Genomic DNA, 57,671 nt, shown 5'->3' on the forward strand with positions numbered 1-57,671 from the left:
CGTCTCGCACCTGGTCTCCGACATTGGCGACCAGCTTGAAGACCGCGCCAGGCATCTGAGCGGTAACGTCGATTTTGGCGCTCGGCGTTTCTGAGGCCGGCGACGCACTGCCGCTCGAACGTGGCCGCATTTCGACTCGATAGACCTTGCCATCGACCGTTGCCGTGTTTCCCTCGAACGCCATGAACACTTCTTTGCCGTTGACGGTCACAGTGTATTCAGCCGGAGTATCAGCCGAACGAGCAGACTCGGCCGCGCTGGCTGCTTCTTTTTCAACCGACTTGTCGATCTTGCGGACTCCGATTTCAGCTTCACCCTTCAAGAACTTGATGCCTTTCTCTTTGCACGCCGCCGCGATGAAGATGTTCTCGTCAGTGGTCGGCAAACCTTCGGCTTTCAAGACTTTCTTCGTCGCTTCAATTCCCTTGGTTGGGTCAGCATCATTGAGTTCGAGCACCGGACGATCGGTGGGTTCCAATTTCAGCTGGCTCTTCGCCAACTCGATGACGTCGGCGTCCGGGGGGACGGGCGTTTTTCCAAAATAGCCGAGCACCATTTTTCCGTACGGTTCGGCGATCTTCTTCCAAGGGCCAAACATGACATTGTTGAACGCCTGCTGAAAATAGAACTGCGACACGGGCGTGACCGACGTTCCGTAACCGCCTTTGCGAACGACGTCGCCCATCGCCAAAATGATCTCGGGATATTTTTCCATGATCCCATTATCACGCAACATTTGCGTGTTGGCCGTCAACGCGCCACCCGGCATCGGACTCCATGGGATCAACGGCTCGACCGCCGTCGCTTCGGGCGGAAGGAAATAATCTTTCATGCAATCCTTGAAGACCTCTTCGGCCTCGCGAACCTTTTCGACATCAATGTCCAACTCGTACTCGGTTCCTCGCAGCGCATGCCACATCACCAAAATGTCCGGCTGGCAAGTTCCGCCGCTGCACGGCGCCATCGACAAATCGATCGCGTCGGCGCCGGCATCGATTGCGGCCTTGTTGGCCAGCACGGACACGCCGGCGGTCTCGTGAGTGTGAAAGTGAATGAAGGTTCCGGCCGGCAACATTTTGCGCGCGGCACGGATTGTTTCGTAAACCTTCGATGGCACCGCCGTTCCCGAAGCATCTTTGAAACAGACTGCATCGAACGGAATCTCTGCGTCCAAAATCTGCTGCAACGTGCTTGCATAGAACGCTGCGTCATGAGCGCCGGTACATCCCGGCGGCAACTCCATCAACGTCACGCAAACCTGGTGCTTCAATCCAGCGTCAACGATGCACTGACCGCTGTAGACCAAGTTGTTGACGTCATTGAGCGCATCGAAGTTGCGGATCGTCGTCATGCCGTGTTTCTTGAACAGATCGGCATGCAGTTTGACGATATCGCTGGACTGTGAATCCAAACCGACAACGTTGACGCCGCGAGCGAGCGTTTGCAAGTTTGCATCTGGCCCTGCGGTTGCTCGAAACGCGTCCATCATGTCGAACGCGTCTTCGTTGCAATAGAAATACAACGATTGAAACCGAGCACCACCGCCGGCTTCTAGCCAGTCGATCCCCGCATCCCGAGCAGCTTCGACCGCCGGCAGAAAGTCTTTCGTAAACACGCGGGCACCGTAAACGGATTGAAATCCGTCACGAAACGCGGTGCACATGAAGCGAATCTTTTTCATGGAGAGTCGGCTTGAGCGATTGGGTTTAAGGATTTGATTGAAAACAACTCCGGCATTCACAAGCACAAAATCACCCGCCCGCCCCGCGGGAGGGTGAAATTCCGAACTCATTTCCATACAAGGTTTAAGCGAACAAGTTTCAACATCTATTTCAGGACCGACCACAGCACACCGGCCGCGATCGCACTACCGACGACGCCGGCAACATTAGGGGCCATCGCGTGCATCAGCAAAAAGTTTTGCGGATCTTCTTTTTGGCCGACCATGTGGACCACGCGAGCAGAGTCGGGGACCGCCGAGACGCCGGCGGCACCGATCAGCGGATTGATTTTGTCAGTCAAAAACAGGTTCATGAACTTCGCGAACAACACGCCGCCCGCGGTCGCAACAGCGAACGATGCAGCACCAAGTCCAAAGATCAACAGCGACTGAGGATTCAGAAACGTATCCGCCTGAGTACTGGCGCCGACGGTAAAGCCCAACAAGATTGTGATGATGTCGATCAGCGCGGTTCGAGCCGTGTTCGCCAATCGTTCGGTAACCGTGCTTTCTTTTAGCAAGTTGCCGAAGAACAGCATCCCAAGCAAAACGATCGCACCGGGCGCGATCAAGGTCGTGATCAAAAACGCAACGACAGGGAACAGCATTCGTTCGCGCCGCGATACTTGACGTGGCGGCGCCATTCGAATCAAACGTTCTTTGCGAGTCGTCAACAGCTTCATGATCGGCGGCTGAATCACCGGCACCAAGGCCATGTACGAATAAGCGGCGATCGCAATCGCGCCCAATAAATGCGGCGCCAAGATCGACGACAAGAAAATCGCGGTCGGTCCGTCGGCACCACCGATGATGCCAATCGCGCCGGCCTCTTGAACGGTGAAGTCCAAAAACAGCGCGCCAAAAAAAGTCAGAAACACTCCGATCTGAGCCGCCGCGCCCAATAACACCAACTTTGGATTCGACAACATGGTCGAAAAATCGGTCATCGCACCGATACCCAAGAAGATAAGCGGCGGATAAAGCCCCTGCTTCACGCCAAAGTACAGATAGCTAAGCACACTGCCTGGCACGTATTTGACTTCATTGCCTTCTAGGATCCATCTCGCTTCGTCATACACGCTAAGCGACATGCCTTCGATCATCGGAATGTTGCCCACGATCGCTCCCATCCCAATCGGCACCAACAACAGCGGCTCGTAGTCCTTGCGGATCGCCAGGGTGACGAAGCCGATGCCGATCAAAATCATGATCGCGTTGCCAAGCGTCATCGACGCGAAGCCGGTCGTTTTCAAGAACTCGATCAGAATGTCCATCAGCTCGACGTCTTGTTCTTGGATTCGCGAATGTTTTTTTCGTACTCGTGATGCAACACAAACCCGATCGCGGCCAAAACGGGTCCGTCATCGGGAACTTGGCTTTCCGGGTGCACCGACGGCGATCGCGAATGATCATGAGCCGGGAAATAACGGTCTAGAATCGAGGTTAGCCACGGCATCGCCGAGATGAACAGGGTCAGCACGAAAAGGGCAAAGAACACGATCGCCAGCCCAGCGACTGCGATCGCAAAACCTTGGTCGTAAACCGACTCGGCGACCAGAACGAAATTCGGCATGCCTCTATCTACCCAAGCGTACGAAAGGCGGCTTGACTCACAAAAAAAGCCATGGGAGGGAGGAATGTATACCAACACCACGGCTGGAACATCCCCAGGGACTCCTCAAATGGTCCCGATTTTTTGTTCGAACATTCAGCGTTTGCGGTCCACGGTTTTCAGTTAACGTAGGAGGAAACCGCGTGACGCGCGGTGCACTCAATTTCTCAGCCGTCAAGTTTTCAGTTCACGTTTTAAAACCCAAAAACATGTTGCAGCCACGCGCGCTATCGATCGCTCTGATGTTCCTCGTTGGCATGTCGATTTCTACACCCATGTTCGGCCCCAGCCCAGCCAATGCTGATGAAACGAGGAAGCCGAACGTGATCTTTATCCTCTGTGACGATCTTGGGTTTGGCGATTACGGTGTCTTTTTCCAAAATCTAAGACGTCAAAACGCCAACCGTGCTGAGCCTTGGCATTTGACGCCGCAGATGGATTTGATGGCGGCCCAAGGCATTCAACTGCCGCACCACTATTGCCCAGCGCCAGTCTGCGCTCCATCGCGTGCGTCGCTGATGTTGGGTGTTCACCAAGGGCACAGCAACATTCGCGACAACCAATTCGACAAAGAATTGGCCAACAATCACACGCTCGGCACCGTGATGCAGGGTGCGGGCTATCACACCGCTGCCGTCGGTAAGTGGGGACTGCAAGGCAACTCGGCGGCCAGCGAAAAGACGCCGAACAAGCAAGCTAAACAATCCAAACCGAAAGATGAAGGCAGTCCCAAGTCGTGGCCCGGCTATCCCACGAATCGCGGTTTCGATGACTACTTTGGCTACGTCCGTCACCGCGACGGTCACGCCCACTATCCCAAGGAAGATGGCAAACAAATCTGGGCGAATGACGAAGAAGTCGCCGACGAATTAGCCGGCTGCTACACGGCTGACTTGTTCACCGCGCGATCCAAGAAATGGATCGTCGATCACCACTCGGCGAGTCCCGACCAACCCTTCTTTCTGTACCTCGCCTTTGATACTCCGCACGCCGTCTTGCAGTTGCCGTCCGCACCGTATCCGGCGGACGGTGGACTCGATGGCGGTATCCAGTGGACCGGGACGCCGGGCCAGATGATCAACACGGCCGGCGGCAAACCAGATTCGTACATGCACCCGGACTATGCGGACCAGACCTGGGACCATGATCAAGATCCAAGCACTGCCGAACAAGCTTGGCCCGATGTTCAGAAACGATACGCCACCGATGTCCGCCGCATCGATGACTGTGTTGGCGACCTGTTGAATTTGCTGGCCGACTTGGCGATCGACGACAATACGCTGGTCGTATTCACGACCGACAACGGCCCAAGTCGGGAATCTTATTTACCAGAGAAGTATGAACCCGATTTTTTCAATTCGTTCGGCCCCTTTGACGGTATCAAACGCGATCTTTGGGAAGGCGGCATTCGTGTCGGAGCAATTGCCCGCTGGCCCGGCGGCGTGGCAGGCAATCGGATCAGCCAATCGCCAAGCCAATTCCACGACTGGATGCCTACCTTCACGGAACTTGCTGGCGTCGCTGCACCGGCTCGATGCGACGGAACTTCGTTGGTTCCGACGCTAACGGGAAAAGGCGAACAGACGCCATCGCAGATTTACGTCGAGTATTTCAACGGACAAAAGACGCCGGATTATCCGGAGTTCAAAAAGTCTCGTCGCGGCCAAGTTCGCAAACAAATGCAAGCGATTCAAATCGGTGACCTGGTCGGAGTTCGATACAACGTGAAATCGCACAACGATCCGTTCGAGATTTACAACGTCGATGACGATCCCCAACAGATGAAGAACCTAGCCGCACGGTTCCCGGACGTTCAGCGGCAAATGCACGACAAAGTGTTGCGGATGCGTTACCCCGACAAATCGGCGCCGCGGCCATACGATGACGAGCTGATTCCCGGAATCGGGGACTCCGATTCAGCGGCAGGCGTCAAGTGGCAGACCTACGCCAACGACACACCCTGGCTAGGTCGACTTGACGACCTCGTTGCGGACGAGAGTGGCGAAGCCAAAACGGTCGAGTCGTGCCCGAAAACGAGCGTCTCGAAATCGTTACTCGTCAGTGGGATAATCGACATCCCCGCCAACGGACGATACACGTTCGCGGTTCCGGATAACGCGACGGCCGTCCTGCGGATCCACGATGCAACCGTGATCGACGCTGGATTCGAAGCTGGCAGTAATCCAAGAACGGGAACTGTGATGCTGGCCGCTGGAAAACACCCGTTTCGGTTGTACTGGAAAGGGTCAACCGTTGCACCGGAGTTAGCCGTCGAAGGACCAGCGATCGACCGCCAAAAGTTGCGATCGAGCATGCTGTTTCAGCCGACGCAGGATTAAGGGTCTGCCGAAATCTCAGCAAGATTTCTTTGCCCGTGGCTAACCGGGCAATAAAATAATTGAAACTGGCATAAAAAACAGGCGTTGGCGGGTGACACAGCGACAACGACGCTTCAGTTTGGCATAAGCTAAACCGGCTTGTCAGTTCTTTTCTTTTACACCGAGCCCGCCTGTGAAGACGCCTTCATTTGAACCGGTCCAGCAAAGCCGGATGCTGCCGCGAGTTTCGTTTCGGTGGATGTTTGGGTTGATGACGCTGGGTGCGGTGCTTGCGGCAATCGCAAAAGCGGCCGGCAGCGGTGCGGCGGTCGCGATGGCGGTGATGATGGCGTTGGGTTTCATCGTCGCCTGCTTTGCCATGTTTGCGATCCTGTTTTTGATTTCGTGGTGCATTTCATCGCTGTGGTATCAACCGAAAGACGACACGTTGCAAGGCAGCCCGTTTTCGGCGGACCAGTTGCCGCCGCAAATTCTGCCGCCGCGGGAGAATCGATCGTGAATCGTCGCTTAATCGTGTTGGTATTCTCGACGTTGATTGCGTTGACGTTTGGCGTCATCGCAACCACCGCTGATGCGTCCGCCGCGGACACTGTCGTAGGCAGCCAGCTACCGACGATCTCGTTGCCCAATGCGGGCGGCAAGGGCGCTGGTTTCCGGTGCGACATTGTCATTGGCGAAGTCCAAGGCGCAGGTTATGTGCCGTTTGAAATTGCCCTGCGCAGTTTCAACACGTTCTCGGCAGATCGCAATTTCATCCTCCGCGTCGTCACCGAAAAAACGGGCCAAGCGCCACCACGAAACGGGTTCTCGATCGACTTGCCCATTACGGCTCAGCAGGGCAACAAGGTTGCCCTGTTCAAACGCTACTTGCCCAAGTGGGCAGCCGGTTATTCGGCAAAAATATCGATCATCGAGGACGGCCGCGCGTTACCTGATTATGAAGCGATTGTGGGCAAGCCCTTGCCACCCAACGGATATCGGTTCAAGCAATTGGACCTCGGCGAACAACAACTCAATTGGATCTTCATCAGCGATCAGGCCACCGTCGATCCGGCCACGATGCCTGACATTCGTCCAGTCGTGACCAACAGTAACAATTTCTTATTGTGGGAAGCCAACGGGTTCCCGAGCCAAGAAGCGAACCCCCAGTTCTGGAAGGAGATGATCGACCAAAACTGGTTTTCCGCGATCGGCCAATCGGAATTACCGACCGACTGGCGTGCCTACAACCAGCACGACGCGGTTGTGATTGGGCCGCAATCGCTAGAGAAATTGCGAAAGAACGCAGACGCCTTTGCTGCGTTGCGGGACTGGCTGTTGGTAGGCGGAACGATTGTCATTTACGAAGCGACGACGCCAACCGAAACGATGAAGTTGATCGATACGGCGTGGACGGCGGACGAGGAAACCAAGAAGCAAGTTGCCCGCTACGTTGAAAGTGGGATCGCAGAAAACAAACAACTGCTGAACGAGAATCGTTTGTCGATCTTGGCAATTGACGCCTACATCAAAACTCTAAAATCCAAACCCACTGCATCATCCCCCGAGTCTGGCCAAATCGTTAACGATCCAACCAGCATGGGTATGGGGATGGGCATGGGGATGGGGATGATCCCGAACAGCATGTTCAGTTTCAGGGGCCAAGACTATTACTTTCCCACCGACATCAAGGACGCCCAACTTGATCGCACCGCGATGAAGAAATTGGTCGATCAACACATCGACATTAAGTCGCCAAGAATTTCAGGGACGAATCCAGACCTCTTTGCTCAGCCGGTTGGCGCTGGCATGGTGATTGGGATCACTGCATCCCCAGACGATCGTCTGAATTCGATTGCTTGGAGTGCGGTGCGTTCGCTGTTTGTGTTTCGTATTTCGCCGATGCTGCGTCGGGGCGTTGACCCGATGCTTGGTGATCGACGATTCGACCGCTGGTTGATTCCCGGCGTTGCCCAGCCACCGGTTTACACGTTCATGGGATTGCTGGTCGGGTTCGTGATTCTGGTCGGCCCGATCGCGTATCGAAAGACATCGAAGGCCGGTCGCAGCTATTTGATGTTCGGGATCGCGCCGGCATTGGCGATGTTGACGACGATCGCAATGTTTACCTACGGCATCGTGTCGGACGGTTTCGGAACGATGACGCGGATTCGCCAGTTGACGTTCATCGACGGAACGTCGGGCGATGCCGGCGAACGGTACCGAGCCACTTACTTTGCCGGCGTGCGACCGAGCGGCGGGATCAAGTTTCCGGCCGAGGCCGAGGTGATGCAGTATCCCGAAGGCGGCGACGAATCCTGGCAAGAGCACTATTTCAAACAGCCCGCGATCATGGGCAACATCACCATTGACGATCAATCACAACGATTTGACTCGTCATTTTTGCCCTCACGGACTCAGCGTCAGTTCGTTGTCCATCTGCCGCGGCGTGGCATCGGACGAGTCAACCTAGTGCCGGCCACTGATACCGAACTGGCCAAGGTCGAGAGCACGCTGGCGTTTCCGCTGCTCTCGATCGTGCTGCGAGACCACGATGGTGATTACTGGACGACCGACGATTTGGCAGCCAACGGTTCGTCCACGGTGACGGAGGTTAAGACAACAACGCTGCCGAAAATGATTGGCAAAATGTACAACGATTTCAGGCCGGTCTCAGCAATTGGTCGTGCCAATTCATCCGGGCGATCAAACCGAAACTATTCGAATCAAGCGTACGACTTGATCAACGAAACGGCTGAAGGAATCTCTGGCATCAACCTGTTCAGCGAAGGCACGTTCGAACAGATTTTGCAGCAACAATTACAATCCAACGGCGAACTTCCTAATGGTTACTTCATCGCGACAGCAACTCCCAGCTCGGACGTGATGGCGGTCGAAACGGCTGAGGTGATCGACAGCGTTCGGTATTTGTACGGGACGCTTCCCAAACCAGAAACAAGTTCCGCATCGAAAGCATTGGACTCGGCCCCATGAACTCGATTCCCAACGATTTAGCAGTCCCCCGAATGAATGTACCGGCGGTCCACGGTGCGGATGACGACTGCATCGAACTGCGCCGTCTGCACCGGTTCTTTGGCAAAACCAAAGCGGTCACCGACATTTCGTTCACTGTCCGGCGCGGGCATGTGTTCGGTTACATCGGTCCCAACGGAGCTGGAAAAACAACGTCGATGCGGATCTTGGCAACCTTGGATTTGCCGAGCTATGGCGACGCTTTCGTCGATGGTTTTTCGGTCGTCAACGATCCGGAACTGGTCCGCCGCCGCTTGGGATTCATGCCGGACTCGTTTGGTACGTACCGCGACGTGAACTGCAAAGAGTATCTGGACTTTTTTGCTCGCGCGTACGGGCTTGTCGGTCGCGAGCGCACCAAGCGACTCGATTGGGTGCTGAACTTTACGGGCACCGAAGGCATGGCAGAAAAGCCGATCCGCGGCCTGAGCAAAGGAATGAAACAGCGAGTGTGTTTGGGCCGAGCACTGATTCACGACCCGGCCGTCATGATCTTGGACGAACCGGCGGCGGGACTCGATCCGCGTGCGCGGATTCAATTGCGAAAGATGATTCGCGAGCTCGCAGACCGCGGAAAGACGGTACTGATCAGCAGCCATATTTTGACCGAGTTGGCCGAAATGTGTGACAGCGTCGGTATCATCGAACAAGGCAAATTGTTGGCGACAGGCAGCGTCGAACAGATCCAACATCAACGCGAAACGCATCGCGAGTTGAAGATCCGAGTTCTGCAAAACACCGAGGCGGCGGGCGAGAGCCTCCGCTCGATCGAGACGGTGTCGAATCTGGTTGTTGATGGCGAGTTGCTGAAATTCGAGTTCGCCGGCAACATCGACGCTCAAGCCGGCTTGGTCGCCCACTTAGTGAATGACGGCTACGCGGTCGCGGAAGTCGAATCGCACAAGAAAAGTTTGGAAGACGTGTTCCTGCAGGTCACCGAAGGTCTCGTGCAGTAATGTTCAGTTTCGCTTCGCTTTTAGCACGCCAGCCAATTTGTCACCATTTTTGGCTGGAGCGGTCGCGTCGATTGTGCCGATTATTCCGGTCGGAGGGCAATTCGATTGCTCTCTTAGCATAGCTCTAAGATTGCAAACGCGAACGACGGATTGAACCATGCGCTTACCGATCACTCGGATTCTAACCGCGGCCGCCATGCTGGCATTCGGCACGGCAGCACTCTCAAGCGCACAGGCTCAACAGATTCCTCGCGGTGCTCGCCCGGTGGTTCCCGGCACCGGTAGCGAGATCGTGGGGGTGGCTGACGACTTCGAGGATCCAAGCTGGGACTATATCCCACGCGATCCAAAGAGCACCGAGGACATCGACGAAAACCAACGTGCCCCGATGGGGCGCAGTACGAACGGTCGATGGTACGAGGGCATCAAACGCGGCCACCCCGACATCGTCAAACGCGTCGCCACACCGAGCGGCGGATTGCCCGGCAGCACCGGTGCACTGTTGCTAAAGAGCATGCAGACCGGCATTCCCGGCCAGCCGTCCAACACGATGCACCAAGACGACTTCATCGCCAACGTCCAGTACAAACTGAAACGGACGCTGAGCGTTTCCGAAGCACCGAACGTGACAACTCGCGTCTATTTGCCAGCCGTCGATACCTGGGAAAACCGCAGCGGACCTCACTTTGGCTTCCGTTTGGCCCTGGAAACGACCGCGATGGTCGATAAGGAAGTTGGCTTCGGAATCTTCAAACGAACCAAGGAAGAAATGGGCAACGAGGTCTATTGGCCTGGGATGTTCGTCGAGTTCGAAAGCAAAAGCGATTCGGGCAAGGACTCGGACTTTGCGTACCTGCGAATTCGCAGCAATTCGCGAGGCGGCGATTTCCGCGGTCCTCAAATCACCACCACCGGCTGGTGGACGATGGGCATCAGCGTGACGCCAGACGGAATGGTCCACTACTACGCGTCACCCGGCGTGGATGAGTTGACCGAAGAGGACTACATCACCAGCCAATATCCGTACGATTACCGGTGCGAACGGTTCCGCACGTTCTTTTATAACGTGTGCAGTGCGGACGACGGACGGCGTTGGAGCACGGCGTTCATCGTGGACGATCCCAAGGTGTACGTGCTGCGTCCGCAAGGACAAATGGCGACCCGAAACACCCGTTCACAGCGTTAAACGAGCCAGCGATTTTAGATCGGCTAGTTGAAGTTAGCCGAGCGCGGCCTCGATGGCGTCTTGGTATTCGGCGTCCGTCATGCCCAGCAGCTCTTGCATTTTTGCGAGCGTTTTGACCTTCTTGTCGGTCATTTCGCCTTCGGCCGTGGCGGCCAAGAACATCGCTTGCAATGCCTGCCGTTTCTGTTTTTGGTTCCACCGGATTGAGACCGTTAGAACGTAGTTGACGGCTTCGATCTTGTTTTGCTGAGCGATACTGCAGAGATGCCCGATTTCGTCGCGATCGACGTCTCGATCTTGCATGTACGAAGCAATCTCAATCAGCGACTGAATCTCGGGTTCGCTGATCGTACCATCGACCAGCGTGACCAGAATGGCCGCCCGCAGCGCTTCGTCCAAGAATTTGACTGCCTCGGCAGCCTCATGTGTTTCTTGGTCCATGTCCAGCACCGTCGGGTCCCAGGTCTGCTTGCACTGGTCGCATTGGACGAAGACTTCTGCGTTGCCGATCGGAATGGTGGGGATGAAATACAACGTCAACCACGGGCGGCGAGCTCGCAGCCGATGGGTCTGGGGGACTCGGCATCCCGGACAGTAAAAGTTACCCCGCTCGCGAGTCCGAGTCAGGTTCATGGTGCCAATCAAAATCATGCATCCATGATAAGTGGGTCCGTCACGTCGTGGCAGACCCAGTTTTTATGAATATCCAGGATGGTGAGCGTCGATTAACTCGATATGCCACTTCTGCCAATCTCGACGACGCGTACCAGCACGCCACTGACAACTCAGCGATTGTTGTTCCAATTGAATAACGATCAACTGGCGATCCAGCGGCAATACGACCAGCTAAGTACCGGCCAACGGGTGCTTCGACTTGGCGACGACCCGGCGGCGGCGAACCGCGCCATTACGTTGCACCGTGGTATTGACCAAGACAACCAATTAGTTCGTAACGCCAATAGTACGGCCAGTTTTTACTCCGCCGCGGACGACGCACTTGCTCGCATCGACGACGCACTGATCCAAGCTCGCGGCGTCGCCGTTCAAGGTGCTCAAAACGTGATCTCGGACGACGAACGAGCTGCGCTCGCCGCCACTCTCGATCAGTCAATCAGTGCCGTCTTTGCCGCCGGTAACTCAATGTTTCGCGATCACGAACTACTGGGAGGATTCCTGAATCCCGGTAATTCGTTCAACTTTGACGGTAACGACATTGTCTTCAGCGGCAAGACGGCCGTCGGGCGAACCGAGATCGGTGCCGGTCGCCCCGTCGACATCAACGTCAATGCAGCAGACTCGTTAGGTGCCAATTCGATCATCGTCGAAGGCAAATCGCTCAACGCGTCACTGGACCGTGAAACTCGGCTCGTCGACCTGCGAAAAGGACTTGGCGTGACGCCCGGCCAAATTCGATTGTCAGGCGGCGGTAACTTCGTTGATCTCGACATGCGATCAGCCTCGACCATTGGTGACGTTGCCGACCTGATTTCCGATGTGAAATTGGAAGGCCGGCCAATTGTTGCCACCATCACCGACGACGGAATTCGCATCGAGTACCTCGACGGATTAGCAGGTAACCTGGCGATCGACGATGGCATCGGCAGCACCATGGCGGAAGAACTATCGATTCTGAATCCGGGCGGGATCATCGCACCACCGGTCATTGGCGACCGCCTTTCACCTCGCGTCACCCACGCGACCAAACTTGAAGACTTGGCCGCCGGCGCCGGCGTTAACTTGACGGGCGGAATCCGGATTGAACAGGGCGATCAAGTCTATGACATCACCTTCGACGGCGCCGAAGACCTCAGCGATGTGGTGATTGCGATCAATCGCAGCGACGCTGACGTGAAAGCCGAACTGGACGAATCGGGCGGCCGGATCGTGCTGCGATCGCTGCGCAGCGGCGTAGACTACTCAATTGGCGAGAACGGTGGCAACGCCGCAGCGGCACTTGGCATTCGCTCAGCCGATGCCGACACCAACTTGTCGACACTGGGACGCAACCGTGGTCTGACCACGAACACCGGCGGAACCGACCTGACCATCACTCGGCCGGACGGACGCGACATCGCCATTGACGTTGATGGTGCCGAAACGATCAATGACATCATCGACTTGATCCGCAATCACCCGCAAAACCAGGACACTCGGCGGGTTTTGGTTAGCTTGAACGATGTCGGCAATGGGCTGCAATTGAAGGCGCCACCGGGGGCCGGGACGCTGACCGTGACTCAGTCCGGCGTGTCCAATGTGGGCAATCGGTTGGGACTGATTCCGGATGGCCAGCACACCAATTCCGGTGGCGTGGTTGGCTCGGTCGACACAATCATTGGCACCGACTATGCCACGCGCGACGCCGGCGGAACGCTGGACACCCTTCTGCGAATGCGGGACGCCGTGGCGAGTGGCGATGGTGAGGAAATCGAGCGATTGCAGGCAAAATTGGACGTCGATTTGGACCGTGCCAGCCGCACGCGAGGCAAGGTTGGCGTTTGGACGCAAAACCTAGATTCGCTCAAAGCTGCGTCCGAACAGCGGGTCATCCAATTGAAAAGCCAGTTGTCGGACGAGGTCGATGCCGACCTAACCACCGTGATCAGCGACCTGAGCCAACGCCAAATTGCCCTCGAAGCGTCGATGCGAGTCATCGGACAAGCGTCTCAAATGACGGTCCTGAACTACTTGTAACGATTTTGTCGATTCTGCGTCCCAACCCGCCGATGAAAGAAGTACTGAAGTGTCATCACTTCGGTTTTTCGAGCGAGTCCGTTAACAGACGATTGGGAAAAGACCATGCGGATCGACACGCAGCGTTTCGGCACATTGCGACTCAACGCGAATCAACTGTTCCTGTTTCCGCAGGGATTAATTGGCATGGAAACCCTTCGTCAGTGGGCGTTACTGCCTGATCCTCAGAACGAGTCCGTGGCGTGGTTGCAAAGTGCGTCGCGCGGCGACCGAGCCATTGCACTGGTCAGCCCGCGAGCGTTCTTCGAAGACTACCGCGTTCACGTCACTCGCCGCGAACTTGCATGCTTGCATATGCAACCCGGAGCCGAGATGTACGTAATGACGACCGTCTCGGGACACGTCGGTAAATTAACCACCAACTTACGGTCACCGTTGCTCTTGAACCTTAGCCGTCGACTCGGTTGCCAGGTCATCACCAGCGACGATCAACCGATCCAACGCCCACTGCCGCTGGCAAGCCAAGCCGCAGCATCGATGGCCGAAGTCCTGCGGGCAGCGTAAGTTCACAGTGAACTGCGGCAAACACACGGATACACTCACTCTCCCGCTCGCGGGAGAGTGACAATCTGAAATTGCTTCCGTACGATCCCCACGTTCCCGTCTAGTCCGCTGAACCCCATCTGAGGTCGCGGCGTGCGACTAATTGGAACGTAGGCTAGTCCGCACGACCGACACCAGCGGACTTTGGCACGCGTGGTTCAATTTAGCACAGTAGGTGGTCGATGAATCCCTTGTCGAGACGTTGCTGCTCTTGCCTCTAAAGCGGATGCGAGCCTGCGGTCGAAAACAACCATCATTCTCGGGGCGATTGTCCGCTTCCCGAACTAGACCCCATCCCCACATAGATCACCACGAGGACAACATGCTCGTCCTTTCCAGGCACCGCGACGAAAGCATCATGATTGGCGACGATGTCGTGGTGACCATCGTTGACATTCGAGGCGACAAAGTTCGTCTCGGTATCGAAGCACCACAATCGATCCCCGTACACCGTCAAGAAGTGTATGACGCGATCCAGCGTGAAAACCGCCGGGCCACTCAAACTGGCACCGGCGCCACAAAGGACGTTCAACCGCCAAAGAACTAACGTTCACGACGGTTCCAGACGTTACGCATAGCGAAACTCGCAGGCAATCTTTTGTTGCGCCGCCAGCAACTAAAAGCCTCTGCGACTTTCGCTATCGTTTTAGGTGGACAGAACTTCGCGTCGGTCCCACAACTTGGGGCGGCCGCGATTCGTTGGCATCCGCAACCATCGCCACTTTGTGGGATTTGCGAAACTGACAGAATCGAAAGGAATGTCCGTCGCTTTCTTTTCCGTATCGATACGGCAATCTCGTTTCGTAAGATTGCAATTCCATCGGTGCGTGCCCGATTTGCAAGCGGGCGTCTGCGGTGTAATCCGCAGACTCAAAGATCAACAGCACGATTCCAGATTCTACGGCTTCTTGTAGCCGTGAATCCGTTTTCAGATCGGCGATGGTAGCCACGGGCGTGTTGCCGACGTGGGCTTTTAAGTTGCCCGCAAACCGCACGTTCGTCGCCACAATCAACTGCGGTGCATCCGGAAGCGCCGCAACCTGGTCTGCCACACGATCAAATGGCATGTTCAACCACGAATAGTCGCCACGCACCGACGCTGACATCGTGCGTCCGACCAGAACGGTCAAGACCGACGCCGCAAAAATCCCAGCCGTGGTCAGAATCCTCGCACCACCGATCTGCGAAACGACACTACGGTTTGAATCGCCAATTCGCGTATCACCAAACGGTGTCAATCGCAGCACCAGGTAGGCTGGCAACAAGAATAAAAACGGTTGCAGCCAGTGGTTTTTTGTTTCAACGGCGTTACCCGACATCACCAACATCAACAGAACCGCAGCGATACCGATCATCGACCGCTCGACGAGTTTCGTAGTGGCCAACAATTCTTTGGACACCAAGGCGTTTGGTTTAGTGGTCGATGCCGGCTTCCACACCCACTTCAACCAATGATCACGAAACGCAATTGCAAAGACCGCGATCGTCACGCTGCAACACGAAAAGGTCGAACCGGCCAGTCGTATCAATCCGGTGCTGACACGGTCACCCAGCGTCATTGCTTCGCGAGGCAACAATTGGGTCAGTGCTTTCGACGATGCCGTATCCAAGTTCTGGATTGCCCACCAAAAATGGGGACCAACCAAAACCGCCGCGATCACGATGCTGAACAGAATTCGCGGATCGAGAATGCGTTTGCGAAAGTCTTCGATCGACAGTGCAGCAGCAATGAAAGCAACCAAAACGATGGCAAAGTTGTACTTAAACAACAATCCTGCCGCGGTTGCCAATCCGATCACGGCGTAGTTCGCCAGCGTTGGCCGTTTGTAAACGTTGACGATCGCCAACATCAACCATGACGCGGCAAACAGTGCGGCAACCGTGTGCGAGAGATCGCGATGACTTTCCCAAGCGATCTGCGGCATCGTCAACATTGCAGCGGACGCGACAATACCGGCGAACCGATTCGCTGTGGCGCGAGCGATGGAAAAGTAAACGCAAACGTAAGTCAGAAGCAGAAAAAAGTTTTTCAACAGCGGCAGCGCGAACGAAGCTTTTCCGACGATCGTCAGCAATGGGATTTGCAGCCACGTGTACAGCGGCGGTTGACCGTTGTAGCCGATCTGCCAGCCTTGTGACAAATAGACCTGTTCGGCCTCGTCATACGTCAGCGACGATGACAACATCCCGCGCACGATCACGTGCATTGCAAAATAGACGATCAATACAAGCGGAAAACGGATATCGTTTTCGGCGAGCCAGCGCAATGGTTTCATGCTGCGTTTCTACGTGGCGTATCAATGTCGGTTGACGTGAAAATTTTGGGCGACGAGTTACGGCTGACTGCACCGCTTTGCTGAGACTGATGAATCACATAGTTACCTTGGCCCGGCAGTTCCATGTAGATCCGAGACACCATTTCGGCCAAGATGCCAATCGCAATCAACTGCACCGCCGTGCATAACGCAAAGGCACCCACGATCAACATTGGTCGGTTGCCAATGTCTTGGCCCAAGCCAAACTTCGCAAATCCAACGATCGACAACATCGCCGTTCCGATCGCAGCCAGCACCAAACCAATCGAGCCGAAAAAGTGGCCGGGTCGCGCTCGGTAACGCATGAAAAACAGCACCGACAACAAGTCCAACACGACGCGAAACGTGCGTGAGATGCCGTACTTTGATTGACCGAACTGACGTGCGTGATGTCGAACGCCGATCTCACCAATGCGATCCGGCGATGTGATCTTGGCAACCCAGGCGGGGATGAACCGATGCATCTCGCCGACAAGCTTGACGTCGCGAATGACTTCGCCGCGATAGACTTTGAGGCTGCATCCGTAATCGTGAATCTTGACGCCGGTCACATGACCGATCAAACGGTTGGCAATCCAAGACGGAATCTTACGAAGGATGAATGCGTCCTGGCGTCGCTCGCGACGACCGCACAATAGATCCAAGTCGTTGTCTTTCAGATGACGAACCATCCGAGGAATATCGGCGGGGTCGTTTTGCAGGTCACCGTCGATTGTGGCAACAAATCGGCCGCGTGACGCGTCAATGCCGGCTTGCATGGCGGCAGTCTGACCGAAATTTCGCCGCAATGAGATGACGTTTGTGGGGATGGATGACGTCTGGCACGCCTTCACTGCGGCGGCGTAAGTCCCATCCAAGCTGCCATCATCGACCAATACGATCTCGCATGTTTCAGCAGCGTACGGTTCACCAGCGGACTTTTCAGCAGCATTCTGGACGCCGACAAGAGCCGATTCGATTTGCGCAACCAACGGTCCAACAGATTCGGATTCGTTGTACAGCGGGACGACAATCGACAGTTCGACGCACCCCGGATCGGAGTTCGACATTCGCAAGGCTCGGGCGCGAGGGAGAAACTAAAAGCTTTCGCACCCGCGTCGTTAACAAATCTTCACTGCAACCAGCAATAGGAATCAAAAAATCGCCAATCCCCAAAAACGGTTAGCGAGGAAACAGCGGCGAGACTTCCTGGCCAAGGTCTTTGATGTCGGTGTCTCCGATGAAGATGTAGCCCGCATTGGGGCACGCATCACAATCGGCGGGCGAGAAATTTTCTACTGCCGTGGTGATCACCAACTTCAACTGGCCTTCGAAGGGCATCAGGGCAGGACAGGTGTTCTGAGGCGACCCGGGGGTTTGCCAAGTGCAACGAAGTTCGCCGGAATTCAGATCGTACAACCGAGTCTGACCGAACGGGGCAACGCCAGGATGGAACATTGCCACGATGATGCCAGTCCCGTCGGGCGTCACGATCATGCCATCGGGAACGGCCGGGTCACCTTCGAAATCGATCACGGTGGTGGGGTCGCCCAACGTACCAGCGGCAATATCCAAATCGTAACGGACAATTTTGCGAGTGGGCGAGTCGATATCCAGCAGTGATAGCTTGCCGTCTTCGCCTTTTAGGATCGCCTTGCCGTTGCTGCAGATCTGGTCATCACGCAACCGGATCAGCTTTTCGTCACTGCCGCGATACAGATACAGGCCGGCCTTTTTAGTCGCAAATTCCAGGTCTTTGGTTCCAAAGATCAAATTGTCTTCGTAAACCAAACCGTCATTGATAATCGTGTTGGTAACATCGGCGTCGATGCCTTCGCAAAACGGTTGCCACTGACCGGTGTAGGTTTGAAAAATCCCAAGCGTTCGTTCACAACCGACGACAAATGCGCCAGCGGTTTGACATTCGAACGCGAATCCCGGGCGACCGGGCAACTGGAACGACTGGTTCTTTTTTGCGCCCACATCGTAAATGTTAATGCTGCCGACGGTGGAATCGCTGCCGTGCTGAATTCCAACCCAACTGAATTGCCCCTCGCCCATCGCAATCGGTCCCTCGGGCAAGAATCTTAGAGCGTCGGAGTCAGGAATCCGCAAGGAACGGGCTTGGCGTGTTTCAGTCATGAGATCGATGGTTCGCGAGAGGAACTTGAAAGGGATCAGCCAAAGTTTTAGAACGTCAGGCAGTCGAGAGGTAGCCGCTATGATACGGTTCCTTACGATTCCACTCTCGATTTCTCGTTCGATCACTCGTTCGGATCAAGTGTTGGAAGTTTCAATTTCGGATGTCCACGTTTCGCACTCCTGTATTTAGGTTCGCTGCTCGATGTCGTCACTTTCCATCATGCGTCGGTTCAGTTTCTGTGCCGGGCACCGTTTGGTCGGCCACGAAGGCAAATGCCAAAACCTTCATGGCCACAACTATGTGGTCGAGATCTACGTCACTGGCCAAGAACAAGACTCGGTTGGCCGAATTCTGGACTTCAAGCAGTTGAAGGTTTCGGTCAACGGTTGGTTGGATGACAATTGGGACCATGCGTTCATCCTGTGGGACCAAGACGAAAACGGCTTGGCCGCGATCCGTTCGTCAAAGCCTCATCGAATTTACGAACTCGACTGCAACCCGACAGCCGAAAACATGGCGTTGCATCTGCTGAACGTCGTATGTCCCCAAGTGCTTGAGGGAAGCGGCGCGACGGCGTTCAAGGTTCGATTGTGGGAGAGCGAAGAAACCTGTGCCGAGGTAACAAATTCAGACCGATGAAAGTTTGCCAACTCAACCATGTCGCTTTGCATGTGGCAGATGTCGCGCGAAGTGCAGAATTTTACCGAGACACGCTGAACCTGCCTGTCATGCCTCGGCCGGCATTCGACTTTCCCGGCGCCTGGTTCCGGTTGGGCGTTGACCAGGAATTGCACCTGATCGGCGACCGAGACCAACCGGTTCACTCGCATCACCGGGGCGGGCACTTGGCATTGATCGTTGATGACCTGGACCAATGGGAATCGCACCTCGACCAGCGAGGTGCGACACGCTTGCCTCGCAAGACGCGGCCAGATGGCGCCCTGCAAACGTTCGTCCAGGACCCGGACGGTCACTGGATCGAACTCTGCGTGCCACCGGCGGGTTAGAAGATTAACCGCTACTCGCCACTCGCCGCCTACTTGTGTGGCGTGTGACAAGCTTTGCAGTTGGCGGCTTTGGTCAGTTGCTCGCCAGCGTTTTCTTTGCCGTCGATGACAGCTTGGCTTGATTTGACTAGAGCTGCGGTCAGTTTGTCCCAGCTCTCTTTCTCGCCTTTTTCAGGTGTGTTTTTCGCAAGCGCGACCATCATCGCGTGAAGTTCCTTCTTCTCTTCTTCGGAAGCTTCGCCACCGGCGACCTTCTTCAGCAGCGGTCCCTTCATCGCCTTCTTCATGATTTCTTTGGTCTTGTACTTCGGCGCAGCGTCATCGGCGTCTTCGGCTCGGCTTGGCATCGCAGTGGTTGTGGCCAACATGCCAGCAACGGTCATCAGGGTCCAGAACTTTTTTGACATCAACATGCTCTTTCAAATGGTGGGGAAACAAGAAAAACAGTAGTGATCAAATCGGCGCCGCAGCTCGCCATTGGCCGCTTCGCCAGATAGCGAGTTTCGAAAGCTAGTTTTCGATCCAGGATCGCAATAGGTTCAAATCCGACTTCATGGCGGCCAGATGCTTTGGCACCAACGCGGGATCCTTGTGATCAATGTACTCTTCGTGCAAAGAGACTGGGCCGTCAAATGTGTTCAAACGCAACGCACCGACCTCTTCTTTGCCGACGCGTCCTTCACCCAGTGGCACGTTGACCAAACGGTTGCCATCCCAGCGGAAATCTTTCACGTAGATCGCTCCAATCTTGGGGCGAATCAGATTTAGTGCGACCGGCCACGACATGCCACCTTCGGCGATTGCGTGACGAATGTCGTAGGCGACGCTAATGTCGGCCGTGTCAATTCCATCAAGGCCAATGTGCAGGTCCCAAATCGACGAACCAAAGTATTTATTGCCGGCGTGATTCTGGTAGAGACCTTGGACGCCGAAGTCGTGGTTCATCGCGGCCAGGTCGCGAAGCTGAGGACGCCACGCTTCGATCTGCGCGGCGATATCGCGGTTCAATTCGTATTTCAAGTACTGCATTCGATACTTGGTGATCCCCAGCGTTGCGGCCGTTCGCAGCACTCGCTCAGTCAGCGGGTCCGACGCGTCGTTGATGTCCGAGGTCAACACCATTACCGTCAAATCACGTTTGCCGAGCGCTTCGACCAGTCGCGGCAGGTCTTCTTCGACAGATTCGGGTTCGACGTTACCGCCTTCGCGAACCGGCGCTTCGATGCCATCGAAACCCGCTTCCGCCATTGAATCGGCCAATTCGTCAAACGAGAGAGAATTCAGCGGCTTTGTGAAAACGCCAATTCGAGGTTTTCGCGCTGCCGACGACTCGCTCGGATCTTGGGCCGCGGCCGGCGGAAGGACGAGAGGTCCCGCAACCAGCGATCCGATTGCCGATGCACAGGCCGCGCAACCAGACGTTGCGATAAAGTTACGACGGTTCGTTTTCACAGGGACAACTACCAAAGGAAAATTGGGTGACACAGAACCAATGGGCGACACGGAACCGATACGACGCAAATCAAGGTTGTGCATGATAGCGATCTTGGAGAGCGTTTTGGAATCGAAACGAAAATCTTAATCAGCCCAAGGTTGCCGGGTGGTTCAATAACCCCACCCGGCGAGGCTCGCTGAATGAGAATTTGAAGTCTTCTTTAAGAACTCCGCTCGCGTTTTGACGTCCCCCCCCGAAGGCGAGCCAACTTGAGGAAAAAATCTCATGATTGGATTCTTTTAGGGAACTTTTATCCACCAAAGCCGTTCCTAATAATCCGATAGACTGACACAACCGACATTATTTCCACTCACCCGGGGGGGTAAAGCGAATGCCAAATTGGCAAAAAGCGTTTTTGCTAGACCGGGCGTTCGTTTGGTTAACTCAGTTTGCGTTTCTTTTGCGGGCCGCATTTTCCCCCGCATTGGCCTCGTCCGGCTCGACTGCTGGGCAACGAACAGAGGGCGAAATCCCCCTAATTTCGGGATACTTGGCCGATCCGACTTTTGCTTTTTGGGGGCAGGGGAATTACCCTCGGACCCTGGTGAACGTCCAGACCTGCGCCGCTATGGGGCTGGCTCTTCTCACGTTTACGTCTTTCCTTATTTTCATCCTGCAGAGCATCCTCACCCATGGTCCAACCTCGACCAACCGCGAAAACGCGGCGCCAGCTTCGTACCGAAAAACGACGTTTGCAGTTGGAGTCACTTGAGCGGCGTGAGCTGCTAGCTGCCGAATTATTGGGAACCGTCACTGCGGAACCACATGCAATATTCGCGCCAGGTACGCCTCAGGACTACATCGACCAATGGGAACAGGACCACGACGATTCACCGTCGCCAGCGCCTGGCGATTCGAGCAGCCCGATCAATTTGTCGGCATCGCGTTGGGTCAACACCAGCGTCGGCACAAGCCCGAACATGGGCGATGGATCGACGATCTCGTGGAGTTTTGTGCCGGACTCGACCGATGTCGCGGGCAGTGCATCGCCTGCTCAAAGCAATTTGATCGCGTTCTTGGACGGACTGTACGGTGGTAGTGGTGCCACAATCCAGTCGCGACCGTGGTTCCCATTGTTCCAGAATGCATTTGACGAGTGGGAACAGAACTCTGGCTTGACGTTTGTCTACGAACCAAATGACGACGGAGTCGCACAAGGCGGCCAGGGCGGCGGCGTGACCGGCACGCGCGGTGACATTCGCATCGGCGGTGCCAATATCGACGGCAACTTTGGCGTTCTTGCCTATGCGTTCATTCCGACCGGCAACGGCAACAACGGTGTCGATGGTGACGTCGTCTTCGACACGGCCGACGTCTTTTACCAAAACAATTCGAACGGCGCAAATGGCGAGAACCGTGCTCTGCACAATGTGCTGATGCACGAGATCGGCCACGGGCTTGGTCTGCTGCATGTCGCACCAGTCAACCAGTCCAAATTGATGGAACCAACGGTTTCGCTCGCCTACCATGGGGCTCAGCACGATGATTTGTTGGCAATCAACAGCCTTTACGGCGACCGATTCACCAACAATGACACCAGTGCGACCGCGGCCGATCTGGGCGTGCTCGACGAGACGCCGATCCAGTTGTCAAATGTTTCGATCGACAGCAATTCGGATATCGACTGGTACAGCTTTGACATCGAAGCAGGCCAGTTGCTGACACTGGCGGTGGCGCCCGACGGACAACAATACATCGTCGGTCCCGATGACGACAACAACGCGACGAACGTCAACCGCAACACAAAACGAAACAGCGACCTGAGTTTCGAACTGTACGACGAAAGCGGCACGTTGTTGTTGTCGCGCGACGTTAACGGCTTAGGCGGAAACGAAGTTGCTGCGGCAACCGTGATCACTCAGTCCGGCAAATACAAAATTGCGGTGATTGGCAATTCGACCAATGGCATGATCGCAGGCGATGTCACGCAAACACAGTTCTACACGCTAACCGCACAGCGTTCGGACTTGTCCGACCCGTCGCTGATCGCTGTGGCGACCAACGGTGGCGACCTGTTCGATTTGGACCCGGCAGACCAGTTCAGCAACGTTCGTCACACCGCGCCGAATGAGTTGACGTTGACGTTCGGCGGTACGCACGCCATCGACCCTGCCACGCTCGGCGCAATCTCAGTTCAGTACAGTGAATCGGGTAACTTTGCCGTCGACGCCGTCGAAGTAAAAATCGGTTACACCGGTTTGGACAGCGCTGGACGAAACGCTGTCGTTCGCTTTGCCGAAAACCTCAAGGACGGTTTTTTCCAGGTATCGGTCACTTCGGAACTGACCAGCGTGGCTGGCATTCCGTTCTTGCCATCTTCACCTGAACCGGTCGCCGGCGACCCGCTGCTGACGCGTGAAGTGATCGCGTTCGAAGTCGAACTCGGTGCCAAGGTGATCGCCGTTGTTCCACAACCGATCGTAGGTGGCGCAGCGAGTGCGAACCAAATCGACGTCTACTTTGACGATGCGGACTTGTTCCGCGCCGGTTCAACGATTGGTAACGCGGCGTTCTATCAACTGATCGATACTCAAAACACGGTAACAACCGAAGACGACACCATCGTGATTCCGTCGTCCGTCGTCGTCGATACGGTGGCTCGCAAAGTCACGTTGACATACCCAGCCAACTTAGACACGTATGTCGCCGACGGTGACTCGCTGCGTCTTCGTGTAGGTGACAATTCGGACTTCACCACAATCAATGTCGTTCGACAAACGGTTGCAGGCGCCGAGCCAGGCCTAACCAAAGCGACTGCGACGAATGTTACGGCTTCGCCAACGGGCAATTGGTCGACCGTGATCGTCGGCCAACGGATCTCGAACATCGGCGCGACTCAAGTCACGCCAATGGTCGACAATGCGGGCGGCATTTTGGAACCCGGCCACCGCGATATCGAAGTCGAAGACCACTACATCAGTCCCGGATCGCGTGACTCGAACAATTCGATCACATCGATTCCGTATACGTTCCTGCGAAACTCTTCGTACGGTGTGAACAGCCAAGGCGACGCGTTGTTCAACCAGATGAACGCGGAACAAGAGAAACGCTTCCTCGAGATTTTGGACATCTACAGCGCTCGCTTGGGCATCGATTTCTACGAGACCGAGAGCTCCGGACTGCGGCTGATTGTCGGCGACTTGTCGACAGCCGACCCGACGACCGTCAGTGGCCCCGGCGGAACGGCCGGATTGGGCGGCCCCGGCGGAGTAACGATGGACGCGCTCGACTTTACGAATTCGCAATCGAATCAATTCGGACAAGGCTTCTTTGATGTCGCATTGCACGAAATTGGTCACGCGATCGGACTCGGACATGCATACGATTTGGTTCCTGGAACCATCCAGGGCGGCAATGGAAACTATCCTGATTCGACTCGATCGGGCCCCGGCACCGAATGGGAATTCCCGGGCGAATCCGACATCATTCACGGCGCATACTTGCATCAACTCGAGTCGCTCGATGTTGACCTGTACCGCATCAACGTCACCGAAAACGGTGTGCTGAAGATTCAAACGATGGCTCAACGGTTGGCGGACGCCAGTTTGTTGGACACGCGTCTTTCGCTTTACCGCGAAGACGCCACGGGCAAACTGCAACTCGTTTCGTCCAACGAAGACTACTTCGGCTCCGATTCGTTCATCGAGTTCTCGGTGACTCCCGGCAATTTCTTTGTCGGCGTTTCGTCGGAAGGCAACTCGCTTTACGATCCCAATTCGGGTCTGACGGCCGCCGGTGGTACCAGCGAGGGTGCCTACGAATTGCGAGTCGATTTCAAGAGTGAATCGGCGACGACGATGACGGACGTCGATGGCAGCCTGATTGACGGTGACCGTGATGGCACCGAAGGCGGCATCTACGATTTCTGGTTCGAACCGATCGATTCGACCACGATTTATGTCAACAAGGCGGGTGGCACGGGCGGCGGTGCGCTAGGGTCGCTAACGAATCCGTACACGAACATACCTGCGGCACTCGCAGCCGCCGAAGTCGCTGTTGCGGCTAGCGGTGGTGACGGGGTCGTGGTTCGATTGTTGCCAAACGGCGGCACGGACGCTGACATTGCAACGCCAGCGGACAACTTGGCTTACGAAATCGGCATCATTCAATCGCTCAATCGAACGCTTGATGACGGCCGCAACCTGATCCTGCCTGGCGGTGTCCATTTGGTGGTCGACGCCGGTGTCGTGATGAAGTTCTTGGACAGCCGCGTTTCGGTCGGCAGCGACGATGACGGGAACGATCGCAGCGAAGGATCAATTTCGGTCCAAGGCACGCCCGAAATCCCGGTCTACTTCACCAGCTATAACGATCGCACGCTGGGATCCAACAGCAACATTCTGAACACGGCAGTTGGCAACGGTGACTGGGGCGGTATCGAAATCCGCGCCGATGTTGACCGCGTCCAAGGCCGTGGCGACCTGTCACGACAGGGCATTTTCCAGAACTACATCAACCACGCCCAGTTCTCGTTCGGCGGTGGCACGGTATCGACGATCGGTCGAAACATCGATCCGATTTATCTATCGGAAGCTCGTCCCGAGATCTCGTACAACACGATCACGACCAGCAGCGGCGCGGCAATGTCAGCCGACCCGAACACGTTCGAAGTCACGACATTCACCGAGCCACGTTTCCAACGTTCGTCGGTTTCGGGGAACGGTTTCGCATCGGATTATGACCGCCAAGGGCCGAGCATCTACGGCAACACGCTGATTGGCAACTCGACCAACGGCCTGTTCGTTCGCATCGATACGCCGGCCGGTGGCGGCATCGAAACACTGACCGTCACGGCTCGCTTTGATGACACAGACATCGTTCACGTGTTGAGCGAGAATGTGTTAATCGACGGCAACGCCGGTGGTCCCGTCGAAGACTCGCGTCGCCCCAGCCCGATCCTTGGCGTTGCGCCAATGGCCGGCGGAGCATTGGCCGCGGGAACCTACCGATATAGCTTCACCTACGTTGATGAATTTGGTTACGAGAGCCCAGGCTCGCTTCCACAAACAGCCACGGTTACAGCGAACCAACAGGTCAGCCTAACAAATATCCCAGTCGCCAGCGGCAAATATGTTGCTCGGCGTCTGTACCGCAGCGTCGGTGCTGGCGACTTCTTGCTGGTTGCCGAACTCGATAAGTCCTCGCGTGACCACATCGATAATTTGACCACGCCAGCCCCGTCGGCAGCGAAACTGAACACAGCCGACGCAGCCGTGGTCCACGGTCGTCCCGATGGCACATTGGTGATCGATCCCGGCACATTGATCAAGAACCAAGGTGCTCGGATCGAGCTAGGTTTCGGTGCGACTTTGATTGCTGAAGGCGTCGAAGGACGCGAAATCGTGATGACCGGTCGCAGCGACGATCGTTACGGTGCCGGTGGCACGTTCGATACCGACGGCAATGGAACCAGCACAGCGTCGCCCGGTGAGTGGGCAGGCATTTACGGTGCACCGACCAGCCGCATTAGCATCGATAACGCGTACATCGCGTTCGGTGGTGGCGTTACCGGTGTCAACGGTGGCACTGCATCGTTCAACACGATCCAAGTTCATCAGGGTGAAGTACGTATCGCCAACACAATCTTCGAAGACAACGCAGACGGTGCCGGTGGCACTCAAGGCAACGCACGACGCGACTTTGCGCCGAACGCGGCCGGCACCCTGTACTTCACCAGCACTCAGCCGACGATCGTAGGCAACACGTTCGTCAACAACGCTGGTTCGGCAATCAGCATCAACGTCAACTCGATGACGTCAAACTTCAAGTCGGACTCGGGTCGTCAAACCGGCGACATCGACCTCTACGAAATCCCACCGGCCAACAACGGTCCAATCTTCCGCGGCAACACGCTTTCGGGCAACGACGTCAACGGCTTGACCGTTCGCGGCGAGGTGTTGACCACCGAAGTGGTTTGGGACGACACCGACATTGTGCACGTGCTGCGCAACGATATCGAAATTGGTGACTTGCACACCTTCGGCGGGATGCGACTGGAAAGCAGCTCGACTGAGTCGCTGGTCGTCAAAGCCGATAACGCTGAAATCTTGGCGACCGGTCGATCGCTGGACATCGACGATCGCATTGGCGGCCGTTTGATTGTGTTGGGTCAACCTGGTTTCCCGGTGGTCATCACAGCGCTTCAGGACAATACGATCGGCGCTGGCTTCACGCCGAGCGGTGCACCGCAAACCGAAACGATTCCCACCACCAATGGTCCACAAGCGGGCGATTGGCAAGGACTGCGTTTCGACGAATACAGCAATGACCGTAACGTCGCCACGGCGACTGAACGCGAAGGCTTGATCACCGGCTTTGGTGACTCGAACGCGGCGATTGGCGAACATCAAGAGTTAGGGCTGCTAGCCGCGGACGAAAAGTCAGGCGACGAGAACATTCGTTTGGGCTTCACCGTTCACGGTGCAATCGCGGCCGACACCGACAAGGACCTGTACAGTTTCGAAGGTGTCGCCGGCACAGCAGTTTGGTTGGACATTGACTTGACTGACCCAAGTCTTGACACGGTTTTAGAACTGATCGACGGCAACGGCCGAGTGCTCGCGTTGAGCCAGAACTCGCGAACGGAATCGGCAAACGGCGCGCTGTCGTACACCAATACGACGCTGATGCGATCTGGTCACGCGCTACCGATGCGAAAGGACCAAGATGCGTTCACCAGCGCCACCGGCGACTACTTGGATCTGTATTCGACCAACGACGGCGACTCGGGAATGCGAGTGATCCTGCCGGGCACGACCGGCACTCGCAACACATTCTATGTACGCGTCCGAAGTGCAAATCCGACAGCCAACTACACCACGCTGGCAGGTATCAACAGCAGCCTGATCGCGGGCGGCAAAACGTCCGGCGGATATCAACTGCAACTTCGTTTGCGAGAAACCGACGAGTTCTCGGGCAGTGTGGTTCGTTACGCTGATTTGCGTTACGCCACGACTGCAATCCTGGCAACAGGCTTGCCCGCCCACTCTCCCATCGCGGGCGAACTGAATCACCCCGGCGGTTTGCTTGACCTGGGAAGCCTCGCCAATACGGACCGCGGCGCGGTCTCGGCCAGTGGTGTGTTTTCTGCAAACAACGGTACGTCGCCACCCGACGTCTATACCTTCACGGTCAACCGCGATGGGCTGCAAGGCCTCCGACCAACGACCAACAATATCTCTTTGATGATCGACGTCGACTATGCCGATGGTTTAACGCGCCCCAACACAAGCGCGTACTTGTTTGACGGCACAACGTTGATCGCGATCGGTACCGATTCGAACATCTCGGACGACCGTTTGACACCGATTATTCCCGGACAACCTTCAACGGCGACCGATGGATCGCGCGGATCCTTTGGTTCGCGTGATGCGTATATCGGACCGATCGAATTGTCACCCGACGGCGACTACCAACTGGTTCTGGCTGGACCGGAACAGGTTCCGGCTGACATGGCACAATTCTTCAATGCCAACGCGGCCAACACGCTGGCACGACTGGAGCCAATCGATTCGGCAGTTCGAATCATCGATGACCGATTCGATTATGACCCCGGTAACGGCGCCGACCAGACGCCCGTTCCATCAGTTGTCCAAGGCCCCCAAGCGTTGCAAGTTGGCTTTGCCGATGACGGCAGCAATATCGTTCCGTGGCAATTCGGCGACATTCCGCTGATAACGTTCCGCGAAGATGCGAATACCACCGGGCAAGCCCGAATCTCAATCTACAACCCGTTGACCGGTCGCCACGACGCGATCATCGAAGACTTCACGACTGGTGCCAACATTGGCGCAGTCGCTCAGTCGACCGACGGACGAATCATTGCCATCGGCAACCGTGGCAACGCGGCGACGCAGAACGACGGCAACACGTCGAACACCTATTCGGTTTCGTCAGAAGGCGTGGTAACGGCGCTAGCAAGCACTGGCATCGCAACGTACGAGTTCTTCCGAACTACTGGGGCAAACCCGGCCAACACGAACCGGTTAGACAACGAGGGAACCGAGTTCGTCAGCATGGCGTTCTACAACAGCCCGACCAACGAAAACCGTTTTCTCTACGGCGTAGCCAATCGCGGGCCGTTCGATGGCATGACAGTCGGCACCGACCCAGCCAACGGCAATAACGTCAACGGCCCCGGCGAATTGCGAGACGCCGACAACATGATCTACTTGCTTGACGCCGCCACCGGTGAAGCAATTAGCCGCCGTAACCGGAACATGATTGGCGGTTTCGAATCGTCCGATCCGCTGGACTTTGATTTGCGGAACGATTTCAACGGCAACAACAGCGGCAACCCGTACTTTCCCGACGAAACACCTTGGGCCGGTACAAACGTTGTCGCGCAGGTTCAGATTCCCAAAATTTCACCAGCCACCTTGCTGCCGACGGGAAATGTAACATCGCTGGTCACTGCGGTCGGCGATGCCAACACGTTGTACGCATTCACCGACAGCGGTGCGGTTTGGGAAATGACCATTCGCACCAACGCGGGCGGTCTATACAACGCGGGTGACATTGAAGGTTTCCCGACGCTGATCGTCGATCCGACGCTTGCCCAAATCATCGCGGACTCGGGCGGCAACGCAATTCAGTTTGAACAGATCACTCGCGGTCCAGCCAACTTTGTTGACGCCGCCAACGATCCAATCGGGATCAGCGGCCTGTACTACGGTGTCGGTCGCCAAGTTGGCGAAGCTGACGCAGTGCGCCGCTTCTATGCGATTGACTTGGCAGCCCAAACGACTCAGCCGATCCTAGCATTCGGGGGTGACTCGGTTGCCGTCGATAACAACCAAGCAGCAGGCGAGTTCGCGGGACTGTTCTTCAGCCCGCTGGATCAATCGTTGTGGCACATCACCGACACCGAACGCACGACGGTCGGACACGGCATGGGTGCACTTACCGATCGGCCGTCGGTTATCGGTGGCGGATCGATCCGCTTCGGGTTCGACGCGCTCAACGACGACTACAACCACTTGTCGACCGACATTGTCAGCGGTGACTCGGACGGCAACAACGACTTGGACGCCGACGATCTGCAAGGATTCAGCGGATACAACTTCATCGGTGGTGCGCACGGCAGCGTGCAAAGTAACACGTTGAATTTGGCCGGATTTTCGTCCGACGATTTGCCGACGTTGTACTTCACCTACTTGCTTAACAGCGAAAATGTCAACGCCGACGATGATCCGACCGGCGGATTCAACGCTGACGGTTTGGACGACGTGATGCGTGATTCGTTGCGAGTCTCAGTAGCGGGCGAAGACGGCATCTGGCGTCTGGTCGCGACCAACAACATGGACGACAACATCAATGGTCGCGTCTGGGACGACAGCCGCGGCAACGTTCATGAATACGATCCCGTCGGCAGCAATGGTTACACGGACGTTGCCGACCAGCGTTTCGTCCAGGAATTGTTCGATGGCGACGTTTTCCGCCAAGCGAGAATTGACCTGGGACCATGGGCGGGCCAAGAGAACGTTCAGATCCGATTCGATTTCTCGACAGCCGGCGAAGCTCGTCCGGACCAAAGCGAAATTCAAGCGTTGCCAGGCGACCAAATCCTTGACGGTCACTCGTTAACGCTGACCGGGTTGATGCCCGACGCAGCGGTAACGAACCAAGGCGACGCGTTAACCAACCAGATTCGCACATTTGAATTTAACCAAGGTTTGGTCGTTCAAATGCCATCGGGTGCGCAAGTGATCGCTGCAGGCGGGATCGAGTTGACTCGTCCGAATGGCACTCGCATCGCCATCTTGTCGCAAACTGCGCAGGCCAACGGAGTAATCGTCCAGGCAACCGATTCGCCCGAACAAGTGGCGACTCGTGTGGCCAACATGATCGGCGGCACAGCAGTTCGCAGCACATCGCATCCGTCGTGGGTCGGTTTCACCGCCGAGGCGGCTGTAGGTGGATACAACTTCGGAACCGTCAATGCTCTAATCGTCGGTACACCCAACGTTTCGGGTGCCGCCGACACGATCATTCCCATCAACATTGGCATGACCGAGATCGAAGTTCGCGATGCCATCCAACAAGCATTCGCCGACACGATTCACTATGCCGACGCACCAGCCAGTTTGGCGGCGTTCCCGGTTGTAGGAAACACTAGCGCCGTCCGAATTTACGATCTAGCGATTTCACAAACGTCGACGACCAATCCGGTTTCGACCCCTGGCAACGACACGATTGCAACGGCCCAAAGTCTGGACGGAAACGCTTGGACATTGCAGACCAATGTTGATATCACCAACAGCACCACGCGGCCTCACCAAACGATCAATGGAATCGGCGACAACACGTACGATTACTTCTCGTTCACGGTGCAGAATGCTGGCGATACCGCCACGTTCGACATTGACGCCGGTGCATTCGACACGGAACTGCACTTGTACGACGCGGCGGGCACCCCGCTGAACGGGAACGACGACGCCGGTGGTGACAGCGGTTCGACCAGCAACCTGGACTCGTTCATAACCCATACGTTCACCGCGCCGGGCACCTACATCATCGGAGTCGCTGCGTTCCCATCGAGCACCACCGCGGGCGGAATCACCGGATCACCGGTGCCGAACGGCGGTTTCTATCGATTGCATGTATCGCTTGACGGTGCACCGGTGACCAATGTTTCCGGACGTGCATTCACGTTGATCAATGGCGAAAACGCGGGTGGTTCAAATCTGCCGGGCGCCGAGTTTGGTGTGTACACCGGCGGCAATGGTCTGAATGATTTGCTGCGCGCGGGTGAACGGTCCCGTGGACTCGGCGGTGACATGGGCGTCTACATCGACGACATCATCATCGGCTTGGCGGACCGAGGCGAAAGCTTCACCAATAGCACGCAAGGCACCGCGCTGGTCGACGATCCGTTCTTCGAACCATTGTTCTATGACGCCCTTCGTGATGAAACGCGACCGATCAGCGTCGAAATCACCGAAGGTGCCTACCAAATCGAATTCCGACTTGGTCGCGAATACCTTGGCGACGACAACACAGGCAAAGACGCTCGCGTTCAAATCAACGAACGTTTGGCCGAAGGTTTCAACATCATCGTCGAGCACACCGGTGCCGAAATTGTTGATGGCGACACCTTCACGCTGTCCAACGGATCCGAAACGCTAACGTTTGAATTCAACGACGTCACGATCGCCGCGTTGACATCGACGCCTTCGCCAACGAACGTCTCGATCGATTACCTGGTGTCCGACACCGCCGGCGACATTGCGGACCGAATCCGCAACGCGATCAACAGCTCGTCGGTTCAATCGGTCCTAGGTGCCGAGGCGACCTCGAGCAGTGGCGAACGGAATGATCCGACGGACCCAACGATCTTGATTCACGGTTACCTGGCTGCGACCGCACTGGGCGGAATCAACTTGGCATCGCCACAGAGCGGCCAAACCCACCTGACCGGTGTCGTTACCGGTGGCAACATCGTCCGCGGCGTCGATAACGGCGACAGAAATCGGACTCGCGACCAAGGTGTCTTCATTGTCGATTCGAACGTGATTAGCTTCTCGTCCGATACGGCCGTCGACATCTCAGCCGGCGAAGTGACTCCGGGCGTCAAGGTTCCCGGCGAGGGCAACCGGCCAAAACCGGGTGCAGTGATGAACCTGCCAACGCTCTCAAATGAAGACTTGGTGCATGGCGCGGTTGTGCAAAACAACTTGCTGATCAGCAACGGTACTGGTATCAACCTCACCGGCAATCCAGCAGACGGCGGACCGAACGTCTATTCGCGAATCCTCAACAACACGATCTACAACTCGGATGTCGGTATCGACATCGGCAACCGGGCTGCACCGACGTTGCTGAACAACGTGTTGATCGACAATGGCATCGGACTTCGTGGCACCAACGAAGGCCCGACGGTCATTCGCGCCACGGTCTATAGCGGTAACGGACAGAACTCAGTTGGATTGGGCGGCACAGGCACTGAAGCGATCGTCAATCCGGCCGGCCCGCTGTTCGTTAATCCGAGCGACGCGAATTTTGGTTTGTCAGCTGGCAACCCGAACTTTTATCCAGCCGCAGGCAGCGTCTTGATCGACAGCAGCATCGGCAGCCAACTGGATCGCACGTCGATCATCGACGTCAAAGACTCGCTTGGCATCCCTCGCAGCCCGATCGTTGTCACCCAGCGTGACTTGGCAGGCCAGATTCGTGGCGACGGTGCAACGACATCCGGACAAGGCAGCAACGTCGACATCGACCGTGGTGCACTGGACCGATCCGACTCGATCGGTCCAACCGCTGTGATCATCGTTCCTGGCGATAACGACACCGACTTCATCGACATCGATCGCACCAACACGTTCTTGCAATTGAGCGAAGGTGTTTTCAACTTCTTTGAAGTCTTGATCAACGACGGATCAGGCATGGGCCCCAACTCGGGCACGATCACGCCTGACCAAGTCGTATTGATCGAAAACGGTCGCGAACTTGTCGCGGGAACCGAATACACGTTCGCTTACAACGTGGCCAATCGCACCATGCGATTGACGCCTGCGGCAGGAATTTGGCGTCCAGATGCGGTTTATGAAATCGTGATGCTGAACGAACTGCTAACCCTGCCCGACAGCAGTACGATCAACCCGATCGCTGACTTGGCTGGCAACCGTTTGCAACCAAACCGCGCCGATGGACAGACTCGGTTCACGATTGTAATGCCCGACGTCGACCTGGACTTCGGCGACTCGACCACCGCGACCGACACCTACCGATCGCTGTTTGACAACAACGGTGCCCGTCACGCGCTGGTGAACGAAGAATCGCCTCGACTGGGCAAGTACGTTGACGGCGAAACCGATCCAACCGGTGTCGACTCGGACGATGCCGCAGCGATTCTGTTGATCGACGGCAACGTTCGCGAAGCGGGTGATGGACCGTTCGTGATCGCTCCTGCTGGTTCCGACGTCACGATCACGTTGGCGACCGCACCTGCCGTTGGCGACAACATCTCGGTCGCTGCCAACGGATTCACAGCGACTTTCGAATTGGTCGTCGCGGGTGGCTCGGTCGCAGCCGGACGCATTCCAGTCGAATACCCAGCTGGCGCAACGCTTGCAGAAATCACCGATCTGCTAAGCGACAAGATGGCCGTCGAATTGCTCGCACGAAACGTGCAAGCGGTACCGGACCATGTCGTGGGAACTACCGTTATCACTTTGGTCGCACAAGAAGACGAAGACGGTGTCTTCATCGGTTCGTTCGACGTGCCCGGCAGCGGCACGATCACGGGTGTCTTCTTGGACCCGATCACTGGCGAAGTGACCAGTTTCTTAAACCCACTCGCCCCCGGTGGATCCGAACTGTTCGTCGAAGCCAGTGGCGCAGGTCTGTTGGACGCATGGGTCGACTTCAACGGCGACGGCGATTTCAACGACGTCGGCGAACAAGTTCTGACCAACGAAGCAGTAGTCGGCGGATTCAATTCGGTGACATTGTTCACTCCTGCGAATGCGCAGGTCGCGAACAACGCAGCCTTGTCGGGTTACACAAGGGCTCGGTTCCGCTTGAGCACGGATGGGAACTTGGGACCGAACGGATTGGCTGTCGATGGTGAAGTCGAAGATTACGAAGTCGTGGTCGCACAGGCTGCTTTGCCAGTCGCGGGCGATGATGCTTACACGTTCGACGAAGACGTCTTGTTGGACCAGTCCGCAGGCGGCCAAGGAGTTGCAATCAATGACAACGATGCGGGTGCGACCAACATCGTTTACCAAGTGGTTGATGGGCCAATCTATGGCACACTGACGCTTGACCCGGTCACCGGACAATTCAAGTATCAGCCCGACCCAGACTTCTTTGGTGATGACTCGTTTACCTATCGAATCGAAGCCTTGCAAACGGCTGGCTCAGCGATGTATCCGGTTCGCAGCGAACTGGCGACGGTGTCTTTGACGGTCACGCCAGTCAACGATGTTCCGCTAGCGATTGACAATGCGTTTGTCACCACGGAATTCAGTGACACCAACACGGCCAGCACGGTTACGATCACCAAGGCACAATTGTTGGCCGGGGCGTTGCCGCAAGATGACGCTCTGTTGCGAACGGCACCTTGGGACGAAATGGAACAAACGTTGTCGGTCATCCAGATCAACATCCTGGACGCGACCGGAACCAGCGTCGAAATCGTTCCAATGGACAGCACGTTTGTACCGCAAGATGGCAATCACGTTGGCACGGCCTACGTCAGTGACGGACTCGGCGGATTCGTCGAATCGGGCACTTACACGGTGACGGTCACTGGCAACCAAGTCGTCACGGTCGTCTACGTTCCGGCCGCCCAGTACAACGAAGATAACCCGCGAACGGGCGGCACACCGTCGCTTGACGGATTCACCTTCACGGTGGCCGACGATGGCAAGACGACGCTACCCAACGGCAATGCAGCCTCGCCAGCACTATCGCCGGAAATCACAACAGCCGATGTCACGATCCAAGTGCGTCCGCAAAACGACTCGCCGGTCGCGAACACCGATACGATCCCGTCGGCGAGTTTGACACCGGGACCTGTCGAAGGCGTCGACTTTGTCATCCCAGTCACGTTCTTGTTGTCCAACGACACAGCCGGCCCGACCGGTGCAAACGGCACCGGCGCAACCGACGAAAACGGACCAGTCAATGGCAACGATGGCGTTGTGACCTTGGTCACGGAAGTACCAGCAGGCACGTTGCCGGCCGAATTCCCGGTTGGCTTCCAAGCGTTCCCGTTGACAACCGCAGCCGGCGGCACGGTCTCGTACGATTCGGCGACGAACACGCTGATCTACACTCGCGACGAAGACTTCTATGGCGTCGACTCGTTCCAATACACGATCGTCGACGAAGGATTCGATGTCGCGATCGATGGAACTCGCACCAGCCATCCGAAGTACCACACCGCAACGGTGAACTTGACAGTTGCACCGGTCAACGACGCGCCGAGCGCCGTCGATTACTCGGGGGAAACATTCGAGGACACGGCGCTGACCATCACAAAGACTCAGTTGATCGGTTCGGCAGCGGCGGATGCGTCAACGGCGCAAACCACCTCGCCACTTGACGAAACCAACCAAGTTCTTGAGATCACAGAACTGGACATCGATGGCGTCATCGTCACGGCTGCCAATGTCGTGGTCGGCCAAGCATACGCAACGGCAAACGGGACGATCGTCCCGAACTTCGGTAGCGACGGTTTCCTGATCGACTTGGTCTACACACCGGGTGCCGACTTCAATGCCGACAACCCGCTCGACGCGACTGCACGACGACTCGATTCGTTCGGGTTCAAGGTTACCGATGATGGCATCTCGCCATTGCCGCAAGGCGGTGCGGATGTCCTCAACGCACCTGAATCAGCAACTGCAACGGCCCGAATCCTGGTCCGTCCAATCAACGACGCTCCTGTGGCGACCGACGATTTGGTCAGCGGCACCAGCGCCGATTGGTTGGCGTACTTTGCCGGATTGGCAACTCCAGTCGCGGCTCCGGTGCCGACCGAAGACATTCCGTTTGTGATCCCACGCGACTTTGTGTTGGCGAACGATCGCAACTCACGTCTGGCCGGTGCTGACTTGATCGATGGCGTCAACGACGAACGTGACGGCACGAACGACAGCACTGACTTGACGATTACCGAGACGACCATCACGACGGCTCTTGGCAGCACCGTGACGTTCTTGGCCAACGGCGACCTGCAATACACGCCGGCAGCCAATGTTTACGGCTTGGACACGTTCGAGTACACGATCACAGACACTGGCATCGACGAAGACGGTTCAGGCAACCAAAACGCTGCTCCGCTTTCGCATGTTGCGACGATCACCGTCAACTTGGCGGCCGTCAACGACACACCGCTGCTCGATCCAATCGCAGATCAAATTGCCATCGAAGACACGCCGTCGATCACGGTCGTCTTGTCCGGCATTGACGCGGGTGGTGGTCCAACCGAAGTGCAAGATTTACGAGTTACTGCAACAAGCAGCAACACAGCACTGATGAACGATCCACAAGTCACATATACATCGGACGATGTGGCTGGCACGTTGACGTTGGTTCCGAACCTGAACGCCGCTGGAACGATCACCATCAGCGTGACGGTTGAAGATGCTGGCTTGGACGGTGATTTTGCCACCACGGCCGACAATCTAACGTTCACACAAACGTTCGACGTTCGTTTGCTCGCTCGCAACGACGCGCCGCTATCGGCGGACGACCTGATCAGTGCCACTTCACAGCGTTGGAATGACTTCTTTGGCGGTGCCGGTGCGGTACCCACCGAAGACATTCCGCTGGACATCCCGCGCGACTTCTTGTTCGGCACCAATCTGAATCCGAACAACGATACCAACGGACCGCTGACCGCGTTTGACGAACTCGACGGCACCAACGACGGTCAATTGACGATCCTGCAAGTACCAATCACCACGGCACTCGGCGGCAATGTGATCTTCCTGCCCAACGGCGACCTGCGTTATCTGCCACCTGCCAACCTGTCGGGTATCGATTCGTTCGAATACACGATCGTTGACCAAGGCATCGACGAGGCGACCGACGGAACGCGAACTTTGGTTCCGATGATGTCGACTTCGACCGTGACGATCGACCTGTTGACGGTCAATGACCCACCCCTGATCGATCCGATTGCCAATGTCGTGATTCCCGAAGACACGCCGAGCCGCATCGTTGACTTCACTGGCATTGATGCCGGCGGCGATGAGACTCAGCCGATTCGCGTCACCACGCTCAGCAGCAATCAAACGCTGATGAATAATCCGGTCGTCACCTACACGTCCGACAACGTATTCGGCTCGCTGGATCTGGTTCCGAACCCGAACCAAACCGGCACGACGGACATCACTGTTTTGGTCGAAGACGGCGGACTCGACGGCGACTTGTCGACACTGGCCGACAACGTGACCACCACGACCATGTTCACCGTCACCGTCACTTCGCTGAACGATGCACCGGTTGCCAACGACGATACCGTTACGGCTGTCGAAGACACGCCGCTTGTGATTTCGATCGCATCATTGATCGCCAACGACTTCAACGGCCCCGCCAATGCCACCGACGAATTGTCCGGTCTGAACGACGGCGATTTGACGATCCTGCAACAAGAAATCACGACCGCCTTGGGCGGCTCGGTGACCTTCTTGCCAGGCGGCAACTTGCAGTACACGCCACCGGCTGATGCATCGGGTGTGGACACGTTCGTCTACACGATCTTTGACGAAGGCGTCCAGCAAGACGAAAACCTGAACGGCACTGTGACGCCGCTTAGCGATTCGGCAACCGTCACGATCAACATCTCGCCCGTCAACGACGTGCCGACATTGAATCAACCCAACGCCGTCACGATGTTGGAAGACACCGTGCGACCAGTGGTGCTGACCGGAATCACCGCAGGCGGCGGCGAAAACCAGAACCTGCGAGTCACCGCGACCAGCAGCAACCTGACGTTGTTGCCGAATCCGGTCATCACCTACAACTCGCCCGACGCAAACGCGTCGTTCGACTTGGTGCCCAATGCAAATGCCTTTGGCGTTGCAGTCGTGACCGTTGTGGTCGAAGACGCTGGCTTGGACAACGACCTAGCGACGACCGCCGACAACTTGATGGTGACACGAACGTTTATCGTGCGAGTCAACGCCGTCAATGACGTGCCGCTGATTGACCCGATCGCCAATCAAGACATCGACGAAGACTCCGTTGGCCAAACCGTCTCGCTAACCGGCATCCTGGCCGGTGGTAACGAAGACCAATCGCTGCGAGTGCTTGCCACCAGCGGCGACACAACTTTGGTGGCCAACCCAACGGTGACTTACAACTCACCGGCGAATAGCGGCACGCTGACGTTCGCTCCTGTCCAAGACCGCTTTGGTTCGACGAACATCACGGTGACGGTCGAAGACGCTGGACTAGACGGCGACTTTGCGACGGCCGCGGACAACCGAACGACAACTCGTACGTTCACGCTGACCATCAATCCGACCAACGACGAACCGACGCTCAATGCGATCGCCGACGTGACGCTTGATGAAGACGCGCCGCAGCAATCGATCACCATCAACGGCATCACCGCCGGCCCGAACGAAACTCAAAACTTGCGAGTTCGTGCAACCAGCGACAATCCGTCCTTGGTGGCCAATCCGACGATCGACTACACCTCGGACGATCCAACCGGCACGCTCAACTACGCTCTTGGTGCCGACCAATTCGGAACCGCGACCATCACGGTCACGGTCGAAGACGGCGGTGCCGACAACGACTTGGTGACGTTGGCCGACAACTTGACGACTCAGCAAACGTTCGTCGTGTCGGTCAATCCGGTCAACGACGCCCCAACGATTCTGGCGATCGACGACGTGACGCTACCAGAAGACTCGCCGGCGCAATTCGTTTCGCTCGCTGGCCTGACCGCCGGCGGCGGCGAAACGCAACCGCTGCGATTGTCGGTCACTAGCGACAACATCGCGTTGATCCCAACACCGACGATTAACCATGTCGACGGTGAAACGACCGGCTCGATCAACTACGCTCCGGTTGCAGACGGTTTCGGCTCGGCAACCATTGTCGTCACGATCGAAGACGGCGGATTGGACCTAGACCTTGCAACGGCAGGCGACAACGGCGTCACGACGGAAACGTTTGTGATCAACGTCACGCCAGTCAATGACGCACCGACCATCGGCGTGATCGATGACCAAACGGCCATCGAAGACGCAGGCCCGACCGAAGTGCTGATCACCGGAATTAGCAACGGCCCTGGTGAATCGGGACCACTGCGAGTGACGGCGGCAAGCAGCGACACAACGCTGATTTCCAGCGTCTCGGTTGACTACACATCGCCGGGCGTCGACGGAGTCCTGACTTACGTTCCTGGTGCCGACCAGTTTGGCACCACGACGGTGACAGTCACGGTCGAAGACGGTGGCCTAGACGGCGACCTCGCAACAACGGCCGACAACGGTTTATCGACTCGCTCATTCGATATTACCATCACGCCGGTCAACGACGATCCGACGATGGATGCGATCAGCGATCAATCGATCGACGAAGACTCGGGCCTGCATACCGTCCCGCTCAGTGGCATCACTGGCGGCGGCGGCGAAACCGGTCCGATCCGAATCACGGCGTCAAGCGACAACCCATTGTTGGTGGCGAATCCAACAGTGACTTACACGTCGCCTGATTCAACCGGCAGCGTCGATTTCACGCCTGTCGCGGATGCGTTCGGCAATGTGACCATCACGGTCACGACCGAAGACGGCGGACTTGACGGCGACCTGTCGACGACAGCCGATAACGCCACCACGACTCGTTCGTTCATCGTCAGCATCGCCAACGTCGACGACTCGCCTGTTGCGGTCGACGACACGCTCGACACTGACGAAAACACGCAGATCCGAATCCCTGGCTCAGCCTTGCTGGCAAACGACACGGATCCGGACTTCGGAACCGACGGCGGAGCCACGACGGGCGAAAGCTTGGCGATCGTTTCACCGGCATCGTTCATGTCTTCGCTGGGTGCGACGGTCACTTACAACGCATCGACGGGCGAGTTCGGTTACAACCCGCTGACATCGACCACGATTCAAGCTCTTGCACCAGGTGCGACGATTGGCGACTCGTTCACGTATTCGATCGTTGACGCCGACGGCGAAGATCCGGCACCGGTTGGAACCGTGTTCTTGACCGTCTCGGGAATCAACGACGCACCGACGGTGGTCGATGACCTAGTCCCAGCGCCGGAAATCATTAGCTTCACCGAGCCGATCATCATCAAACCTTTGACCAATGACTTTGATGTCGACGGTACGCTGGATCTGGACAGCTTGATCATCACACTGGATCCGGTATTTGGATCGCTGGCGAAACAAATCAACAGTGCAGGCGAAGTCGAACTGGCATACTCGCCTTTCAGCACCTTCACCGGCAGCGACTCGTTCCGTTACACGATCAGCGACAACCTAGGACAACAAAGTGCTCAGGCCACTGTCACGATCAACCCAACACGCCTGCCACAAACTGGGCCGGACGTGATGGGTGGTGTTCCGGGCGATGTGATATCGGCGGACGTGCTTGCCAATGACCTGCCAGTCGTTGGTGAATTGGACCGATCGTCACTGGTCGTTTCGACGCAGGGCCAAAACGGTGTCGCCACCGTCCAAGCGGACGGCACGATCACCTATGTGCCGAACGACGGATTCTTCGGAACCGACACGTTCCAGTACACGGTGACCGATACCGAAGGAAACGTTAGTGCGCCGCAATCGGTGTCCGTCAAGATCGTCGAAAGCGGTCTCGAGAATCCACTGCTGTTCGGAGACGTCAACGCCAACGGCCAAGTCACTGCACTGGATGCCTTGTTGGTCATCAACCGACTTGGTCGTAGCGGTGGAGTTTCCAGCATCTCGATCGGTGCCGACGAACGTGGACCAAACTTCTACGACGTCAACGGCAACCTGTCGATTACGGCTCTGGACGCACTGCTGGTCATCAACCACATCGGATCGCAAGCAGCGGTTATCGGTGGCGAGTTGGTGAGCGGTGAATTGGTCAGTGGTGACAAGTTTGCTCAGCCGATTGTCGCCGACCTGGCGTCGACTCGCGGTGGCAATCTGGTTGCGACCGTGGCTGAATCGACCGACGTCCAAGGTGATGCGTTCGACAGTTGGGACGATTACGACTCGCCCGAAATTTCGGTGCCAGCACCGAAGTTCGCTACCTTTGCCGGTTCGAACGGATTTGACAGCAATGTGGCGGTCGACGCCGACCTTGTCGACTTGTTGGCCGAAGACACCGACGACGACAGCGATGATGATTCGGTCTTCGACCTGGCGATTTTGGACCTGATCTAATCAGATCCACGGTAAATACGGTGCCGCGAGCAAGGAATCGCGGTGCCAAGGACGCTGTCTAGCATTGCATTCACAGTGGCCTGCCGGCCCAATAAGCCAGGTAGGCTATGCAGAGTCCAGCGGTGCGTGGCAATCGGTTGGGGCGGCGAGGTTAAATGCGCCGATACCTACCAAGAGCACTTCCCATACCGGGATGACTCCGCTATCCTGCGGAGCTTCCCAGCGGCGGAAAATTCGCCCAAACTACGATCCAGACACATTTACCGCATTTGACGGACCGGATAAGCCATGACCAAGGCTAAAGCGAAAACCAAAGTTAAGACCCACAAGGGCACCAAGAAGCGTTTCCGTTTGAGCGCCAAGGGTAAAGCGATGCACCGCAGCAGCGGCACGAGCCACTTGGCTCAAGCCCTCAGCAGCAAGCGTCGCCGTAACCTGCGTGGAACCACCAGTGTCCACGAGTGCATGGAACGAACGATTCACGCTGCACTGGCTGGCAACAGCTACTAGGCCGATTGCCGGACACGTACCGGCTTTCTTCCGATTGCAACGACTGCTCACGACTATCGCCGGGTCTAACCGCCCGGCCTATTTTTTTCTCTCGGGATACGTTTCCCATCCAATTGGGCAGAACTTCGCGGCGACCGTGGCAATCTTTGCGACGGCTGATCCCCGGGGCCTGAATTGGAACACTTTTAATGAACTTTCAGAGTTAAGGATTTCGATCGATGCGTACCACGACCGGCTCAGCCAGAAACAAGAGCAAAAAGCGTCTTTTTAAGCGAGCCAAAGGCTTTCGTGGCGGCCGTAGTAAGCTGACCCGGACCGTCAAAGAAACCTTGCTTCGCAGTGGCGTGTATGCGTTTCGCGACCGTCGGGTCAAGAAGCGTGAATTCCGCAAACTCTGGATCATTCGCTTGAACGCAGCCAGCCGCCAACACGGCCTGCGTTACAGCGAATTCATGTTCGGCCTGAAGTGTGCAGGCATCGAATTGGATCGCAAGACTCTGTCAGAAATGGCGATTCACGACGAAGCAGGCTTCAAGGACGTGGTTGATGCGGTCAAGAAAGCTCTTGAAACCGCTCCGAAGCCTCAGCACGCTGAAGCCACCGCTTAAGTAAAAGCGTCACGCTGCTACCCAGCAACGCCGCCGATTTCGACTGCGTTGCAATTTAAACGGCCCTCGCCAGGGACTCTCCTTGGCGATTGCAAAATCGAGTTCTCCGTTTTGACAAAACGCTAGGCCATCATGTCGCTGAAGGATTTTCTTGCCACCCTCGACCAACTTGAAGGCGAGGCTGCAGCGGCATTCGATTCAGCTACCGACGCCGAGGCCCTCGAAGAGGCCCGGGTGCGGTATCTGGGTGCCAAGAAAGGTGCTCTGAAAGACGTTCAAAAACAAATGGGCGGCATCGATCCGAGTGATCGAAAAGACGCCGGCATACGATTGAACGCCTTCAAGGCAAACGTGCAAACCGCATTCGAAGAATCGCAGTCCCGACTCGGTGGCGGCGATAGCGGCGGCATCGACTTGACCTTTGACCCAACCCTGCCCGGCGTTCAGCCCGCAATCGGGCATATCCATCCGATCACGCAAACGATCACGCACCTGACGGAAATCATGGGCCGGATGGGCTTCGAAGCGGCCGAGGGCCCCGAAGTTGAAGATCCACACCATAACTTCGTCGCGCTGAACATCCCCGAAGATCACCCGGCTCGCGACCCGCTGGACAATTTCTACTTGTCAACGGCGGCATCGCTGGCGGCCAGCGGTTCGGCCAAAGGCATCGAAGGCACCCAGTTGCTGCGAAGCCAGACCAGCACGGTGCAAATCCGAGTCATGGAGACTCAGCAGCCGCCGATCCGCGTGATCTCGCTTGGCCGTGTCTACCGCCCGGACGCTCCCGACGCGACTCACTTTCCGATGTTCCATCAGATGGAAGGTCTGTACGTCGATCGCAACGTGACGATGGCCAATCTGAAGACGGTGCTGCGAGTCTTTGCGACCAACTATCTAGGCGACGACGTCGAAATCCGGTTCCGCCCGTCGTTCTTTCCGTTCACCGAGCCAAGCGTCGAAGTGGACTTTTTCTGGAACGGCACCTGGATCGAGTTCGGTGGCGCCGGAATGGTCGACCCGGCCGTCTTCGAAGCCGTCGGGTACGACCCCGAAGTGTACAGCGGGTTTGCGTTCGGCCTGGGCGTCGAACGGCTGTGCATGCGTCGTCACTCGGTCACGGATATCCGCGACCTGTACAGTGGCGACCTGCGGTTCCTGAGCCAGTTCTAGCGGCCTGCGGGCGCGCCGACCGACCGGACGGCAATCAACTCGTTTGCTTGTTTTTGATGGCTGTGGTTTAATTCGGGGCTACTTACGCACATCCGACCACCGCCGCCCGCCATTCTGGCCGCGGCAACCATCCGAGCACCCTCGATGCAGCTCCCGATCGTTTCCGAAAGCGCCGTTTCTTCGTCCAAGCAGCCCGCCGAGTCTACCGACGGAGTGCGTGGCCGCTATGCGGTCGTTTCACTTGGTTGCCCCAAGAACTTAGTCGACACCGAACAGATGCTCGGCCGACTCGACGAAGAGGGCTACGCGATGGTCGAGTCCGTCGACACGGCGGACTTTGTCGTCATCAACACCTGTGGATTCATTGACTCGGCACGGGCCGAATCGTACGGCGCAATCGACGAGATGCTGGCACTGAAAAAAGCCGGCAAGCTGAAGAACGTCGTCGTGACGGGATGTCTGGCCGAACGCCAACAGGGAAAACTGCTAGAAGACCGCCCCGAAATTGACGCGATGATCGGCGTGTTCGGCCGAAACGAAATCGTCTCGGTCATCGATCGACTGCAGTCGGGCATCGAAGAACAAGAAAAGGTTTTCCGCCCCGCGCCGATTCGTCCTTTGTCCGACGCAGTCCGCCGCGCGGTGACGCCACGGCACTTTGCGTACTTGAAAATTAGCGAAGGCTGCGACCGGCTGTGTACGTTTTGCGCGATCCCCAAAATGCGTGGCAAGCACTACAGCAAGCCAATCGAACAGGTCATCGACGAAGCCAAACGGTTGGGCGAAAGCGGTGTACGCGAAGTCGTCATCGTGGCTCAGGACACGACCTACTACGGCAAAGATCTGTATGGCGAACCGCGACTGAACGAACTGCTGATCGAGTTGGACAAGATCGAATCGATCGACTGGATCCGCTTGATGTACTTCTATCCGATGTACATCGACGACGCACTGATTGACACACTTGCCAATGCCAAGCGGATCCTGCCGTACATCGACATGCCGCTGCAACACGCATCCGACACGATGCTGAAGCGGATGTCGCGGAAGACGACTCGCGCGTCCCAAGAAGAGATCCTGGCGAAGCTGCGCGATCGGATTCCGAACCTGATCATGCGAACGACTTTGATCACAGGCTTCCCCGGCGAAACCGAAGACGACATCGACCAACTATGCGACTTTGTGGCCACCCAAAAGTTCGAACACTTGGGCGTATTTACGTACAGCATCGAAGAAGACACGCCAGCGGCGAAGTTGCCCAACCGCGTGCCAGCCGAAGTCGCCCAAGCGCGTTACGACCGAGTCATGGAAGTGCAACAGAAGGTCGCATTTGAATGGATCAACAGCCGCATCGGAACCGTCGAAACGGTGATCATCGATTCGCCGCTGCCGGACCAGGAAGGCGTTTGGATCGGACGGACTCGAGGTGAGTCGCCGGACATCGACGGGATCGTCTACGTTTCTGGCGTTGACCCGGATGACCCGCTGGAGATCGGCGACATGATCGATTGCGAAATCGTTGCGTCGGACGGGTACGACCTGGTGGCCGCGCCACTTTAACGGCGTCCTTCGGAAACCCTGCTTCCGACTTGCTATCGCAAAACAGCTCAAAAGACGCGCAGGGGCCCCACCTTGGCGGGCTCTAGTCATTCGGGGACAACCTAGACGGCGCCTTCGAGTGAGCAAACTTTTTCTATGACCACGACAACCGCGATGAATGCCAAGCCGGGATCCATATACAACGTACCGAATGCTCTGACGACCGTCCGTTTCGGGTTAGCGATCGCCGTGATGGCGCTGTTGCCGATGGGAAACATGATGGCGGCGCTGGTGATCTTTATCATTGCGGTGTCGACCGATTGGATGGACGGCTACTGGGCTCGCAAATACGGACAAGTCACCAAGCTGGGCCGGATCTTCGACCCCTTCGTTGACAAGATCATCATCTGCGGCACCTTCATCGCTCTGGTCGAAGTCGTGGGCTCGGGCGTAGCATCATGGATGGCTACCATCATCGTTGCCCGTGAATTGCTGGTGACCAGCTTGCGAGCGATCATCGAAGGCAGCGGCGGCGATTTTTCGGCAAACCAGCTCGGCAAGTGGAAGATGGTGCTGCAGTGCGCCGCAGTGATCGCGATCCTGTTGTCGCTGATCAATCCCGATGTCCAGTGGATACGAATCGCTGGACAGGGCTTCCTGTGGTCGTCGATCGCACTGACGCTGTATTCGGGATACGTCTACGTGATCGCGGCGTCCAAGGAGCTGAGTAAGTCATAGTGGAAGACCCGCCCATCGCATTGATCATGCTGAATCTGATGGTGCTGACCGCGATGGCGTACAGTTTTATCCAGTGGACGAGGCTGCTAATCGTCCACCGCAGCGATCTGCGTTCGTTGCCGTCGGTGATGGTACCCGCACAGAAACGCGAGCGACCGTTCTGGCATCCGGGCGATGCTCTTTTGATGTTCGGTTCGACGCAAGTGATCGCAGGCGTCACTGTCGCCATCTTGTTGCTAGCCGGCATCGTGACACGCGCCGACGATGAAAACACAGCGAAGGGAACGATGACCCTGATCGCGGCAACGCTGGCCGCTGGCATGGTCGCAGCCTTGATCACGCTGGCATGGCTGCGAGTTCGTGATCGCAATGCGATCGACAAACTGTCTCTACGGCTGAGCGATGCCGACGGCGTGTTGGGTTTAAAAGCATCCGTGATGATCTTGCCACCGGTGCTGGTGATGTCGGCACTGGCGTCACTGTTGGTCAAGTACGATCACCCCGTGCTGACGTCGATGAGCGGGCTCAACGACCCGCTAAAGTTTTCGCTGATCTTCATCGGCACAGCGATCATCACGCCGTTTGTTGAAGAGCTGATGTTTCGAGTGCTGCTGCAAGGCGGCCTGGAACGATTGCTCGATCCGGTCGTCGACCCCGTGACCGGATGGCAACCGAAATCGTATGCGCCGATTTTCATCACCAGCATCGTTTTCGCGTCGATGCACATCGGGCAAGGCGCGGCGCCGATTCCGCTGTTCTTCTTGTCCCTGGGACTTGGCTATCTGTATCGCCAAACCGGCAACATCACCGCACCGATGGTCGTCCACATGGTTCTCAATGGAACCACGATCACGATGGAAGGCTTTCGAGTGATGACTTCGTAAGCCGGTCAACTGATCGGGAACACGCAACTCGGACCCGCCCGCCCCAAAAGTGGGCGCGGCGGATTTTGTGGCGTCGATTACGGGACCAACCAGAACGCACCGGTGACGGCGGCAGTTTGGTACAGGGCACCACGCAAGCTAAGTGGCACTGGCGGCGTGATCCAGGGAGCACAGTTGCCGGGGCGATAGTAGCCGAGCGAGTAGGTGCATTCGTTGGGTGCATGGACGCCCATCTTGTAGGGAAGCACTGCGATGCTGCCGAAGAAGTGAGCCGTTTGCACGATCGGTTCCAACACGGGACCGCGAGTGTGGCCGTATCGCTCGAGGTTGACGTCTTCGAAGTACAGCGGTGTGTGACACAAGTTGGACGCTTTCCAAGTCATCGTCGATGACGTCCAGTTGCGAGGCGTGTAGGCGACTTGGTCGATCAAGCATTCCTTGGGCAGTCCCCAGTTCTCAGAAATGTAAGCCAAGTCGGCTTCGCTGAGACGGTTGATCTGCAATTCTTCCTTGGTACCAAAGTCGGTTTCGATGATCGCCTTCTCGTAAGCCAATTCACGCAACCGACCCGACGCCAGCGGAGTGCCGTCGATGTTTCGCCACTGACGAATCGATTGCTTTTCGTCGAATTCAGCTTTCAGCTTGTCGTAACGGCTCTGTTCCATTTCATCAGGACGGTACGGCGGGCTAATATCCAACGAAATTTTGTCGATCGTTTGAAAGGCAATCCGATCGCGAAAATCGCTGCACGTGATTCCCGTCGGCTGGCTCATCTCATTTTTTTCCGAGCCACTATAACTGCCCGGCTCATCATCACGACTTCGCTGCGAAGGATCATTCAAGCGATCGCGATCGGCTGCGTCACGTCGGCTTGGAAATGGATTGTCGAAATCGCCGTTAGCAGGCGAGCCCAAATCTCGGCGAGGCGGCGGCAATTCTTGGTCGCTACCTGACTTCGTCGCATCTGGTTTCATCGCGTCAGGTGTGTCGCCGCGAAGCATGTCACCCAGCGACGAACCGGATTCACGAGGCTGAGTTTCTGATGGCTGAGGCTCCAGCGGTTGAGGCTCGGGCATCGCGTCAGGCTCGGTCGGAAAACCGAACGAGTCACGAAGCTGGTTGGTCTGGCCTGGCTTCGCTGTCGGCGGAACAACTTCTTTTTCTTTCGACGGTGGTGGGAACAGGAACCCATCGTCGATCGGATCGTCGGCGATCGATTGTGGCGTCTGGGCGGCAACGTTGCGAACGGCCGAAGGCGAAGGAATCGCACTCGGAGCGGCAACGGGATCAGCAGCCGGTGCCGACAGCGACGCATCGCCAAACGGATCGCTGAAAAAGTCTGCAGCAGAACCGGCGCTCCTGCGAGCGTCGTTGGTGCTAGGGCGAGCGACTGCAGGTGCTTGGGCGACGCGCAGATTCTGTGGCGGCACCATCAAGTCGTCGACGCGAGCCGGCTGAGTCAACCAAGCCGTTTGTGAAACTGACTGAGCAGCGGCGGGCGCCGGATCCGAGACCGAACGCAAACTTGGCATCTCGCGACTGACTTGCAGTCCACTAACCTGGCGAATGGGATTGGGGATCGCCGCGGCTTGCGATCGTGCGGCAACACTCGCTTGTGCCTGAGCTTGTGCCTGAGCTTTGGCGTGACGCACCTGATCGAGTGTGGCTTGTGCTTGAACAGCCTGTGCGGCCTGAGCCCGTGCAGCCTGCTGCTGACGAGCTTGTTCGATCAAAGCCTGCTCGGCGGCGATGCGAGGGCTGCGACGCCACTGAAGGTCCCATCCGTCGCGTTGAGGCTGAGCAGCAGGAGGAGCGATGCGGGTGCCTTCACGAGGCACCGGACGAAGGCTCTGGTAGGGCGTCGATGCTGGTGACATCGATTCCGACGATATCGATGCTGGTGATTGGCCCATGGCTGGCGAAAGATTGCCCCCACTCGGAGCCGCCAGCATGACTGCGAATGCGAAACGAACGAACTTAGTTCGAGTCGCTCGAGCCCGTGTCGGGGCTGTAGTTCGGCGCTTCTTGCGTGATGGCAATGTCATGTGGATGGTTCTCCCTAACCGTCGCTGCCGAGACGCGGATGAAACGTGCATCCGTTCTCAGCTCTTGGATCGTCCGTGTTCCGATGTAACCCATGCCCGCTCGCAAGCCGCCGACCAATTGGTAGACATAATCGCTAAGCGGACCTTTGAACGGCACTCGGCCTTCGACACCTTCGGGGACCAATTTCCCCGCCTCGGTGCCTTTTTGCCTGTACCGATCGCTGCTTCCCTTCACCATCGCGCCCATCGATCCCATCCCTCGGTACGACTTGAATGTTCGTCCTTGGTACAAAATCATCTTGCCGGGACTTTCGGTCAGACCTGCGAACAGGCTGCCGATCATCACCGTGCTCGCGCCGGCCGCGATCGCTTTAGTAATGTCACCGCTGAAACGAATCCCTCCGTCCGCGATAACAGGCTTCCCTCTCTTCTCTGCTACTTTGACTGCATTAAGAATCGCCGAAATCTGAGGCACGCCGACGCCACTGATCACTCGAGTCGTGCAGATCGATCCGGGGCCGATTCCGACCTTGATCGCGTCCGCACCTGCTTCCAACAGGGCCTCCGCCCCCTCCGCCGTCGCGATGTTTCCCGCGATGACGTCGATATCCCAGGCTCTTTGATTCTTAATCTCTCGCACGGTCTCAATCACGTTCTTGCTATGACCGTGAGCCGAATCGACGGTTAGCACGTCCACGCCTTGTCGAATGAGCTTCTCTGCCCGTTCAAAGTCGCCAACGCCAATCGCCGCTCCGACTCGCAATCGACCCTGCGGATCTTTGCAAGCACGCGGGAACCGCTTCATCATGTCGATGTCGCGGATCGTAATAAGTCCCGTTAGTTTTCTATCTTCGTCAACCAGCAGAAGTTTCTCGACCCTTTTTCCCGTTAAAATCTTCTCAGCTTCCTCAAGCGTTACATTCCCTACTGCTGTCACCAAATTATCACGAGTCATGACCTCGCTGATTGGGAGATTTGGGTCCTCTAGGAAGCGTAGGTCTCGGCGGGTCAGAATCCCCACCAACGTCTGGTCATCGTGAACAATCGGGATGCCAGACACGTTTGCGGTGTCCATCAGCTCGACCGCGCGGCGAACCGGGACGTCGGGCGATAGGGTCAGCGGTTCAAAGATGATCCCGTTGGCAGATCGCTTGACCTTAGTAACCTCTTCCACCTGATCGTCGGTGGTGAGGTTCTTGTGGATAACCCCCAGACCGCCTTCCTTCGCAAGCGCGATCGCCATCTCGGCTTCGGTCACCGTGTCCATAGGCGACGAGATCAGCGGGATTTGCAACTTGATGCGCTCGGTCAACTGGCTGCGAACGTCGACCTCACTGGGCACTGCTTCGCTATACCGTGGCAGCAAAAGGACATCATCAAAGGTGACACCGAGAGGTCCAATTTTGTCGTCCGACATGAGCTGCGATTCCGAGGATAAGGGGATCTGGGAAAGGCAACAAATTATGGCCGAACCTCAGGTTTCACGCCAGGGCCAGCCCCTGGCTACTTAATTGCCTTCACCATCTCGCGTTCAGGCATCGCTTTGTAGAACGGATCCAGCGGGAAACACCCGCTAATCATCCCGTTCCTTGGTGCCGTGGTACATTCGCTGAACGTGCGGCAGACTTTCTTTCGCTGCTGTTTGACCCCGGCGATCACGTCGGCCGGCAACTCCGGATACGACAAAACCATCCGCCCCAGCCCGATCGAATCGACCCACCCGGCCCGAACGACGGCTTGAGCCACACCGGGCAACCAGTCCTGCAGATACGTGTAGCCCGATCCGACGAACGTCATGCCGGGGTGCGATCGTTTTAGATCAGCGGTGGCTCGCAATTGTCGCGCGACGCCCACCAACGGGTCTTCGGGCGGCAAGTACCCGTCGCTGGGCGGAAAATACGCCGGCCGCTGAATATGCGGCGTCGAGTAGGGGCTGCCCGCTGTGGTGCAGACCATCTTCACGCCGATGGATTCCAACAGCGTCAAAAACTTCGACGGTTCATCCAGGTCGATTCCCATCCCGCTGGGATCGGCGCCCCACACCAATCGCGGATCGGCGCCCGGCACTGGTTCGCCGATGCGATCTTCGCCTGGGTGATGAGGCATGAAATCATAGATGCTCAGCCGCACGCCGATCTTTAACGACGGAGCCTCAGCGTTGATTCCAGCAACAATTTCTCGTACGAAACGAGTTCGGTTTTCGAAACTACCGCCAAAGTCACCATCGCGATCCACGCCGCTTAGCAATTCGTGGCCGAGGTACCCGTGACAGTGCTTGACGTCGACGAACTTGAAACCAGCCCTTTCGGCCCGGACGGCGGCAGCGATGAAGTCATCGATCAGCCGACGCAAATCGTCATCCGACATGATCGCCGAATCGTCGGTGACGTTTCCGCGAGGATCTAGCGCGGGGTTTCGCTGGACCGTCCTTGGTTCTGACTTCGTTTTCTCGTTCGGTTTCGCCCAGCGTCCCGAATGCGTCAACTGCAAACCGACGTACAGGTCATCGGTACGCCCAAACCGTTCTTGGTGAGCATTTTCAAGTTCATGTCGCAACCCTTCGATCGACGACAGATTTGATTCCGTCATCAACAACTGATTCGGATTCGCTCGACCATCATGCCGGACCGAAACCGCTTCGCCGCCCCACATCCACTTGGCGCCACTGATGCCAAAGTTGCGCCAACGCCGCCGCGTCAAATCGGTCGGCTTTCCATCGGTTGTGCCGTCCCAACCTTCCATCGGCAAGATGCAAAAACGATTGCCGACGGTGACGCCATCAACATCAAGCGACTGACCCAACGGCGAATCGGCACCGGATTCAACCTCGGCGTCCGATGGAAAATCGGCCCCCAGTTCTTTCAGGTGATCAGTAAACTGCTGGTGCGACTTAAAACTTGCAACGCGTGGATAAGCACTCACGATGATACTCCGGTGAAACGACCTGTCATTCGACCAAGGTCTTGTGCGATTTCTTTTAATATTTCCAAATCTGAATCGGGGCGAGTTGGCGACTTGGGGTGAGTCAGGTTGGTCGCAATTTGCCCGCGTAAATGCAAGAACATCGCTGCCGAGTGCTTGTACGCGGACGTTGGGTTGCGAAAGGCAAAAGTGCCGAGATACTGAAGCAAATCGTTCAGTTCATAGAAACGATCGTCGCCGTTTTCCCAGTACGAATCACGAAGCGCAAACGCATCCGGTGCAAACGTACTAAGCCCCAGCAAGTAATCGCTGCCGTACATCACCATGTCGACCGCCAGATCGTTGCCCGTGTAAACTTTGAAATCCGGACGCACGCGATCTCGCAGTTCCAATCGCTGCCACTCCTCGGCTCGCCGAAGCGATGAGTGCTTCGCGCCAGTCGCGGCAGGGATTTGCATCAACTGCTCGTACACCTCGATCGAATAGATCCGGCCGAACGGCGCAAACATCGTTCCTAACTCAAAGAATAAAAACTCATCGCAGCCGCTGCCCATCGTGCGGTAGGCTTCGACCAAATCCGGCTCGGCCAATTCGACCAAACCATACGATTGGAACAGGATCGGTGTGCCGCCAAAATCAACGACCTGCTGGATTCCAGTCTGATAAGCAGCCAAGTCGAACGCCGCGCCTTCTTGGCTCGGAACGAAGACTCCGCCGACGTAACGTTTGCCACTGCAAATCGACTGAGTTCTTCGCAAGACTTCTTCGCGAGTTGATTCGTCAATCAGGTTGGCGTAACCAGTGTCCATGTTGACCGCCGGTGCAAGTCCAGCATTGAGCGTCCGCTCGACGTGCAAGTCGAAACCGGCCCAGTCCACATCACCAGCGGACGTGAAGGGAAGTAAGATCGCAGAGATCCCGGTGATCTTGCGGCGAGGCTTCAGCAGCGAAATCGGATTCATCAGGTACGTTCAACAGGCCCAGTGGAATTGACGGTTCCCGCGCACGCGACGTACGGGGGCTGACATATATACTCGACACCCAACCCCCAATCTTGGACAATTGGGTTTTCGAAAATTTGCAAATCGGGCAATCGCATGGTTTCCGTCCCTGACAACCTGAACGACCACGCCGTCACCGAACGCATGCCGCCGTGGGGCGTGCTGATCATCGAAAGCCACCACAGCCCCGGTTTTTCGATGGACTGGCGAACTCATTCGTTCGTCAAGATCGTCTACGTGCTTCGCGGATCAGGCACGTTTCATCTCGGTAATCATGACCAAAAATTCGAAACCGGCGATATCGTTGTGGTCGCACCAGGCATTCGAAACCGTATCGTCGACACTCCGGGCGCCGCATCAAGCCTGTACGTTGCCTGTGTGGCCGACAGCCACTTTCGATTCGACCCAACGATCGTCGATCGAATCGGCACTCGCGTGATCCATGGCGACGGAGCCTTTGCAAGTCGGGTAGCCAGCGTGATGCGGCGATTGGTTCACGCCCAAGAAACCGCCTCGCGTGATCGGCCGATTGCGATGGTCACCGAAGCGATCAAGCTGATTCAATTGACGCTCAATCACCCGAACTCGGGCCGCCGTCAACAACGCACACCGGGTGCCTTGCTAGGCGACGTGCAGGGCTATATCAACGCGTTGCCAACACACTTCTTTGACGAAACCACCATCGACGAAGTCGCGTCGTCGCTGAACATGTCACGCCGATCGTTCACCGAAGCGTTTCATAAGTTGACCGGCGAAACTTGGCTGACTTACGTTCGACGACTTGCGATCGACCATGCCCGACGACGATTGACGGAATCGGATCTGCCGATCGTTTCGATCGCATTTGAATGCGGCTTCAACGATCTGTCGACGTTCTATCGGCAATTCAAAAACCAATGCGGCATCAGCCCCGCAAAATACCGCGCACAGCATTAAGAACGGGGAAGAAAACAGAGATGCCGGGACGGCATCTACATCAAGCATTTGTTTAGAAATAACTCCGGCATTCACAGTCACAAAATCACTGTTCCGCGGGGCGGGAGAGTGAAGTATCGAACTGATTTCCGTTCGATCCAAAGGCGTTTGATCGCATAGCCCAGGGTCGCACTCGAAGCGCCGGCACACGCTGGGTCCCCATATTACCCGCGGCCTCGCGGTCCCAACCGACCGAACATTCGGTCTAGCTCGTCACGACTAAAGAACAACGCCGTCGGCCGGCCGTGCGGACAGTGATGCGTGTCGTGATAGAGATCCTTTTGCTCGAGCAAGCTAACGATCTCTTCCGGCGCCAGCGGATCGCCCGCTTTGACGGCCGCCTTGCAAGCGATCGTCGAAAGCAAACGGTTCAGCAGATCTTTCGGATCGGGTTGCTTGCCGGCCGAAACCAACGCATCTAAAACCGTTCGCAACATATCGGCCGGCGATCCATGCTTTAGCATCGCAGGATAAGACTGGATCACGATCGTCTCGCCGCCAAAGTCATCGATTTCTAGACCAATTTTGCCGAGCGTTTCCTTCGCATCCAGCGCCGCAGTCCGCTCGGCCGGCGTCAACGAAACGGGTTCCGGCACCAACAACCGCTGCGACTCCAACGACTTGCCTTCGCCCAGCACTTTCTCGCAAACTCGTTCGTACAGCACTCTTTCATGAAGCGCGTGCTGATCGATCACGACCATTCCCGATTCATCCTGAGTGACCAAGTAGCGATTGTGCACTTGGAATCCGAGATAGCAAACCGACGGCGAGATTCCGTCGCCGGTCTCCGCCCCGTTCGTTGCCAGCCCGTTCGTTGCCAGCCCGCCACTGTCTTTCGATTCCACTTCCCAAGGAGCAACATCACTAACCGGCGAGGAACTTGCGCCGCCTGGATAAGGCTGGAACGCGGGCGTTCCGATCGACGGCATCGTTTGAGTGGTCGCGATTGGTTTCTGCACGCCTGTTCGCGCCCAATCAATCACGGACTGCCGCTGCAATTGTGCAGATTGCTCGGGTGAACCGGGCGGAACGGGAACGGCCGCGGGAAGGTCATCGGTTTCTTGTGATGAACCAGGACCGACGCGATGAGTCATGTCGGTGCGAAGGAACTGATGCCGCAGTGTTTGCAGCAATCGTGCATACACTTTGCCGCCATCGGTGAACCGCACCTCCAACTTCGTTGGGTGAACGTTCACGTCGATCATTTCGGGCGGCATGTCCATCCGCAAAAAACAAACCGGGAACCGCCCAACCATCAAAAGTCCGCGGTACGCTTCGCCGAGTGCGTGCTGCAGCGAACGATCGCGAATATGCCGGCCGTTCAAAAACAGATACTGCATCCGATTGTTGCCGCGACTGACCGACGGATCGCAGACATAACCGCTGATCCGAACGTTGTCGGAATCGTCGCGAATCGGAATCAGCACGCTTGCGACCTCGTCACCAAAAAACGCACCAATCCGATCCGACCATCGAGTCGAAACGGGCAAGTCGTAAACGATCTTGTCGTTGTTGATCAGCACAAAGTGGACTTGCGGATTGGCAAGCGCCAAACGCGTGAACGCTTCGACGATATGGCCACGTTCGGTACCTGCGGTTTTCAAGAACCGATGCCGAACCGGCGTGTTAAAAAACAGATTCTTGATTTCGATCACCGTCCCGACCGGACAACCGCACGGCGCGGGCGCCTCGATGACTCCGCCACGGACCTGGACTTCGCTGCCGCAGTTATCGCCTTCGGTGCGACTGCGGATCGTCATGTGCGAAACACTGCCGATCGACGCCAATGCTTCCCCGCGGAACCCAAGCGTGCGAACGCTGAACAGCGAATCGTCATCGGGCAGCTTGCTGGTGGCGTGCGAAGCAATCGCTAGCGGTAATTGCTCGGCTGTCATTCCACAGCCATCGTCGCTGATGCGGATCAGTTCGGTGCCGCCGCCAGCGATCGTGACTTCGATGCGATGAGAACCTGCATCAATGCTGTTCTCGACCAACTCTTTCACCACCGACGCCGGACGCTCGATCACTTCGCCCGCAGCGATCTGGTTGATCAAATTAGGGGGCAGTTGTCGGATCGTCGGCAGTTCGCGAGTGGTCGTATTCATGGGGATCGAATGTACCGCCAAATGAATCGATCACAACCACAAATCACCCGGTGCAAGCCGAGCCAGCACGTACTCCGCCAACGATATGGCGGAGTTTTTTCGATTCACCTGGCGACCACCCGGTCGGCTTACTCGCCGAACCCGATGGGCAACATCATTCGCTGGTTGCCACGACGGACGATCAGTCGCAAGATTTGGCGCGATCGTTCGGCTCGCGCAAAGATTGTCGCCAACTGGTCCACCGACGTCAGTTCAGCACCGGCAGCCGACTCGATCACGTCGCCGACTTCTAGTTCTGCTTGCGCCGCGATGCCAGCATCACGCACACTGCTGACGATCAGCCCGCTGCGAAGCCCCTGGTATCCGTACTGTTGAGCCGATTCCGGCGTCACGGGCACCAGTTCGGCACCAATCTGCTCGTAGAAGCCGCTGAACATCGCCATCGCCGCATCGGTCCGCTCGCCCAACTGGACTTGAACGGTCACGGCTTCGCCGTTGCGATCGACTTCCATACTGACGGTCGTTCCCGGCACGCGGCTGGCCACATAGTTGCGAAGCTGAGTCCCGCCGGTGACTTTGCGGCCGTCCAACTTGACCACCACGTCGCCCGGCTGCAGGCCAGCCTTCGCCGCTGGCTGGTTTTCCAGCACCGTACCGATCAGACCACCGGATCGGACTTTCAAGTCATACGAGTTGACGCTGTCGGGAGTCACGTCAACGACTTGGGCCCCCAAAAATCCGCGGTGCACTTCGCCAGTCTCGATAATCTGTTCCAAGACCGGTTGGGCCAATGACACAGGGATAGCAAAACCGATACCCGCACTGCCGCCCGAACGCGACAAGATCGCTGTGTTGATGCCAACCAATTCGCCACGCAAGTTGACCAGCGGGCCACCCGAATTGCCAGGGTTGATGGCCGCGTCGGTTTGCAAAAAGTCTTCGAAGCCGTCGCCATCGGCGATGATCCGCTGAACACGGTTCTTTCCGCTGATGATCCCGGCGGTCACGGTTTGATCGAGCCCAAAGGGGCTGCCGATCGCCAACACCCAATCACCGACGCGGATCTCATCACTGCTGCCCAGCATTGCGGGTCGCAGTCCGGTCAAGTTGACCTTCACAACCGCCAAATCGGTCTGAGGATCCGTGCCCACGACCGACCCGACTTCGATGCGGCCGTCGGAAAATTCAACCGACAATTCGTCAGCACCTTCGATGACATGATTGTTCGTCAAAATGTAGCCATCCGCGCGAACGATCA

At 56.7% G+C, this 57,671-nt stretch carries 33 protein-coding genes (2 of these 33 only partly in view); 18 read left to right on the forward strand and 15 right to left on the reverse strand.

Annotated features, from left to right (window positions below; translation table 11 throughout):
* The 3 genes from Poly59_RS22065 to Poly59_RS22075 form a co-directional block, all read right to left on the reverse strand.
* Positions 1-1,681 carry the 5' portion of a biotin/lipoyl-containing protein gene (locus Poly59_RS22065; protein WP_146536282.1) on the reverse strand. The gene continues 137 nt to the left of window position 1, outside the view, so 1,681 of the gene's 1,818 nt are visible here — the first part of the coding sequence; it begins with the start codon at positions 1,679-1,681; its stop codon lies beyond the left edge, outside the window.
* A gap of 146 nt (positions 1,682-1,827) precedes the next feature.
* A complete protein-coding gene (locus Poly59_RS22070) occupies positions 1,828-2,994 on the reverse strand; it encodes a sodium ion-translocating decarboxylase subunit beta (protein ID WP_146536283.1) in 1,167 nt (388 codons plus the stop codon).
* Positions 2,994-3,293 (reverse strand): OadG family protein, encoded by a 300-nt coding sequence (locus tag Poly59_RS22075; RefSeq protein ID WP_146536284.1) that lies wholly within the window; start codon positions 3,291-3,293, stop codon positions 2,994-2,996. The genes Poly59_RS22070 and Poly59_RS22075 overlap by 1 nt, the downstream gene beginning before the upstream one ends.
* A gap of 248 nt (positions 3,294-3,541) precedes the next feature.
* Between Poly59_RS22075 and Poly59_RS22080 the strand changes: the two genes are divergently transcribed.
* The 5 genes from Poly59_RS22080 to Poly59_RS22100 all read left to right on the forward strand — a co-directional run bounded on the left by Poly59_RS22080 (position 3,542) and on the right by Poly59_RS22100 (position 10,825).
* Complete coding sequence (locus tag Poly59_RS22080; RefSeq protein ID WP_146536285.1) at positions 3,542-5,671, forward strand: sulfatase-like hydrolase/transferase; 2,130 nt, start codon at positions 3,542-3,544, stop codon at positions 5,669-5,671.
* A 172-nt stretch (positions 5,672-5,843) separates the two neighbouring features.
* Positions 5,844-6,170, forward strand: coding sequence for a hypothetical protein (locus Poly59_RS22085; RefSeq protein ID WP_146536286.1), 327 nt, complete (start codon positions 5,844-5,846; stop codon positions 6,168-6,170).
* Positions 6,167-8,644, forward strand: a complete 2,478-nt coding sequence (locus tag Poly59_RS22090; RefSeq protein WP_146536287.1) for a hypothetical protein — start codon at positions 6,167-6,169, stop codon at positions 8,642-8,644. The genes Poly59_RS22085 and Poly59_RS22090 overlap by 4 nt, the downstream gene beginning before the upstream one ends.
* Positions 8,645-8,676: 32 nt before the next feature.
* Positions 8,677-9,639: an ABC transporter ATP-binding protein gene (locus tag Poly59_RS22095; RefSeq protein ID WP_246151927.1), complete on the forward strand. Its 963-nt coding sequence runs from the start codon at positions 8,677-8,679 to the stop codon at positions 9,637-9,639.
* A gap of 157 nt (positions 9,640-9,796) precedes the next feature.
* Positions 9,797-10,825, forward strand: coding sequence for a hypothetical protein (locus Poly59_RS22100; protein WP_246151853.1), 1,029 nt, complete (start codon positions 9,797-9,799; stop codon positions 10,823-10,825).
* A 33-nt stretch (positions 10,826-10,858) separates the two neighbouring features.
* Here the strand turns inward: Poly59_RS22100 and Poly59_RS22105 are convergent, their stop codons facing one another.
* On the reverse strand, positions 10,859-11,458 hold the full coding sequence (locus tag Poly59_RS22105; protein WP_246151854.1) for a tellurite resistance TerB family protein: 600 nt from the start codon (positions 11,456-11,458) through the stop codon (positions 10,859-10,861).
* A gap of 102 nt (positions 11,459-11,560) precedes the next feature.
* On the opposite strand from Poly59_RS22105, the gene Poly59_RS22110 reads away from it, so the two are divergent.
* The 3 genes from Poly59_RS22110 (at position 11,561) to csrA (ending at position 14,666) form a co-directional block, all read left to right on the forward strand.
* Entirely contained in the window at positions 11,561-13,516 is a 1,956-nt protein-coding gene (locus Poly59_RS22110; RefSeq protein WP_146536290.1) for a flagellin N-terminal helical domain-containing protein, read from the forward strand.
* Between the two features lie 105 nt (positions 13,517-13,621).
* Positions 13,622-14,080, forward strand: a complete 459-nt coding sequence (gene fliW, locus Poly59_RS22115; RefSeq protein WP_146536291.1) for a flagellar assembly protein FliW — start codon at positions 13,622-13,624, stop codon at positions 14,078-14,080.
* Between the two features lie 361 nt (positions 14,081-14,441).
* Positions 14,442-14,666, forward strand: a complete 225-nt coding sequence (csrA, locus tag Poly59_RS22120) for a carbon storage regulator CsrA (RefSeq protein WP_146453607.1) — start codon at positions 14,442-14,444, stop codon at positions 14,664-14,666.
* 91 nt (positions 14,667-14,757) lie between these two features.
* On the opposite strand, the gene Poly59_RS22125 is transcribed toward csrA, so the two are convergent.
* The 3 genes from Poly59_RS22125 to Poly59_RS22135 all read right to left on the reverse strand — a co-directional run bounded on the left by Poly59_RS22125 (position 14,758) and on the right by Poly59_RS22135 (position 18,555).
* The gene (locus Poly59_RS22125) at positions 14,758-16,395 is read right to left on the reverse strand and encodes an ArnT family glycosyltransferase (protein ID WP_146536292.1); all 1,638 of its coding nucleotides are present in this window, start codon (positions 16,393-16,395) and stop codon (positions 14,758-14,760) included.
* Positions 16,392-17,483 carry a glycosyltransferase family 2 protein gene (locus Poly59_RS22130; protein WP_146536293.1) on the reverse strand — a complete coding sequence of 364 codons (1,092 nt, stop codon included), beginning with the start codon at positions 17,481-17,483 and terminating at the stop codon, positions 16,392-16,394. The genes Poly59_RS22125 and Poly59_RS22130 overlap by 4 nt, the downstream gene beginning before the upstream one ends.
* 112 nt (positions 17,484-17,595) lie before the next feature.
* Positions 17,596-18,555, reverse strand: a complete 960-nt coding sequence (locus tag Poly59_RS22135; RefSeq protein WP_146536294.1) for an SMP-30/gluconolactonase/LRE family protein — start codon at positions 18,553-18,555, stop codon at positions 17,596-17,598.
* Between the two features lie 220 nt (positions 18,556-18,775).
* On the opposite strand from Poly59_RS22135, the gene Poly59_RS22140 reads away from it, so the two are divergent.
* Both Poly59_RS22140 and Poly59_RS22145 read left to right on the forward strand, forming a co-directional pair.
* Positions 18,776-19,195 (forward strand): 6-pyruvoyl trahydropterin synthase family protein, encoded by a 420-nt coding sequence (locus Poly59_RS22140; RefSeq protein WP_146536860.1) that lies wholly within the window; start codon positions 18,776-18,778, stop codon positions 19,193-19,195.
* On the forward strand, positions 19,192-19,563 hold the full coding sequence (locus Poly59_RS22145; RefSeq protein WP_146536295.1) for a VOC family protein: 372 nt from the start codon (positions 19,192-19,194) through the stop codon (positions 19,561-19,563). The genes Poly59_RS22140 and Poly59_RS22145 overlap by 4 nt, the downstream gene beginning before the upstream one ends.
* 29 nt (positions 19,564-19,592) lie before the next feature.
* On the opposite strand, the gene Poly59_RS22150 is transcribed toward Poly59_RS22145, so the two are convergent.
* Positions 19,593-19,970, reverse strand: coding sequence for a hypothetical protein (locus tag Poly59_RS22150; RefSeq protein ID WP_146536296.1), 378 nt, complete (start codon positions 19,968-19,970; stop codon positions 19,593-19,595).
* 103 nt (positions 19,971-20,073) lie between these two features.
* Entirely contained in the window at positions 20,074-21,015 is a 942-nt protein-coding gene (locus tag Poly59_RS22155) for a sugar phosphate isomerase/epimerase family protein (RefSeq protein WP_186776447.1), read from the reverse strand.
* Positions 21,016-21,690: 675 nt separating this feature from the next.
* On the opposite strand from Poly59_RS22155, the gene Poly59_RS22160 reads away from it, so the two are divergent.
* The 7 genes from Poly59_RS22160 to Poly59_RS22190 all read left to right on the forward strand — a co-directional run bounded on the left by Poly59_RS22160 (position 21,691) and on the right by Poly59_RS22190 (position 47,365).
* On the forward strand, positions 21,691-41,913 hold the full coding sequence (locus Poly59_RS22160) for a tandem-95 repeat protein (RefSeq protein ID WP_146536298.1): 20,223 nt from the start codon (positions 21,691-21,693) through the stop codon (positions 41,911-41,913).
* Between the two features lie 288 nt (positions 41,914-42,201).
* Positions 42,202-42,423, forward strand: a complete 222-nt coding sequence (gene rpmI / locus Poly59_RS22165) for a 50S ribosomal protein L35 (RefSeq protein ID WP_146536299.1) — start codon at positions 42,202-42,204, stop codon at positions 42,421-42,423.
* Between the two features lie 218 nt (positions 42,424-42,641).
* The gene (gene rplT / locus Poly59_RS22170) at positions 42,642-43,031 is read left to right on the forward strand and encodes a 50S ribosomal protein L20 (RefSeq protein WP_146536300.1); all 390 of its coding nucleotides are present in this window, start codon (positions 42,642-42,644) and stop codon (positions 43,029-43,031) included.
* 132 nt (positions 43,032-43,163) lie between these two features.
* Entirely contained in the window at positions 43,164-44,204 is a 1,041-nt protein-coding gene (gene pheS / locus Poly59_RS22175; RefSeq protein WP_146536301.1) for a phenylalanine--tRNA ligase subunit alpha, read from the forward strand.
* 144 nt (positions 44,205-44,348) lie between these two features.
* Complete coding sequence (gene rimO / locus Poly59_RS22180) at positions 44,349-45,764, forward strand: 30S ribosomal protein S12 methylthiotransferase RimO (RefSeq protein WP_146536302.1); 1,416 nt, start codon at positions 44,349-44,351, stop codon at positions 45,762-45,764.
* Positions 45,765-45,899: 135 nt separating this feature from the next.
* Entirely contained in the window at positions 45,900-46,481 is a 582-nt protein-coding gene (gene pgsA / locus Poly59_RS22185; RefSeq protein WP_246151856.1) for a CDP-diacylglycerol--glycerol-3-phosphate 3-phosphatidyltransferase, read from the forward strand.
* Positions 46,481-47,365, forward strand: coding sequence for a CPBP family intramembrane glutamic endopeptidase (locus Poly59_RS22190; RefSeq protein WP_146536303.1), 885 nt, complete (start codon positions 46,481-46,483; stop codon positions 47,363-47,365). The genes pgsA and Poly59_RS22190 overlap by 1 nt, the downstream gene beginning before the upstream one ends.
* Before the next feature lie 77 nt (positions 47,366-47,442).
* Here the strand turns inward: Poly59_RS22190 and Poly59_RS22195 are convergent, their stop codons facing one another.
* From Poly59_RS22195 to Poly59_RS22210, 4 genes are all read right to left on the reverse strand, one after another.
* Entirely contained in the window at positions 47,443-49,278 is a 1,836-nt protein-coding gene (locus tag Poly59_RS22195) for a hypothetical protein (protein WP_246151857.1), read from the reverse strand.
* 64 nt (positions 49,279-49,342) lie between these two features.
* The gene (gene guaB / locus Poly59_RS22200) at positions 49,343-50,827 is read right to left on the reverse strand and encodes an IMP dehydrogenase (protein ID WP_146536305.1); all 1,485 of its coding nucleotides are present in this window, start codon (positions 50,825-50,827) and stop codon (positions 49,343-49,345) included.
* Positions 50,828-50,913: 86 nt separating this feature from the next.
* Positions 50,914-52,332 carry an oxidoreductase gene (locus Poly59_RS22205; RefSeq protein ID WP_146536306.1) on the reverse strand — a complete coding sequence of 473 codons (1,419 nt, stop codon included), beginning with the start codon at positions 52,330-52,332 and terminating at the stop codon, positions 50,914-50,916.
* The gene (locus Poly59_RS22210) at positions 52,329-53,294 is read right to left on the reverse strand and encodes a dihydrodipicolinate synthase family protein (protein WP_146536307.1); all 966 of its coding nucleotides are present in this window, start codon (positions 53,292-53,294) and stop codon (positions 52,329-52,331) included. Before Poly59_RS22210 ends, Poly59_RS22205 begins: the two co-directional genes overlap by 4 nt.
* Before the next feature lie 135 nt (positions 53,295-53,429).
* Between Poly59_RS22210 and Poly59_RS22215 the strand changes: the two genes are divergently transcribed.
* Complete coding sequence (locus Poly59_RS22215) at positions 53,430-54,269, forward strand: helix-turn-helix transcriptional regulator (protein ID WP_146536308.1); 840 nt, start codon at positions 53,430-53,432, stop codon at positions 54,267-54,269.
* A gap of 203 nt (positions 54,270-54,472) precedes the next feature.
* On the opposite strand, the gene mutL is transcribed toward Poly59_RS22215, so the two are convergent.
* Together mutL and Poly59_RS22225 are read right to left on the reverse strand one after the other, a co-directional pair.
* On the reverse strand, positions 54,473-56,413 hold the full coding sequence (gene mutL, locus Poly59_RS22220) for a DNA mismatch repair endonuclease MutL (protein WP_146536309.1): 1,941 nt from the start codon (positions 56,411-56,413) through the stop codon (positions 54,473-54,475).
* 128 nt (positions 56,414-56,541) lie between these two features.
* Positions 56,542-57,671 carry the 3' portion of a Do family serine endopeptidase gene (locus Poly59_RS22225; RefSeq protein WP_146536310.1) on the reverse strand. The gene runs 403 nt beyond the window's last position, so 1,130 of the gene's 1,533 nt are visible here — the last part of the coding sequence; the start codon falls outside the window, past its right edge; its stop codon occupies positions 56,542-56,544.

This window comes from Rubripirellula reticaptiva (assembly GCF_007860175.1).
GTDB lineage: Bacteria > Planctomycetota > Planctomycetia > Pirellulales > Pirellulaceae > Rubripirellula > Rubripirellula reticaptiva.

Bases quoted from the DNA above. Each gene is read 5' to 3' on its own strand.
- fliW (WP_146536291.1), top strand. From the start codon at position 13,622: ATGCGGATCGACACGCAGCGTTTCGGCACATTGCGACTCAACGCGAAT.
- Poly59_RS22095 (WP_246151927.1), top strand. From the start codon at position 8,677: ATGAATGTACCGGCGGTCCACGGTGCGGATGACGACTGCATCGAACTG.
- Poly59_RS22215 (WP_146536308.1), top strand. From the start codon at position 53,430: ATGGTTTCCGTCCCTGACAACCTGAACGACCACGCCGTCACCGAACGC.
- Poly59_RS22140 (WP_146536860.1), top strand. From the start codon at position 18,776: ATGCGTCGGTTCAGTTTCTGTGCCGGGCACCGTTTGGTCGGCCACGAA.
- mutL (WP_146536309.1), bottom strand. From the start codon at position 56,413: ATGAATACGACCACTCGCGAACTGCCGACGATCCGACAACTGCCCCCT.
- Poly59_RS22195 (WP_246151857.1), bottom strand. From the start codon at position 49,278: ATGGGCCAATCACCAGCATCGATATCGTCGGAATCGATGTCACCAGCA.
- Poly59_RS22105 (WP_246151854.1), bottom strand. From the start codon at position 11,458: ATGAACCTGACTCGGACTCGCGAGCGGGGTAACTTTTACTGTCCGGGA.
- Poly59_RS22130 (WP_146536293.1), bottom strand. From the start codon at position 17,483: ATGTCGAACTCCGATCCGGGGTGCGTCGAACTGTCGATTGTCGTCCCG.
- Poly59_RS22075 (WP_146536284.1), bottom strand. From the start codon at position 3,293: ATGCCGAATTTCGTTCTGGTCGCCGAGTCGGTTTACGACCAAGGTTTT.
- Poly59_RS22145 (WP_146536295.1), top strand. From the start codon at position 19,192: ATGAAAGTTTGCCAACTCAACCATGTCGCTTTGCATGTGGCAGATGTC.
- rimO (WP_146536302.1), top strand. From the start codon at position 44,349: ATGCAGCTCCCGATCGTTTCCGAAAGCGCCGTTTCTTCGTCCAAGCAG.
- rplT (WP_146536300.1), top strand. From the start codon at position 42,642: ATGCGTACCACGACCGGCTCAGCCAGAAACAAGAGCAAAAAGCGTCTT.
- Poly59_RS22135 (WP_146536294.1), bottom strand. From the start codon at position 18,555: ATGACTGAAACACGCCAAGCCCGTTCCTTGCGGATTCCTGACTCCGAC.
- csrA (WP_146453607.1), top strand. From the start codon at position 14,442: ATGCTCGTCCTTTCCAGGCACCGCGACGAAAGCATCATGATTGGCGAC.
- pheS (WP_146536301.1), top strand. From the start codon at position 43,164: ATGTCGCTGAAGGATTTTCTTGCCACCCTCGACCAACTTGAAGGCGAG.
- rpmI (WP_146536299.1), top strand. From the start codon at position 42,202: ATGACCAAGGCTAAAGCGAAAACCAAAGTTAAGACCCACAAGGGCACC.
- guaB (WP_146536305.1), bottom strand. From the start codon at position 50,827: ATGTCGGACGACAAAATTGGACCTCTCGGTGTCACCTTTGATGATGTC.
- Poly59_RS22150 (WP_146536296.1), bottom strand. From the start codon at position 19,970: ATGTCAAAAAAGTTCTGGACCCTGATGACCGTTGCTGGCATGTTGGCC.
- Poly59_RS22080 (WP_146536285.1), top strand. From the start codon at position 3,542: ATGTTGCAGCCACGCGCGCTATCGATCGCTCTGATGTTCCTCGTTGGC.
- Poly59_RS22100 (WP_246151853.1), top strand. From the start codon at position 9,797: ATGCGCTTACCGATCACTCGGATTCTAACCGCGGCCGCCATGCTGGCA.
- Poly59_RS22110 (WP_146536290.1), top strand. From the start codon at position 11,561: ATGCCACTTCTGCCAATCTCGACGACGCGTACCAGCACGCCACTGACA.
- Poly59_RS22160 (WP_146536298.1), top strand. From the start codon at position 21,691: ATGGTCCAACCTCGACCAACCGCGAAAACGCGGCGCCAGCTTCGTACC.
- Poly59_RS22210 (WP_146536307.1), bottom strand. From the start codon at position 53,294: ATGAATCCGATTTCGCTGCTGAAGCCTCGCCGCAAGATCACCGGGATC.
- Poly59_RS22125 (WP_146536292.1), bottom strand. From the start codon at position 16,395: ATGAAACCATTGCGCTGGCTCGCCGAAAACGATATCCGTTTTCCGCTT.
- Poly59_RS22070 (WP_146536283.1), bottom strand. From the start codon at position 2,994: ATGGACATTCTGATCGAGTTCTTGAAAACGACCGGCTTCGCGTCGATG.
- pgsA (WP_246151856.1), top strand. From the start codon at position 45,900: ATGACCACGACAACCGCGATGAATGCCAAGCCGGGATCCATATACAAC.